This window comes from Meiothermus sp. CFH 77666, assembly GCF_017497985.1.
Taxonomy (GTDB): Bacteria; Deinococcota; Deinococci; order Deinococcales; family Thermaceae; genus Meiothermus.
The window spans coordinates 227,270-284,940 of record NZ_JAGDFV010000001.1; the positions used below are offsets into that span (position 1 = coordinate 227,270).

Sequence of the window (57,671 nt, forward strand, 5' to 3'; positions counted from 1 at the left end):
CAGCCCTTTTTCGGCCACAATGGCTTCACCAGGGTTCAGGATGGCCAGGCCTCTTGGTTTTTCCAGGCTCACCTCGAGAATCAGGCGCTTTGCAAGCGGCTTGACCGCCGGTCTGACCTCGAGGCCCGCCTCAGGAGAATCCCACTCCGTAAAGGCCAGGTCGTCAGCCTGGTTCAGATCCACGCTATAGACCCGGCTTTTCTGGCCGTCGTACTCGTGTATCAGCAGCAGCCGGGGCTTGGGCCAGGCCAGGCCCACCACCTCGTTTTTGGGGTTATCCAGCAGATAGGCATACTCGGCAAAAAGGCCGTCTGGATTAAGGCCCAGCAGCACCAGCCGGAGCACCGGCGAGCTCGAGGCGGCCTCACAGCTAGGCACGCACAGGGGCCGCCCGCCAATCAGGGCCAGGTAGTTTCGGCTTTCATCCAGCGCAACACCCCCCAGCAGGCCCTTGTGAATACCCTGAGCAAAGACCGGCGGCAGTGCTTCCCGCGCACCTGTCTGCCCGATGGGCCCGTATACCCGGCTCTTCTGGGTTTTTGGGTCGAGGAACAAAAGCCGCTGGCCGCCCTCGAGCCAGGCCCAGCCCTCACTGGCCGCAGCGACGGCCTCGGCTATGGGGTAAAAGGCTTCGATGCTGGGCTGCTCAGACAGCCGCAACAAGGCCAGCGCACTCTCCCCCTCCCGGCGCAAGGTGACCCAGACCTGCCCATTTCGCATGGCCTGGCCGAGGTGTACCAGGGTATCCTCAAGGCTCAAGCCCGCCCAGGCTTCGGGTAGCGGTACGCGGGCCATTTCACCAAGCGTAAGCCTGGCCTGCTCGAGGGCGGGCTGGGCGCTGCTGGCCTGTACCAATGGCTCCGCAGGCTGCTGCGGGGCGGGGTTACGGGAAATGTTGGTCGGAGCCGGTTGGGCCGCCCCCTGCGCAACCGGCGGTGTAACAGTAGCCCTGGTTGGGTTCGATGGAGCCGTGGAGCTGTTTGCAGCTGCCTTGGGGTTGTTGGACGCAGCCGCCAGAGCGCTCAGGTGCTCATCGAGCTTCCAGAGCGAGTGGGCCATCTGATAGCGGCTGACCGCCTCGCTCCCCCGAAACAGTCCATCCGAGCCAAGGGGCATAATCTGAAGGGCCACCATCCGCAGCACTGCGGCCTCGGCCCAGTGGGCTGCGGGCAGGTCATCGGGTCGGACGAGCTTGGCGGGCGCAGCCAGGCCCAGGCGTTGGGTGAGTTTGTCCAGCACCACTGCCAGCTGATACCGGGTCAGCAACGAGGTTCCGCGGTAGGTCTGATCCGGGAAACCCTGCACAAGCCCCTCCCCTACCATCCGGCGGATGCCGGGCAGGGCCCAGTGGTTGGGCTTCACGTCCTTGAAGCGCACCTCGGCCTCCTGGGCGGCCAGAGGGCTGTCGGCCAGTACCCGTGCAAGGGTGGTGGCCAGTTGAAAACGATCCAGCCGCACCTCACCCTTGAACAAGCCCCCCGGAAAGCCCTGCAGCCAGCCTCGAGCGGTCACCTGGCCCACCGCCTGGGCCGCCCAGTGGTCGGCGGGCACATCGTTTGGCATCGCTAACGCAGTCGTTACAAAAAACGTTACAAACATCAAAAATCTCATGATTGCAATACTAGAAGGCTCAACACACCTTATTCGTGCATTTGTCACAGGAAATCGTTACGTGTTCTCACCCAGTTTCATCAAAGCTTAAGCCAATGTTGAGTTAACACCGGGGTTCAGAAATGGACTTTCTATACTCCGGGCATATGGAAACCAATTTCGTGACGGCTCTGCTAATGGCTGGTCTGGTGTTCTTGATTTTGTTCTCGATCTGGTATCCGCAGGCACAAAACCATAAGGTAGACCAGGGGGTACGGGCCCTGGCCCGCATGTCGCGCCACGCCAGGCGGCACAACACCCTGGTGCGCTATCACAACGGCGTGCCCTTCGTCGTGACCCATCAGCGCCGGGGTCTGGTTTACATGTACGCCGGCAAATTTGTGACTCGAGACCAACTGGTCAAACTGCTGGGCAGTGAAGACACTGTGCGTCGAGCTGAACAGGAGGAGTCGCAGGTAGCGCCCAATCCCACCCGCCTAACTATCCCTGGCTAAACATGCCCAGGAGCGCATGTGGTACACAAACGTTGCCGCCCACGAAAACGAAAATGCGTTTGGGCCCAGACGCATGTTTTCGAGTTCCCAGATTGCCCAGCTAGGGAGCCAGCATAGAGTAAATGACAGGGTTCCGACTCAAAGCCACGGCTATGCGCTGGGCGGCTGCGCGCAGTTCTGGAAGGCGCTCGTCCACCAACTTTTCGGGGGTAACAAGTCCGGTGTAGCCCGATGTGTTGATGGCCGCAACCGTAGTGCCATCAGGTGCACGGATAGGAACCGCCAATGCCGTTACACCATAATCTAGCTCGTCTACGGTGCTAGCATAGCCTAGCTGACGCACCTGCTGGATAATTCGCCTTAGTTCGCTCTTGTCAGTGATCGTGCGGCTTGTCAGAGGTACTGGATTCAGCTCGGACAGCCAGGTGTCCAGGCGCTCCTCGCTCAAACCTGCCAGCAAAACCCGCCCCAAGGAGGTGGCGAAAGCCGGATAACGCGCCCCTACATGTGCAGCTGCCCGTCGTGCTCGCTGTACTGAGTAATGAGCTACGTACAAAACATCATGACCATACAGTGTGGCAACAGAGGAAGCATCGCCAAAGGCCTCTACCAGGGCTCGGAGTTCAGGCAAAAACACCTCGTCTACCCGCGCAGCAAAATAAAAGGCCGAGCCTATACCCAATACCCTCGGTCGTAAGTAGTAACGCTTACCCACCTGGCCCACATAGCCAAGGGTTTTGAGAGTGATCAGACTCCGACGAACCGCAGCCGGGGGCAGGCCAGTCCGGCGAGCGATATCGCTCAGGGTCATCTCGCTGTGATAAGCATCGAAAGCTTCCAAAACCGCAAGACCTCTGGCAAATGCCTCCACAAATTCTGCTGGACGCTCTGTTTCGGGGGTTGGGAGTTGAAGCTTCATCCTTCAGGGGCCAATACGAAGTCGAAGGTAAACTGAGCGTCCGGACGTCGCTTAAGGGGTAAGTCAAGAACCTGATCCTTCCTGACGGGCTCGAGCTTGACTACCAAAGAACGCCTCACCCCAAAGACCGCATCGCTATCAAGGTACTCGCTGTTTTCGAAAAATACCTCGGTTACCAGGGGGCGGTAGCCTTCGGCCGAGACCATGTAATGCAAGTGTGCAGTGCGCCAGGCGTGCCGCTTTCCGGCCCTCAACAAATCACCTACAGGGCCGTCATAGGGCACCGTGTAGGGCCTAGGCATGACCGTAGTATACCAGTACTCACCTTTCTCGTTGGTTCGGAGCCTTCCTCGCAGGTCGTATTTGTCTCGGCCGTATTTTTGTTCCTGAATAGGGTAAGTGCCGGATGCGTCGGCCTGCCAGGTATCCACAATGGCACCAGCGATTGGCCTGCCCAGGGTATCGCGCACGATGCCTCGGGTCAGCAAAACTACCCCGTCATACCCTTCGGCCAGGTCGCTGCCCAGCTCTCGCTCAGGAGCATCCGGCAGGTAAAAGGGACCTAGATTTGAGTGGGGGGTGCCACCCCCATAGCTGTTGATCATATCAACCAGAGCAGAAAGGCCTAGTACGTCTGAAAGGAGAATGAACTCACTTCGCTCTGGGTTGGAGATCTTCCCACACTCGTAAAGGAAGTTCATTACCATCATCCACTCTTCGTGAGTAAGGCGCACCTCCCGAACATAATCGTGCAGATGCTGCACGAAGGTGTCCAGAAGGAACCTGAAACGAGAGTCCGGCTCGATTTGAAACGAGTCCTGAACTGCCTGGGTGATAGAAAACTCATTAATGTCGCGCACGCCTAACCCCTCCTTGTTTTGCCGGCTTTTGCCTTGACATCAAGTTATCTCGAGTATAATATTTGTCAAGAGGAAAAGTTTTCGTATAGCGAAAATCTCATCAGGGAGATAACCGATGCGCATAGGCAAAACGGATCAGCCTTTTACGTCCATAGCCACATCAGATGCCGAGAGCGTGACCATTCGCGGCTTTGACCTGTGTCACGAGTTGATAGGCAAGCTTAGTTTCAGTGAGCTCTTTTGGTTGCTGATGTTGGGTCAACTACCCACCACCGGTCAGCGAGCTATGCTGGATGCCTGTCTCATAGCTATCGCTGAGCATGGGCTGGTGCCAACCGTGCAAGCCGCCCGCATGACCCTTGCTGCCGCACCGGAGGCCTGGCAAGGGGCAATGGCTGCGGGCCTTCTGGGAATGGGCACAGTGGTTGCGGGTTCTTCCGAAGCAGCAGGCCGTTACCTTGTCGAGCTAAGAGATACAGCGGAAGCAATCGGAAACGAAGAACTAGCGGTGGAAGAAAGCCTGAAGCGTCTCAAGGCAGCTCGGGCAAAGGTGGCCGGGTTGGGGCACCCCCAGCACACAGCAGGTGATCCCAGGGCTGTACGCCTACTCGAGCTCGCCGATGAGCACGGTACGTCAGCCCAGCACGTGCGGCTTTTGCGTCTGTTAGGAAAAATGGCCCCGGACATCATGGAGCGGCGTCTTCCGATTAACGTGTCGGGAGCAATTGCTGCCGTAATGCTTGATGCTGGTTGGCCTGTAGAAGGGCTCAAGGCAGTGCCACTAGTGGCTCGAGCAGCAGGGCTTGCCGCGCATCTACACGAGGAAACCCAGCGTCCGATAGGCTTCATATTGTCCTACCACGCAGCACAGGCCATACATTACGACGGCCCCATTCGCAAGGAGTAGAGCAATGGCTAAACCTTTAGCTGGTGTTCGAGTAGTAGAAATGGGTACTTACATCACGGGCCCGGCAGCGGCCATGCACCTCGCTGACCTGGGCGCAGACGTTGTCAAAGTGGAGCGGCCAGGTGAAGGAGATCCTTTTCGGGCTTTCAAGGGCGGTCTTTACAGCCCTCACTTTCAGACCTATAACCGCAACAAGCGCTCCATTGCCCTTGACAACGCTCGGGCTGAGGACCGCGCGATCTTTCAAGAGCTTATTGCAACCGCGGACGTTTTCATCCACAACTTTCGACCTGGAGTAGCAGAAAGGTTAGGGGCAGGCGAGGAGGAACTGCGCCGAATACGGCATAACCTGATCTACTGCGCCATATCGGGTTTCGGGGCCACAGGACCCAAGCGCGATTACCCCGTGTACGACACCGTGGCGCAGGCTGCATCAGGGTATTTATGGCAACTTTTACCCCCCGATAAGCCGCGGGTTATTGGCCCAGCTATCGCCGACGCAGTAGCCGGCATCTACGCTGCGCTGGGTATTTTGGCTGCACTGGTGGAGCGTCAGCGTACGGGCAGAGGGCGCAGGCTCGACATATCTATGCTCGAGGCCATGAGCTACTTCAACCTTGATAGCTTTACCCACCACTTCAGCGTAGGCGAGGTGATGGGCCCCCTCTCACGACCTTCCGTTTCTCAAAGTTATGTGTTTGAGTGTGCCGACGGCAAGTGGATCGCTATTCACCTTTCCTCTCCAACCAAGTTTTGGGAAGGCTTGCTCAGGGCTACACAGCAGGAACAACTAGCGCAAGACCCCCGTTTCTCCGAGCGCCTCAAGCGAATTGCCAATCAGCAGGCTTTGATTGAAATACTAACTCCGATATTTTTACAGGAAAGCCGAGAAGAATGGTGCCAACGCCTGGCAGCCGAGGGGGTACCCCATGCGCCTGTCTACGACTCCAGCGAAGCGCTGGAGGATCCACAAGCTCAACATCTCAAGCTCAAGGTTACGGTTCCAGGCTCGCCCATGGGGCACTTTACCACCGTCCGTTCTCCCTACACCTTTGATGGGCAGATAGATACCGATATAATCCCACCCCCAACCCTGGATGAGCACGGAGATGAAATCCGCGCTGAGCTGGCGCAGCGCAAGGCTGGTAAGCGTTCTTGACGCCCAGCAAACCCTGGGCTAGATAAGGAGGAAGCATGTGTAAGCTCGAGCCCCCACTACTCGCCCCCCTGGAGTCCGGCAGTCCACTTGTGGGTTCAAAGTCCCTCCCCGAATCCCTCCCACTGGGGATTGGTGAACCTGACCGCCTAACCCTCATTCGGGGTGGGACAGTTCTTTCAATGGATGCTCGGGTTGGAAACTTCGCTGTGGGCGACGTGCTGCTCAAGGGTAGCCGTATCCTCGAGGTGGCTCCTAAAATCGAGGCTCCGGATGCTGCGGTCATTGATGCCAACGGTCACATTGTGATGCCGGGTTTTATTGACACCCACCATCATCACTTTGAAACAGCCCTGCGTGGGTTGTTGGCCGATGCCATTTTGCTGAATGATGGCCGACCCTCCTCGGCAATGAACTACTACGAGGTAATGCTCCTCAAGCTGTCCAGGGTGTATCGTCCAGAGGACGTCTACATCAACATCCTCTATGGCAGCATTGCCCAGCTTGATGCCGGGGTCACTACTGCAATGGACGTGAGCCAAATTCATCACTCACCTGAACACAGTGACGCAGCTGTTGCTGCTCTGCAGGATGCAGGCCGACGTGCCGTGCTGGGCTACTTTGAGGGCTGGGGGGACAAGAGTCAGTATCCACAGGATGCAGCCCGCATTCGCAATCAGCATTTCTCCAGCGATGACCAGTTGTTGACTATGGTGATGGGTGGGGAAATCTACCTCCCAGGCTTCGAGTCGGCATGGCGAATAGGCAGAGAGCTGGCACTTCCCATCGCGGCACACATCGTAGGTACCTTCGGCATGGCGCCAACCTTCGATAACCTATCTCAACAAAACCAGTTTGGCTCCGACAATATCTTTATTCACATGACAGGAATGTCGGATACGGCCTGGCAGCGCGCTGCCGATTCAGGGGCCCACGTTTCACTGTCGGTACCTATTGAGATGCATATGCGTCACGGCACTCCGCCCCTTCAAAAAGCGCTCGATCTGGGTATGATAGTATCGCTATCAAGCGATGTAGAGTGCACGATGACTGCCGACATGTTTACCCAAATGCGCTCTACCATTACCCTACAGCGCATGTTTGCCAACCAACTTGCCTTGGAGGGCAAAGAATTTCCTTCTCTGATGACAGTTACCGAGGTTTTGCAGATGGCTACCCTCAATGGGGCTCGTGGGCTTCGTCTGGAGGCTAAAACAGGTTCGCTCACCCCAGGCAAGGAAGCCGATATTATCCTGCTGGACACCAACTGCCTCAATACCGCTCCCCTAAACCATGCACCTGGCGCGGTGGTAACCCTCATGGAGCGTAGCAATGTTTCAACTGTGATATGCGGAGGCAAAGTACGCAAATGGAAGGGGGAGCTGCTGGGCTTTGACCTGGAGCATTTACGCCGGAGACTCGAGCAAAGCCGCGATTACATATTTGCGGCAGCCGGAATAGAGAAAGACCTTTTTCGCTGAGCCCGGAGAACCAACTGGCCCGATAGAATAGGGTCCATGTTAAAGGCTGTTCCCGGAACCAACGACATTTTCGCTCAGGCCAAGGAATACCCTTTCCGCGAGCCGGTTTTTCGCTACATTACCCAGACCGCCGAGGAGGTCTTGCGGGGAGCTGGGGCCCAGATGATTCATACCCCGATATTCGAGTACCTGGAAGTTCTGCAAAAAGGCGTGGGGCTCACCTCGGACATCGTGGTCAAGAAGGAGATGTACACCCTCGAGGATCGCGGAGGGCGGGTGCTGGGTCTGCGCCCCGAGCCCACCGCCTCCATTGTGCGGGCCTACAACCAGCACGGCATGAAGGTCTGGCCCCAGCCGGTGCGGCTTTTCACCTGGGGGCCCATTTTCCGGGCCGAGCGCCACCAGAAGGGCCGCTACAAGCAGTTTCATCAGGTAGACTACGAGGCCCTGGGCCTCTCCGACCCCCTCCTGGACGCCGAGGCCATTGCGTTGATGGTGCGGATCTACAAAACCCTGGGCCTGAAAAACCTCGAGGTCAAGCTAGGCTCGGTAGGCGACCCCGAAGACCGCACCCGCTATAACCAGTACCTGCGGGAGCTCTTCCGGCCCTACGCCGAGCGGCTCTCGGAGGACTCGAGGGTGCGCCTGGAGGCCAACCCCATGCGGATTCTGGACTCCAAGAGCGAGCAGGATCAGCAGATTGTGGCCGATTTACAGGTAAAGCCAATGCTGGAGTTTCTGGGTGACGCGTCGCGCTCGTTCCACGAGCGGGTCTGTCACTATCTAACCCAGCTTGGTATTCCATTCACGGTAGACCCTAGCATTGTGCGTGGCCTTGACTATTACGTGCGTACGGCCTGGGAGGTTCACCATGCCCAGATCGGGGCCAAGTCGGCCTTAGGCGGCGGAGGGCGCTACGATGGCCTCTCGGAGATGCTGGGCGGCCCGCGGGTGCCGGGGGTGGGCTTTGGTATCGGTATCGAGCGGGTGGCGATAGCTCTCGAGCAGGAGGGCGTTGCCATTCCCCCCGACCTCTCCCCTACCCTCTACCTGGCCCCCCTTGACGAAGCAGCCAAGATAGAAGCTCTGACCCTGGCCGAACAACTGCGCCCGAAGGTTTACGTGGAGCTGGGCTACACCCCCAAAAGCCCGCGCAAGGCCCTCGAGGAGGCCCTCAAGAAAGGAGCCAAGTATGTGGGTTTCCTGGGCGAGGGCGAGCGGGCCAAAGGAGTTATTACCCTCAAGCACCTGGAAAGCGGGGAGCAAACCGAGCTCGAGCCCCTGCAACTGCACAGCCTTTTTGAAGGCCCTGACCCTAAATAGCCCTTACCCGGTAGGGTGCAGATGGCTGACTGCTTTGGGGTGTCCTTCCGTGACGCGGTTTACCCACTTCGTACTCCCTGTATCAAACTGCAAATGCTACTACAATGCATACTTTACGGTGCAGGGTGTATTGGCTCTCTATGTGTATATATTCACGATAAATACTGCTTGTGAAATGAGTATTTAGAGGTTTGCTCCCCGTGCGTAACACTCGACAGGTGCCAAGTCGTGCGCCTGCAATTTGAGAACTTTTCACAAAACGGTATGCTAAAGCCTATGCGTCGTACGCTATATTGTGGTCATTTGCGCGAACAACATGCAGGGGAAAAAGTGATCCTGGAGGGCTGGGTCAACCGAAGGCGCGACCTGGGGGGGCTCATTTTTATCGATCTGCGGGATCGCGAGGGCATCGTTCAGGTCATCGTAAACCCGGACTCACCCTGCTTTGCCGAAGCTGATAGGGTGCGCTCGGAATGGGTGGTGCGGGTGGAAGGAGTGGTTCGCAGCCGCCCTGCCGAACAGGTCAACCCCAAACTTAGCACCGGCGCAGTGGAGGTGGTGGCGGAGGGCCTCGAGGTGCTGGCCGAGGCCAGAACCCCACCCTTCCCCATTGATGCCGGTTGGCGGGGTGAGCCAGACCAGAGCGTCAATGAAGAGGTGCGCCTCAGGAACCGCGTGCTGGACCTGCGGCGAAAGCGGCTGCACGACAACCTGCGCCTGCGGCACAAGGTAATTGCCGCCATCTACCGCTTTCTGGACGCCGAAGGCTTCATCAGCGTGGAGACCCCCTACCTGACCCGCTCGACCCCCGAAGGGGCGCGGGACTTCCTGGTGCCCTCGAGGCTGGAGCCCGGCCACTTTTACGCCCTACCCCAGTCACCCCAGCTTTTCAAACAGATGCTGATGGTGGCGGGCTATGACCGCTACTTCCAGATCGCCCGATGCTTCCGCGACGAAGACCTGCGGGCCGACCGCCAACCCGACTTTACCCAGCTCGATCTGGAGATGTCCTTTGTCACCCAGGAGGACATCCTCGAGCTCAACGAGCGACTGGCCGCCTATATCTTGCGGGAGACGCTGGGGGTCGAGCTCACCCTGCCCTTTCCCCGCCTGACCTATGCCGAGGTGATGAACCGCTACGGCTCGGACAAGCCCGACCTGCGCTTTGGCCTCGAGCTCCAGGACGTGACCGAGGTGTTCAGGGGGGGTGCCTTCCGGGCCTTTGCCAGCGCCGAGACCGTCAAGGTGCTGGTAGTACCGGCCCTGCTGCCCCGCAAGGAGATCGAGGAACTCGAGGCCCTGGCCAGGTCCAAGGGGGCCGCCGGGCTGGCCTGGGCGCGGTTGGAGAACGGAGTGCTCACGGGCGGAATCGCCAAGTTTATTCCACCCACCCTTTTGGAACAGGTGGCCGTACCGGAGGGCCAGACTTTGCTGTTCGTGGCGGGCCCCTGGCGCAAAACCGTAGAAAGCCTGGGAGCGGTGCGGCTCGAGCTGGGCAAACGGCTAAAGCTGATCGAGCCCGGCTACAAGTTTTTGTGGGTGGTGGACTTTCCCCTGCTGGAGTGGGACGAAGAAGCCGGGCGCTTTACCTACATGCACCACCCCTTTACCAGCCCCAACTTAGACGACCTGCACCTGCTCGAGACCGACCCCGGCAAGGTACGGGCCTACGCCTACGACTTTGTTTTCAATGGCTCCGAGGCCGGGGGCGGCTCCATTCGTATCCACCGCCGCGACCTGCAGGAACGCATGTTTGCCCTGCTGGGCATCGGCCCAGAGGAGGCCCAGGAGAAGTTTGGGTTTCTGCTCGAGGCCCTTTCCTATGGCGCACCCCCCCACGGCGGGATCGCCTGGGGCCTGGATCGCTTTGTAGCCAACCTGGCGGGCGAAGAGTCCATCCGCGAGGTCATCGCATTCCCCAAGAACAAAGAGGGCAAGGAGCCCCTCACCGGCGCTCCGGCGCCCGTGGATGAGGCCCAGCTGGCTACGGTGGGGCTGGCCATACGGGGGCAGGCATGAACGATGGGCGAGGCGCGCTTACGCTGATTCAAGGGGGGTTTCATGCCTAACAGCCATCGCATCCCCTATCTTCTGGTGGATGCTTTTACGGAAATTCCGGGTGGGGGCAACCGGGTGGCGCTGGTGCTGGATGCACGGGGCATGACCACCGAGGAGATGCAGCTGGTGGCCACCCGGCTGGGGCAACCCCAGGCCGCTTTTGTGACCGACTGGGACGGTACAGGGTTTGGCGTGCGTTTTTTTGCCGCCAATGGCGAGGTGGAGTTTAGCGGACATGCCGCCGTGGCCCTGGCGCTCACGTTGGCCAGAGAAGAAAAGCTGCCCGCCGGTATCAAAAAACTCTATTTGCGAACCATCGGGGAGTCGCTCAAGGTGGAGCTCGAGGACGGGCGGGCCCTGGTCCAAAGCCCCAGCCCTCGCTTCCGCGACCCCCCCTCCTGGAAGGTGTTGCAGGAGTTTATCGAGGTAATGGGCGCCAATGAGCGCTACCTGCACCGGGGCCTGCCCTATGGCATCACCTTTACCGGCTTGTGGACGCTCTTTATGCCGGTAGTGGCGCCCGGCCTGGTGGACGCCCTCGAGCCAGACATGGAAAAACTGGCGGAGCTATCGGAGAAGCTCGAGGTTGCCACCGTGCACGTTTACGCGCCCTATGGCCCCCGCCGCTTCTACGCACGCACCTTTGCCCCGGCCCTGGGCATCCCCGAAGACCCCGTCACCGGCTCACCCAATGCGGCCCTGGGCGCTCTGCTGGCGCGGGCGGGGGTGGTGCCCCGCTGGGAGGGCGCGGTCAACCTGACCGTTACCCAGGGCCATCGCATGGGCGGCCCGGGCCAGGTAGAGGTACGGGTCGAGTATGGCCCCGCCGGCAACATCCTGGGGGTGTTCATTGGCGGTACCGCCGTGGTGGCCGAAAACGGCGTGGTAGAACTGGGGGGCAGCCCGAATTAGGCGACGATATTCGGCCCCCGGCCCTTTGTCCAAGTTTGGCGCAACAAAGACCCCTGGTAACTCTATGAACAAACCCATCCGGCTAGTGCTCATCGACGTGGACGGCACCCTGTTCGGCCCCAGCGGTGTACCCCAGTGTGCCTGGGAGGCCGCAAAACGGGCCAGGGAAGCGGGGTTACACCTGAGCATCTGCACCGGACGGCCCGGACGCGGTTTCGCCCTCGAGTATGCCGAGCGGCTTGACCCTGAAGGTTTTCATATTTTCGAGTCGGGGGCCGTGATTGTGTCGGGGCACCGGGAGGTAGTACGGGTTTCGGCACTGCCCATGCAGGTTTATCTAAGGCTCCTGGAGCTGAGCCGCTTGCACGGCGTTCCCTTCGAGGTCTACACCGCCGAAGGGGGCTTCTACCGCGAGATCCAGCACCCCGACCTGTTCTTCCACGAGACCATGCTGGGCTTCAAGGCCGAACAGCGCGATTTGAGCGAGGTGGCCGAAAGAGTGGTTCGGGTGCAGTTTGTCTGGCGTCCCTCCCCTACCTGGTCTTTGGTGCGCGAGCAAATTGTGCTCATGCCTGAGGTAGAGCTGCACGAAGCCACCAGCCCCGGTATGCCGGGGGTCGGCTTCAGTTCGGTAACGGCGCGAGGCGTTTCCAAACGGGCGGCTGCGGAATGGGTAGCGGCTCAACTTGGGCTGGACCTGAGCCAGTGCGCCATGATTGGCGATGGTGAAAACGACCTCGAGCTCATACAAACCGCCCGGCTGGGCATTGCGATGGGCAACGCGCCCGAAAGCGTCCGGCAGGCTGCCGACCTGGTAGTGAGCAGAGTGGATGAGTGTGGCCTCGAGCAAGCCCTGGATATCCTGAGGGCGCAACTGGTTCAGCGGTAATATGTGCATATTTTCACGATGAGGAATGTTCGTGAAAAGTTTCCGCATTACGCCATGTAAGAAGCTAAGGAGTTACAACATGATCAAACTGGTAGCCCTTGACCTGGACGGAACCTTCTACGCAGGAAGAACCCTGGGGGTACCCGAGTCGGCCTGGGCTGCGATCGAGCGGGGCCGCGAGGCCGGCTTGAAGTTTGCAGTCTGTACCGGTCGTCCCCAGGGAGGGCACGGCCTCGAGTATGCCCAGCGTATACAGCCAGACGGCCCGCATGTCTTCAACGACGGCGCTTCCATCTGCGATGCCTGGGGTCGGTCACTCCATGCAGAGCCGGTGCCCCGGTTAGGGGAAATCATCGGTATTGCCCGCAGATATGGCCTGCCCTTCGACCTCATGGGCGCCGACAATGGGCGCTACTACGAAACCAAGCTGATGCCCCCCGAACTGCTGACCCACATCGAGATGACCGGGGTGGTAGCCCGCTCGGCACGGTTTGAGGAAATCCGTGAGACCCTGGTCAGGCTGTGGTTTGTGGTGCCCGATCTGAGCTTGTGGGAAACGGTCAAACCCGACCTGGAAGCCCTGCCCGAAATTGATCTGGCCGAGTACCTGAGCCCCCGCGAGGTCATTACCGGCGTGATCAAAAAGGGGGTTTCCAAGGCCTCCGGGCTGCGTTGGCTGGCCGCACACTATGGGCTTTCACTCGATGAAATCGCCATGATTGGCGATAGTCACAACGACCTCGAGGCCATCCGCGAGGCAGGTCTCGGGATTGCCATGGGCAACGCAGTAGAGGAAATCATCGCCGTGGCCGACCACATCACCGGCCACGTGCGCGAGAATGGCTTTGCACAGGCTATCGAATATGTACTGGCGCAGAATGAGCAGATCTAATACCAACTCTGCGCGTGAGCGGCGCTAAACGCGCCCCTCACTTGCCGCGCCAGGGGGCGCGTCCGAGGGACTTGTATATCGCTTTTGGGTCACCTCTGGGCAGATTTGGTATAAGTAGATCAACCTTGCATCAGCAGCCTTGGCCTCCGTTGCCCACATCGGGATATTTTTCCCTACCCACCTTCCGGGGTCAGTGCCAACATTGGCACATGTTTGGTATTCGCGACCGCCGGCTGGGGCTATTGGTCGGCTTGATGTTTGCCCCCTTTGCCCTGCAACTGCTGGGCTGGGCGGGTACACCCCTGGGCGGGGGGCCCTGTGGGGCTATTGGGCTGGATCAGTTGATGCTCGAGCAGCCCCAGGTTTTCTTTTACGCTCAAATCATGCTGTGGGGCATCTCGTTGCTGATGGCCACAGGGTTTTTTGTACTGATGCTGGGGTTCATGCACAACGGTACGATTCAGAAATCCCAGGCCCGGCCTTTTTTGCTGATTGCTCTCGTGGTGGGCAGTTTGACGGCCCTGATTTATGCCCTGACCCACACCGTTGGTCTACCCGCACCCAGCCCTATCGGTTGGCTGATGAGCGGGGCCGAGCCCACCGATGTCATCGGAATTCTGATTTTCACGGTGCTGCTCGTGCAAATCAGTCTGACTTTGCGCTGGCTGGTGCAATCGGAGCCCACCCCTCAAAAAGCAGCCCCACCCCAGACCCATCAGTCCAAGGTTATTTGAGCCAGGTTTTTGCTAGAAGCGAGCTAGATTAAGGAGCAAATGGAAGATTCGTGGCTGGATCGGTGGTTGTTGGAGCGCTTTCGCAGTGCCCATACCTCGAGTTTTGGTAAACTTTCGGCCCGTCCGGGCCTCGAGGGGCTGGCTGAGGAAGCGCAAGAGGTCGTGCGTTCGTACAGCCAGGAGGACATGCAGCAACGTATTTTCCAGACCTATCGAGCATTCTTCACGTCCCCTCTCCTGGGCTTCATTCGTTTGGTGGTGCGAATCGCGCCCAACCTGGCGCACCCATTACTGATATGGAGTACGCCCCTGGCCTTTCGCTTTCTGGTGGGCAAGTCCGAGCCCATTGCACAAAACCAGCTCCGCATAGGTCGGTGCAGGTTTGCCGAGCAAGCCGGTACCGAAGCCTGTACCAGGGCCTGCAAGCTACCAACCGAAACCTTTTTCCGCGAGGCCCTCGAGGTCGAGCTTCACCTCGAGCCCAACCACAGCACCCTTTCCTGCACCGCCGAGCTGGCCCTCCTTACCCAGATAAACCGCCGTTTACAATCGTGATTTTGCCAGGTCTTTCCTGCGCTGACCCCCCAGGGTGTGCTACCATAAACAGCCGTGACAGCCATTTCCGGAGGCCGCTGGGTTGCTGAAATTTATGGCTGCAACCTGGAAGTGCTGGAAAACCCCAAACTCGTGGAGGTCGCGCTCAAGGATGCCGTCCTCAAACTAGGAGCACCCCCTGGAAGCGTTCAGGCAACGGTTTATAAGTTTTACCCCCAGGGGCTCTCGGCAGCCATTCTTTCGCCCGTTGCCGCCGTCATGATGCACACCTGGCCCGAAGATGATGCTTCGGCTGCCCTCGACCTTTACTTTTACAAAACCGAGGTAGACCCCGAGTCGGTTTTGCGGGGGTTGGCCAGGGCTTTTGGTGCTCGAGAGGAGTCGGCCTTTCGCTTCTGGCGGGGCGGAGAACACGAAATCAAGCGCAGAACCCAGAGCAACTCGAGCAGATTGGATAGCTAGTCCGCCGAAGGCCTGCGCAACAATCGCCGGGCCCTTACCGGTTTGTCGCCTCGACAACTTTGACCCAGAAACCCCTGTCTTTTCCGGAGGAACCATGGAATACGGAATGTACTACCTTGAGCAAGTCACCCCCTACGAGGCCATCTACCGTCGCATGGACAAGGTGCTGGCCGCCGGGCGAACCAAATTCCAGGATTACTTCATCTTTCAGACCCGCGCTTTCGGCAAGGTGCTGGTGCTGGATAAAGACGTGCAGTCCACCGAACGCGACGAGTACATCTACCACGAAACCCTGGTACATCCGGCCATGCTGGCCCACCCCAACCCGCGTTCCGTGTTCATTGTGGGCGGCGGTGAAGGCGCTACCCTGCGCGAAGTGCTGCGTCATCCCACCGTCCAGAAAGCCGTGATGTGCGATATTGATGATGAATTGGTGGAAATGGCCCGTACTCTGTTGCCTGAGTGGCACCAGGGTGCTTTCGACGACCCACGGGCAAGAGTTGTTACCGAGGATGCCAGGGGCTATCTGGAGAACCACCCCGAGACCTATGACGTGATTATTGTGGATCTGAACGACCCCATCGGTGAGGATAACCCGGCCCGAATGCTTTTTACGGTGGAGTTTTACGAGCTGCTAAAAAAGCGCCTCAACCCCGGCGGTCTGATGGCCATGCAGGCGGGCATGATTCTGCTCACCCACCACAAAATGCATCCGGTAGTGCACCACACTGTAAAGCAGGTCTTCCGGCACACCCGTAGTTACCACAACTACATTCCGGGTTTTATGTTGAATTTCGGCTTTATTGTGGCCTCGGAAGCCGTGGATATTACCGGACTAAGCGAGGGTACCCTGGAGGCCCGCATACTGGAGCGCAATCTAACGCTCAGGCACCTCGAGGCCCCTTTCATTGAGGCCATGTTCGTTCTGCCGAAAGACCTCAAGGAAGCCATCGCTGCCGAAAAGATGGTCTCCCGTGATGCCGAGCCCTTCTGGCTGACCGAAGAAGGTGAAGCTCGCCAAAGCAAAGTCTGAATCGTCGACGTTCCCATCTCCCTGCAAATTTTCATCACCTGGCAATAGAATCTAAATTATGCAAAGAACCCTTTTCATCGCAGTTGCGCTCCTGGCCATTGTCATCGCAGCAGTGCTGTTCCTAGTGTTCCGACCCCAACCCTCAGCCAACGCCGCCGACGCAGTCAAGGGAGCCAGGTTTGTTATCGGAAACCCCGATGCCAAAGTGACGGTGGTGGACTTCTCCAATTACCTTTGCAGCCACTGCCGCGACCACTCCAACAATGTGTTTCCCCTGATCAAAAGGGACTATATAGATACCGGCAAGGTACGCTACATTTTTCGTGATTTCCCTTTCGGAGGGCAGGAAAACGTCATTCGGGCCGGCGAGGCCGCAGCCTGCGCTGCCGACAACAATTTGTACGTCGAATACCACGAGGCGCTGTTCCGGGCGCAGCTACAATGGGCTGGCCTTAGTGGAGCGGCGCTGGATAACTACTTTGCCGATCTGGCAGGCCAGATCGGGATAGCCCCGGCCACTTTCTCACAATGCTTGCAATCCGGTAGCAAGCGGGCAGGCGTGCTCGCCGATCAGAAGCTAGCCGGTGAGCTTGGGCTCACCGGTACCCCGAGCTTTTTTGTCAATGGCGAAAAGTACACCGGGCAACGCTCCTATGAAAGCTGGCGTGAAATTTTGGATAAGGCCCTGGCAGGCCAGACCCCATCCAGCGACCAGGGGGGTGCTAGCAGCCCCGCCAAGCCGTAATCACGCCTCTAGACAGCCGCAAGACCTGAGCGCTGTTGCGTTCAGCGCTCAGCGCACCTTTTGAGCCATTAGACTTCAAGATGGCTTTGTCATGGAGTAGCTGCCTGTAAACCCGAAACCCAAGCGTAGGCCGGGCCCGGCCTACGCTTGGGTGCGTAATGTGCGCCTGGGCCCAGGCGCACTCTCGTTTTCGGGAGTAACGCAATCAGGAAGCCTGTCGAAGACGGGCTTCCTCGAGCGCCTTCAAAGGTTTGTCGAGGTGTGGCAGGTCGAACACCACTTCCGTGACCCCCGAACCCGGTAACTCAAACATCAGCTCCACCATGGCTTTTTCAATCACCGCCCGCAAGCCGCGAGCACCTGTGCCGCGCTTGAGGGCCCGGCGGGCAATCTCACGCAGCACCGCCGGCGTGAAGCGTATTTCGATGCCCTCCATGCGTAGCAGCTCCTGGTACTGGCGGATGAGGGCATTTCTGGGCTCGGTCAGAATGCGCACCAGGGCTTCTTCGTCGAGGGCCTCGAGCTGCACAATCACCGGCATCCGGCCCACAAACTCGGGGATCAGGCCGAAGCGTACCAAGTCTTCAGGGATGGGCTCGAGCTTCTCTTCGGTTTTCTTGGGGCGGGTGAAACCGATGGGGTTCTGGTCTACCCTCGAAAGCACAATGCGCTCGAGGCCCTCGAAAGCTCCGCCCAGAATGAACAGGATGTTTTTGGTATTGAGGGTAATGAATTCCTGGTGGGGATGCTTACGCCCCCCCTGAGGCGGCACATTGGAAAGGGTGCCCTCCACAATCTTCAAGAGGGCCTGCTGAACCCCCTCACCCGAGACGTCGCGGGTCAGGCTGGGGTTCTCCGACTTGCGGGCTATCTTGTCAATTTCGTCAATGTAGATGATGCCTTTCTCGGCAGCCTGAACGTCAAAATCGGCGGCCTGCAAAAGCCGTAGCAAAACGTTCTCTACATCCTCGCCCACGTAACCGGCTTCGGTCAGGGTAGTGGCGTCGGCGATAGCAAACGGCACGTCCAGCATCCGGGCCAGGGTCTCGGCCAGCAGGGTTTTGCCGGTTCCTGTAGGGCCAATTAGGAGCACGTTGGACTTCTGCACCTCGGCCTCGGGGTGCATCAGGCGCTTGTAGTGGTTGTATACCGCTACCGAGAGGGTTTTCTTGGGCAATTCTTGCCCAATCACGTACTGATCCAGGAAGCTTTTGATCTCGGCGGGCTTTGGCAGATGGCTGGGGCCGACAAAACCAGGCTTGGGTTCGGCCTCCAACAGATCGTTAGCCCGCTCAACGCATTCATTGCAGATATAGACCTCTCCCAGAGGCGACTCAATCAAATGGGCTACCTCCGGGTGCTTGCGCCCACAGAAGTTGCAAGAAGGCTTACTGCGTCTCACGGGTAACCACCTGATCTACCAATCCATAGCTAGCAGCCTCTTCAGCAGTAAGGTAGTAGTCACGCTCGGTATCGCGCTCCACCTTTTCCAGAAGCTGGTTGGTGTGACGGGCAATGATGCCGTTGAGAACCTTGCGCGTTTTGAGGATTTGCTCGGCCTGGATGGCAATATCGGTAGCTTGTCCACCCAGGCCCCTGGCCCAGGGTTGGTGAATCATGACCTTGGAGTGCGGCAGGGCATACCGCTTGCCCGGTGCCCCTGCCGCCAGCAAAACGGCACCCATTGAGGCCGCCAGGCCCACACAGATGGTCGAGACCGGCGCCGTGACGAACTGCATGGTGTCGTAGATTGCCAACCCGGCATCCACATCCCCCCCCGGCGAGTTGATGTACATGCGGATTTCTTGATTGGGGTTCTGCGCGGCCAGGAAGAGAATTTGCGCCACTATAGTGTTGGCTACCTGCGCATCTATAGGCGTACCCAAAAAAATGATGCGATCTTTGAGCAGGCGGCTATAGATGTCGTAAACGCGCTCACCACGAGCAGTTTGTTCGATAACGTAGGGGACTATCATATCGGCTCTATTCTATGCCCGAATACCAGGTTAAGAGGGCATTGGCGCACATAAAGCCCTCTTTCACTCATTTTGAGCCATCGGGCCCCAAAAAAGCCTTGCTCTCGACAGAACAGTGACCGCTGGAAACTCGAATACATGCGTCTGGGTCTAGACGCATTCTCGTTTTCGTGGACGGCCACGTTTGTGAAGGGCAGCATATCAGTCCAAAAAAGTGTTCGCTCCCTATCGGGAGCGTAAAAAGCGTTCACTGTGAGCAGTCTGTCAGCCCTCAATCCTAGCTACTGCCTCGTGTAGCGCTTTGTCGTGCAAGCGCTGGATGCGCAGGCGAGCAATCACATCCTGGCCCAGCTCGTTTTGCAGGCGGGCGGGGGTGGTGCGGTAGGAGCGAGCTACTTCGTTCAGGAACTCGGCAAACTCTTCCTGACTCAGCTCCGTTTTGAGCTCTTCAGCCAGGGCTTCCACGGCAAGCGAGCGGCGCAAGCGCTTGGTAGCGCTCTCCCTGAGGTTTTGCTTGAACTCCTCGAGCTTACCGTCTTTCTCCAGCTGAGCGAGATAGGCGCTCAGCTCAAGGTTTTGCTCTTTGAGGTCACCGGCCAGGCTCATCAGCAGGCTTTGCTCCTCGCGGGCCTGCATGGTAGGTGGAATCTCTACCTCAATCGCCTCAGCGAGCTTATCCAGCAGTAAACTGGCCTTGGCATTACGGGCCTCGCGCTGAAACTGGGCTTTCAGGCTCTCGCGTACTTTACTGACCAGAGCTTCCAGATTGTCCTCGCCCACCGTTTTGGCAAATTCGTCGTCCAGTTCAGGCAGTTGCAGGGCCTTGACTTCCAGCACCCTGGTTTTGACCTCGCGCACGATCGTTTCGCCGTCCTTGACGGGCACCATTACTTCGTCGCCGGCTTTTTTGCCCAGCAAGGCCTCGCGCACGTGAGGTTGAGCATTTTCCATCACCACTGGGAAGCGCCCTCCGTCCTCGGTCTCGATGAAGACATTGTCTTTTTCCTGGGCTTCACGATCCACCGCCACCATTTCCCCGTAGCGGTTGCGCAGTTCGTCCAGGGCGCGGCTCACCATTTCTTCGGTCAGTTGGGGGGTTTCAACCTCGAGCTTGAAGTTTTGCCAGTCCGGCAGCCTAACCTCGGGATAGTTTTCAATTTCAACGGTGTACACAAAGGGCTGACCAAAAGTCAGGCTCTCCTCGAGTACCCTGGCCCCCACCGGCAGCAGCGACAGCTCCCTGGCAGCTTTGGGTAAGGTTTCGTCGCGCAGAACCTCTTTTACCTCCTGCAGAAGCGACTCCCTGCCAATTTTGGCCTCAATCACCTTGCCGGGGGCTTTGCCCGGGCGGAACCCCGGCAGCTTAACCTGCGCCGCATACTCGTTCAGGACGGATTGGTAGGTTTGCTCGACCTGGCTGGCCGGAACCTCCACCTTGATTTTCACTCTGTAGCCTTCACGTTCCAGGATTTCTGCCACAACACACCTCAGGAAGGGCCTATGGGGCCACCAAGTGTCTAGTCTACAACCACAAAGCAGTATTTAGATACTCCCCAACTCGAAAGGCATTTCCATGCAGAAGCAGTGAACTCTACGCCCGATCCTCTACTTCAGATTGCGGGACAACTGACCCTTTATACCCCCCATAGGTATGAAGTAATTTGTGAACTAAGGAGCAAGCTATGAAAACCATCCTGATAATCGGTGGAAATTTCGGCGGAATGACCAGCGCTTTCGAGCTCAAGCGCAAGCTGGGCAAAGAAGCAAAGATTGTGGTGGTCTCGAGGCAAAAAGAGTTTGTTTACATCCCCTCACTCATCTGGGTGCCTTTTGGCCGCCGCAAAGTCTCGGACATCACCTTCGACGCCGAAAGCACCTTCCGGCGCGGGGGTATTGAGTTTATTCACGCTGAAGCCACCCAGATTAAGCCTGCGGAAAATAAAGTGGTGCTGGCCGATGGAACCGTTCTGGATTACGATTTCCTGGTCATTGCCACCGGCGCCAAGCTGGTCTGGGATGCCGTACCCGGCCTTGGGCCCAAAGGCTACTCGCACTCCATCTTCACCCCATCCGACGCCGAAAAGACCTACGAGGCCTACAAAAAATTCCTGGAAAATCCAGGCCCGGTAGTGATTGGAGCCGTTCCGGGAGCTAGCTGCATGGGGGCCGGCTACGAGTATCTTTTCAACTTCGATCATCAGGTTCGCAAAGCTGGCAAACGTAATCAGGTGAGCATTACCTGGGTCACCCCGGAACCCTTCCTGGGCCATTTCGGCATCGGTGGTATGACCGGCGGCGAGGCCATGCTCAAGATGTTCCTCAAGATGCAGGGCATCGACTACCGGGTCAATGCAGCCATTACGGAAGTACGCCCCGACGGCGTGGTGCTCTCCACCGGAGAGGTGCTGCCCTCAAAGTTCACCATGCTGGTGCCCCCCTTCGAAGGGGTGGAAGTTCTGCAAAAAACCCCTGAACTGGTGGATGAAAAGGGCTTTGTGGAAGTCTCCGAGGGCTACCAGAGCACCCATTATCCGAATGTGTTCGCGGTGGGCCTAGCTGCCAAGGTGCCCAATCCCTTCAAGGGTGACGTAGCCTTTGGAGTGCCCAAAACCGGCTTCCCCACCGACGAAATGGCCAAAACCGCTGCGGCCAACATCCGCGAAATCCTCCATGGTAACTACAATAACCTGCACTGCAAATCCTTTGGCAGCATGCCGGCAGTGTGCGTGATGGATGCGGGCAACAAAGAAGTCATTATCCTGGGCAACCACCTCTACCCGCCGCGCCAGTTCCAGGTCATGCTGCCCAACGTGCTGGGCGACTTCAACAAGGTGCTGGTGGAAAAAATGTTGTTGCTCAAGTATCGCAACGGCTGGTCGTTTCTCCCGTAAGGCGTCTCTGCTATCCATCCCTCCCCTCAAAGGGAGGGTTTTCTTTTGTTTACACCGCTCTTCACAGCTTCGCAGAGCGGAAATGTACGGTCACGAATCAAGAAACCCCGGCCATTACCGGGGTTGGGTGGTGCGCGGAGGGGGACTTGAACCCCCACACCTTGCGGCACAAGATCCTAAGTCTTGCGTGTCTACCAATTCCACCATCCGCGCAAGGGTTGGGATTAGAGGGCAGGGGTTCGGTTTTGTTTCCTTCTGTACCCTAACCCCTCGACCTCTACTCCCTGATTTGGGGTGAGCGATGGGACTTGAACCCACGACCCCCGGTTCCACAGACCGGTGCTCTAACCGACTGAGCTACGCTCACCGCGCCGCAACAGCAAAAGGTATTGTAGGCTTCGCATTCTCAAGCGTCAAGGAGGGCAAACATGCGGCAGTTGCAAGTGGGAATTTGGCTGTCGGCGTTGACGCTGCTCCATACACGTCCTATACTCTGCGCCAAGGTGTCAAACAATCGTTCGTTTGAAGAAGACAGGTTGCAAAAGGTCACTCGCCGTGATGAAATTCTGGACGCAGCAGGCCAGCTCTTTAGCCGCCAGGGTTTTCATGCAACCTCCATGCGCGACCTGGCCCGTGCAGTTAATCTGCAAGGCGGCAGCCTCTACGCCCACATCGAGTCGAAGGAAGAGGTACTGTTCGAGCTGGTGAACCGGGCAGCTGATCAGTTTATGGGCAATGCGGAGGCGATTCCAGATCATCTCACGCCTAAAGAACAGCTCGAGCGCCTTATAAAGGGACACCTGGAAGTGATTGTGCGCGAGTTGGACAACGCTACGGTCTTTTTTCATGAGTGGAAGTTCCTCAACCCCGACCTACAAAGCAAAATCACAGCCCGCCGCGACGCCTATGAAGGTCACTTTCGCAGGATTATCGAGGCCGGGGTCAAATCGGGTCAGTTTCAGGTAGAAGATGTGCGGTTAGCAAGCTTGTTTGTATTGTCTGCCCTGAACTGGACGTATCACTGGTACCGGCCCGGCGGCAAGCTGACCCTCGAGTCGCTATCGCAGCATTATTGTGATCTGGTTTTCAGAACCCTGGGCGCCAGGTAGAGCACGTCGTCGGGTAGCTCCACCTGGCACCGGCCCGGTTAAGTTGCGTTTGTATAAGGTTTAGAGTCGAATCCAGGCTGCGCTAGAAAATCATGCTCCGGCGCAATAACCAAAATAATTTTCGACCATCCCGGTAGCCAAAACATAAGGAGGTCCTTAGCCAGTTGCGCTTGAGCCAGACCAGAAACATAGAGAACCAACTGGTCAGTGCTCTTTCCCCCGATCCGAAATATCCTCCAGGGCAAACTCCAGGGCCATTTCCCAGGCCGACTGCTCTAGTTGCAAAACCTGCCCCACGACCCGATCCACTTCCTCGGGCGAAAGCTCGGAGGAAGCCTCGAGGGCCAGGCTGCCAAAGTCGTGAATCAGGGCCTGGGCTTCGGGGGCCATCCAGTGTTGGGTAATCTCATCGGCCAGACCGCTCAAACCCTCCATCTCCTCATCATCTGGCAGGAGCGAACTCCAGGCATCGAAAAAAACCCTGTGTCTGGCCCAGTTCGCCACAATACCTATGGCATAAGGAGCTTGCTCAAGACCTTGCAAAAAATCCAGGTAACGCTGTCGAACCGGGTGAGCAGGCAGTCGGGACAGCTCGAGGCTGGCCAGCCAGTCCAGCTCCTCAACCGTGAACAACAAGGCGTTAATCATGATTAGGCGGTGCCGCTGTGGCGCTCTGCGCAATAAGGAAGTTTGCAGCCCAAGCATGGCTTGGTACAGATACATCTCTTGCACCAACCAGCGCTCGAGGGCACGGCATGAAACCTTTCCCTGGCGCCACAAGCACAGGAAGGGTTGCTCGGTCGGAGCGGCCCAGCCCCTGAAGCCTCGCAGGTCAATCACACCTTCAGGGTGAGGCTAAAAAGGCCGAGTGGTTGTGTGTAGGGCTAAGATTGGGGATCCGAGCCCTGTTTGACCGGGCAAATTTGGAGCTGCATTACAGTCTAACGCCGCAATCCAGCGTTACGCCCAAGGAGCACTACCCATCGTTGTGGAGCGCGTTCTCAAGAGCCTCAGCGAAAGCGTGGGGCTGGTCAATCCAGGGGTAATGGCCTGCCCCTTCGATAAGCTCCAGTCGTCCTCCTACGAGATCGGTGATGGTCTGGGCCTCCGGATAACTGGTAGCGTCCAGCGAGCCCAGGAGAACTGTGGTAGGCGTGTGAACCTCGAGCAGGAAAGGGGTGTAGTCCAAACGCCACAGTCCGTTCAGCACGAACATACGCCCAGGCGTATCATCTCCCACTATGGTTAGACCCTCTGCCACCCATTCATATTCCATGCGGCTGTGCGAACTGGGAAACATAAGCCGGTCAAATGCCGCCTTGGGCTCTACCTGGGCAAACGCTTCCTGGAGCAGCCGGGTGCCATCCTCAGGCAGTTCAACCTCGACATCCTGGTCTGCCATACCCCGTAACCCCAGGGAAGCCCGGTAAAGTTGAGCAGCAAGCCAGGGGAAGTTGATCCAGGGGTTAATCAGCAACAACCGCTCGGTAGACCCTGGAAAGCGGCGGGCATAGTCCAGGGCCAGCAACCCCCCAAAACCATGGCCTAGTAAAGTCCAGGTATCCAGGCCCAGATGCTCGCGCAGGTGCGCAAGGTCGCTCACCAGGGCATCTATGGTAAAAAGGCGCGGTTCTTGCAGCAGGGCAGGACTGCGACCTCCTCCCCGCTGATCGAGGTAGAGCACCCGAAAGCCTTCCAGATACTCTTCAAGCCCTTCTCGAAGGGCATAACTGCTGCCCCCGGGCCCCCCGTGCAGCACCACAAGGGCCGGGGCATCCAGGGGGCCGGTGTCCTCGAGGTAAACCTCGACGCCATCATCCACTGCAATCAAGTCAATTTCTTCGCGCATAAGGTTCCAGGTTGGTCAGAGGCCGAAAGCAAAAGGCTCAAAGCGGGGCGCTAGCCGTGTTCGCGGCTCCCCTCCTCGAGCAGCTCAAAACTCCAGGAGCGAAAACCCTCCAACCCGGATGCTGCTTGCTCCATTTCAGGCGCATAAGCCCAGACCTCGAGCAGATAGAGTTCCTGTTCTGCTCGGTACAGCAGCCTGTATGGATGTGGGAACCTCCGGGCCAGACCCCGCAGGGCATCGAGGTTTTTGCCTTCTATAAAGAGTACCTTCATCTATATCTACTGTACCCTTTCATTGGTTTCAAGGCTCGCATACCAATATAGACACCCAGCGCCGAAAGCCGAAGGCTAAAGCCATAGGCTCTGGGAGGAGTATGCAGGTCGCTGATATGACCGGCCTGTATGGTGCATATTCGAATGAAGTTGTGGTTGTTAAAAAACACCTCCGACGCCTTCCCCTCTACAAACCGTTGAGGAAGCTCAGCCGACATTCACTCTCCACAGGCGTTCCAGAAAAAGCACCTCGCAGGCTTCCTCGAGGCTGGTCATGAGCGAGTAGGCTTGCAGGAGGGCTTTTTCCGGTATCTCCTCGGTGCTCTTGATAAAGGCCCCGTGGCCGCGCACTACGCAGGCCCGGTGGCTCTGCAAGGCCTGCGCCACCGCCTGAGCAGCCTCTTCCGTTCCCGAGGTAGTCTGGGGAGCCACCACGGGAATCTGGTCGAAGTAGTAGTGCCCCTCCAGATCAATGGGCACGATAAAATCCAGATGAAACGAAAGCGCTATTGCATGGCGTGGGTGCGCGTGTACTACCGCCGTGGCGTCGGTTTGCTGGTAGATGGCCCGATGAATCACTCGCTCTACCGAGGCGCCCTGGTCGCGCTCGAGGTCGGGCAGCAGGGGCAGCCAGAGGAGGTCGTCCGGGGTCAGGTGGGCTTTCTGAACGCCCGAGCGGGTAATCCAGAGCCCGTCCCGATCCCGCACCGAGAAGTTGCCCGAAGTAGCTGAGGCCAGCCCGGCGGCAAACAAATCGGCCCCGATCTGCTGGAAGGTGAGAAAGAGTTTTGCCTTCATGAGCTAACCTGTCGCCGTGCACGATTCCCAAATACCATTGGGCTGTAAGCCTCAGCCTACAGCCCACGGCAGTCATTTTGTTCTAGGCTTCGCGTCCAGGCTGCTCCGGACGTACACCCGGGCGGTGGGGCGCTCCCACAGGGGCCTGCTCGGCTTCGCGGCGGGCTTCCTCGAGGCGCTTGAGGGTTCTCTGGTCTATCACCTGGGTATTACGCACAAAGTCCGACCCCGTACCGGCGGGAATCAGCTTGCCCAGAATCACGTTTTCCTTGAGCCCGATTAGCTCGTCGAGTTTGCCCGCAATGGCGGCCTCGGTCAGCACGTGGGTGGTGTGCTGGAAGCTGGCAGCCGAGAGCCAGCTCTTGGTGGAGAGGGCGCTCTTGGTCACACCCATCAGCATGGGCTTCCAGCTTGCGGGGGTTTTGCCCTCGGCCATCAGGGCCTCGTTGGCCGATTCCACGTCCCACTTCTCAATCACCTGGCCCTCGAGGTAGCGGCTATCCCCGGAGTCGGTAATCTCCACGTACTTGAGCATCTGCCGCACAATTACCTCGATGTGCTTGTCGTGCAGCTTCACCCCCTGGGCCCGGTATACGCGCTGGATTTCGTCGGTCAGGTAGCGCTCTACCGCCTCAGGGCCTTTGGCTTCTAGCAGTTGGTGGGGGTCTATGGCGCCACGGGTCAGGGGTTGACCGGCCTCTACCGTCTCGCCTTCCTTCACGGTGATGCGGGCTTCCTTGGGCACTTTGTACTCCTTGGAGAAGCCCTCGCTGCTCACAAAGATGCTGGTCTTGTCTTCGTGCTCCTCGATGTGAACCGTGCCGTCAATCTCGGCAATCACTGCCTTGACCTTGGGGCGCCGGGCCTCGAAGAGCTCGATCACACGGGGCAGACCCTGGGTGATGTCGGTGCCGGTGGCCACCCCGCCGGTGTGGAAGGTGCGCATGGTGAGCTGGGTTCCGGGCTCCCCGATAGACTCGGCGGCCACCACGCCCACACTTTCGCCGATGGAGACCAGCTTGGCCGCCGAGAGGTCCCAGCCGTAGCAGTGCTGGCAGACCCCATAGCGGGTACGGCAGGTGAGGGGCGAGCGCACCGGCACTTCCTCAATCAGGCGTTCTTCAGCGGCCTTGACAATCAGGTTTACGTCTTCCAGGGTGAGCTGGTGCCCCTCCGCAAAGGTCTTGCCCTTGATTTCGAACTCGCGGGCCACCGTGCGACCATACAACCCGGATTCGATGTCGCTCTTTTTGCGCAGCCGCTTGTTGCGGAAGGCCTCGTCAAACTGCAACAGGGGCACCGAGATATAGTCGGGCGTGCCGCAGTCCTGCTCACGCACAATCACTTCGTGAGCCACATCGTGCAGCTTGCGGGTCAGGTAGCCCGAGTCGGCAGTGCGCAGCGCGGTGTCGGCGCCGCCCTTACGGGCCCCGTGGGTGGAGATGAAGTACTCCAGTACCGTGAGACCCTCACGGAACGAAGCTTTCACCGGCACCGGGTAGGTCTCGCCCGAAGGCTTGGCCATCAGGCCGCGCATCCCGGAGATCTGACGGATCTGCTGGGGGTTACCCCGCGCACCGGACTGGCTCATCACGTAGAGCGGGTTGAAGGGGTAGTTCTCCTCGAAGTTCTTGAACACCGCCCCAGTCACCTTTTCGGTAGTCTGGCTCCAGAGCTGCAAAATCTGCTGGAAGCGCTCCTCCTCGGTCATCAGGCCGAGTTCAAACGCCTGCTCGATCTGGGCCAGCTTAGCGTCGGCCTCCTGCAAGAATTGCTTTTTCTCGGCAGGAATCACCGCATCATCAATACCGATGGTGATGCCGGAGGTGGTGGAAAGTACGAAGCCGTAGTACTTGAGCGCATCCAGGAGCTTGGCGGTCTTCTCTACCCCGAGCATCAGGAAGCTCCTGTAAACCAGGTCTTTTAGGGAGTTCTTTTCCTGGGCGACCTCGAGGTTCACCAGCTCCTGGGCTTTTTCCGGATCCTCGATGGCCTCGCTCACAATGCGCAAGAAGAGCATCCGCCCCGGTGAGGTTTCCAGGAGTTTGTCGCCCAGCCGCACCGTCACCACGTCCTGGTGATCGACCACCCCACTCTGCACTGCCAGCAGCGCCTCGTCAATGCTGCTGAAGACGTACTTGAGGCGGCCCACACTGGTTTCTTTGCCGGCCACCTTGATTTTGGCGTTCAGGGCCACCTTACCCTGGTCATAGGCGTTGAGAGCTTCTTCAATGGTTTTGAACTCTGAGCCCTGACCCTTCTTCTCGCGGCGGAGCTGGGTGATGTAGTACAGGCCCAGGATGATGTCGCGGGCGGGCTTGGCTACGGGCTCACCGGAGGCCGGCGAGAGGATGTTGTGGGCCGAGAGCATCTGGATGCGGGCCTCGGCCTGGGCATAGCTCGAGAGCGGCACGTGCACGGCCATCTGGTCGCCGTCGAAGTCGGCGTTGAAGGCCTCACACACCAGCGGGTGAAGCTGAATGGACTGACCTTCGACCAGCACCGGCTGGAAGGCCTGGATACCCAGGCGGTGCAGGGTGGGGGCCCGGTTCAGGAGCACCACCTTGCCGTGGATCACCTCTTCCAGGGCGTCCCAGACCTCATCTTTGATGTCGCGGGAGCGTTCCAGCATCTTGCGGGCGCTCTTGACGTTGTTGGCAATGCCCTTCTCTTCCATCTTCTTGAGCAGGAAGGGCTTGAAGAGCTCCAGGGCCATGCGCTTGGGCAGACCGCACTGGTGCAGCTTAAGCTGCGGCCCCACCACAATCACGCTTCGGCCCGAGTAGTCCACGCGCTTGCCCAGCAGGTTCTGGCGGAAGCGGCCCTGCTTGCCTGAGAGGATGTCGGTCAGGGAGCGCAGGGCGCGGTCGGAACCGGGGTTGGTGACCGGGGTGCCACGCCGTCCGTTGTCCAGGAGGGCATCTACTGCTTCTTGCAGCATCCGCTTCTCGTTGCGGATGATCATCTCGGGGGCTCCTTGTGATAGGAGCTTGCGCAGGCGGTTGTTGCGGTTGATCAGGCGGCGGTAGAGGTCGTTCAGGTCGCTGGTTGCAAAGCGGCCACCGTCTACCTGTACCATCGGGCGCAGGTCGGGGGGCAGCACCGGCACCGCCTCCAGCACCATCCACTCGGGGCGGTTGCCGGAGTCGCGGAACGAACGTACCACTTCGAGGCGCTTGCGAGCTTTGGCCCTGCGGGCGCGGCTGGGGTGTTTCATCTCCTCGATCAGCTCGGCCTCGAGCACGCTCAGGTCAATATCCTTCAGGAGTTCCTGGATAGCCTGCGCGCCCATTTTGGCATCGATGTCGTAGGACTCAATCACCCGCACGGCCATGCGGATGAAGTCCACCTCCACCCGGCCATAAATCTCCGAGGTTACCTTGCCGCCATCGGCCAGGGCGTCTCCGGGGGAGACCCGGTCGCCGTTGGTCACGTCCACATCGTCCTCGAAGGGGTAAAGCTTGGCCTTCATCACCACGATGGAGGCCGGCTCGTGCAGGTGTACCACCCCATCGGCCTCGGCGTAGACTTCCTCCTCGGGCTCGATGGCGCCTACCAGCTTGTCGCCTTTGCGCACACGCATCCCCTCGGCGGCCAACACGTGCATGTGGGGCTGGAGGGGGTAGTCGGCCACCCGGGGGCGCTCCAGGGTGAAGCTGAGGTGAACCTCTTTCTTAGCCGTTTCGGCCTCGAGCTTTTCCACCTTGAGGCCCTTGGGCATCTTGAGCTGCCCCTTGCCCTGGGCCAGCACGTCGCCGTTGCCCACCAGCTCACCTTGGCCCACCTTGAGGTGCATCCCGGCGGGAATCAGGTAAATAGCGCTGGCCACGCTGGTGTCGGGGTCGAGAATCTTGACCAGGGCCCCATCGCCCACCTCTTCCACGTCCACCACACCGGAGTCTTCGCTGGTGATCTGGTAGGAGGCCTCGAGTTCGGCAATGGGCTCACCCGGCTTGTACGAGTCCTGTTCAATCCAGGCCGCTTTGGGTAGGGTCAGACTGGCCCGCTCCTTGTCGGCGTATTCAACCCGGATGCGGCGGGGGAAGCGGAAGAGCACCAGCCCGTCCATCTTGCTCACCACCCCCGGCGCCAGCTCCTGGCCTTTCTTGACCTCGTCCCCGTCTTTGACGAAGGTCTCCACCCCAGCAGGAATCGCATAGGTTTCCTGCTTGCCAAAGCGCAGCTCCCGGTACTCATCGTCGGTGAGGAGCTGGCGCTTCTGCACCGGCACTCCACCTAGCATGGCCCCTTTGGGGTCAATGGTGATGTACTTGGCAAAATAAAGAACCTGCTCGAGTTCCTGGGCGCTCAGGTCAAGCAAGGTGCCGATCTTGCTGGGTACGTCTTTTACGTACCAGATGTGGGCTACCGGGGTTGCGAGTTCCACGTGGCCCATCCGGTAGCGCCGCACAATGCTCTTAGTTACCTCCACGCCGCAACGCTCGCACACCTTGCCTTCAAAGCGCTGGCGCTTGTACTTGCCGCAGGCGCACTCATAGTCCTTCTGAGGCCCAAAGATGCGCTCATCAAACAGGCCGTCGCGCTCGGGTTTAAGCGTGCGGTAGTTGATGGTTTCGGGTTTCTCTACTTCACCATAGCTCCAGCTCCGGATTTTCTCCGGGGAGGCCAGGCCGATTCGTACCTTGCGAACTTCTCGTCTAATCATTTCTTCCCTCGCTGATGGCCGATAGCGGACGGCTTTTCGCTAAACCCTCTGGGCTAACGGCTATTCGCTTTCAGCTCTTAGCGCCTTGAAGCCAATCCTTCAAAAATGTCCAGGTGCTTGGCGTTTTCGTCGTAGGTCTCCACGTCCAGACCCAGCGATTGCAGCTCTTTTACCAGCACCCGGAAGCTTTCGGGTACGCTGGCCTCGGGTACATCTTCGCCCTTGACCACGGCTTCGTAGGCAGCATTGCGGCCCTCGATGTCGTCGGACTTGATGGTGAGAATCTCTTGCAGGGTGTGGGCCGCACCATAGGCTTCCAGCGCCCACACCTCCATCTCGCCAAAGCGCTGGCCCCCAAACTGCGCCTTACCGCCCAGGGGCTGCTGCGTGATGAGCGAGTAGGGGCCGGTCGAACGCGCGTGCATCTTATCCTCGACCATGTGGTAGAGCTTCATGATGTACATCACCCCCACCACAATGGGGCCTTCGATGGGCTCGCCGGTGCGTCCGTCGTAGAGCACGCTTTTGCCCTGTTGGGCCACTTCCCGCAGTTGCTCGGCAGGGTCTTTATCGCCATCCACCAGACCCAGCTTGGCAGCCCGGGCGAGTACCTCCCGCTCGCGGTTGTCTATCCCAAAACCGGCCTTGATGCGAGCCTGCCATTTCTTGTCGAAAGCTTTGCCCAGCATTTCCTTGATCTCGTCCTCGGAAATGCCGTCAAAGACCGGGGTGATGAACTTGAGGTCGAGCTCATAACCGGCCAGGCCCAGGTGGGTCTCCAGAATCTGACCGAGGTTCATACGGCTCGGTACGCCCAGAGGGTTGAGCACGATGTCTACCGGGGTGCCGTCGGGCATGTGCGGCATATCTTCGGGGGGCAGAATCTTGGAGACCACCCCCTTGTTGCCGTGGCGGTTGGCGAGCTTGTCGCCCACTTGCAGCTTGCGCTTCTGGGCCACATAGACCCGTACCACCTCACGCACACCGGGCTTGAGCTCCACCCCGGGGTCGCCCCGGCGCAAGCGCAGGGTACGCACCACTATGCCCCCTTCGCCGGGCGGCACCCGCAAGGAGGTATCCTTCACGTCGCGGGCCTTTTCGCCGAATATGCTGCGCAGCAATCGCTCTTCAGGGGTGGGCTCGGTCTCACCCTTGAAGCTGGTGCGGCCTACCAGGATGTCACCCGCCTTAACCTCAGCGCCAATCCGCACCACGCCGTCTTCGTCGAGGTCGCGCAGGGCAGCTTCCGAGAGGTTGGGGATGTCGCGGGTAACACGCTCGGGGCCGAGCTTGGTATCGCGGGCCTCGATCTCGTAGCGCTCGATATGAACCGAGGTGTAAAAATCGCGGCGCAAAAGGTCTTCTGAGATGACGATAGCGTCTTCGTAGTTGTAGCCATCGAAAGGCATAATGGCCAGCAGCACGTTTTGCCCCAGGGCCAGCCGTCCTTCGTCGGAGGCAGGGCCGTCGGCGAGCAGGTCGCCTTTCCTAACCCGCTGACCCTTGGAGACCCGGGGACGCTGGTCAAGTGCGGTTCCCTGGTTGGAGCGGGTAAAACGGCGCAGGTTGAACTCGTATAGCCCCTTGTCATCGCCGCGCACGGCAATCTTGGTGCCATCCACATACTCCACCACGCCATCCACACTGGAGTAGAGCGAGGTGAGGGAGTCGCGCACCACCCGCTCCTCCACGCCGGTCATGACCACCGGGCTCTGGGCCCGCAGCAGGGGCACCGCCTGGGCTTGCATGTTGGAGCCCATCAGGGCGCGGTTGGCGTCGTCGTGCTCGAGGAAGGGAATCAGGTTGGTGTTGACCGAGAAAATCTGCTTGGGCGAGACGTCCATGTACTCCACTTCTTCAGGACGCATCACGATGGGCTCGCCCTTCTTACGCACCACCACCTGCTGGGTGTCGAAATGCCCATCTGGCTTAAGTGGGGTGTTGGCCTGGGCAATGGCATAGCGGTCTTCCTCGGTGGCGGTCATGAAATCCACCTTGTCGGTCACCCGGCCGTTTTCCACCTTGCGGTAGGGGGTCAGAATAAAGCCTAGGTCGTTGATGCGGCCAAACGAAGCCAGCGAGGAGATCAGACCGATGTTGGCGCCTTCGGGCGTTTCGATGGGGCAGATGCGACCGTAGTGGGTGCGGTGCACGTCGCGCACGTCGAAACCCGCCCGTTCGCGGGTCAGACCGCCCGGCCCCAGCGCGGAAATGCGCCGCTTGTGGCGAAGCTCCGAGAGGGGGTTGGTCTGATCTTTGAACTGGCTGAGCTGGCTGCGTCCAAAGAACTCGCGGATGGCGGCTACCAGAGGACGGTTGTTGACCAGCTTTGCCGGGGTGGCGCTTTCGGGGGTGCCGAGCAACATGCGCTCGCGCACCCCACGCGCCAGCCGCGAAAGCCCCACTCGGAACTGGTCGGCCAGTAGCTCGCCTACAGTGCGGATCCGGCGGTTGCCCAGGTGGTCAATGTCGTCGTACTCGTAGCCAGGCTCGCCGCTTTGCAGGGCGAAGAGGTATTTGAGCACCGGCAGCAGGCCTTCATCTTTGAACTCGCCGTTCTCAAACTTGATGAGCATGCGGCCCGAAAGCTGAATGCCCAGTTTTTGCTGGGCCTTGTACTTGCCTGCTTCGCCCAGGTCGTAGCGGCGCGGGTCAGAGAGTAGCGAGTGCAGGTAGGTAATGGCTTTGTCCCGCTTGGGTGGGTCGCCGGGGCGCAGCTCAGTGAAGAGTTTGAGCAAGGCTTCGTCCACGCCCATCTCGAGGGCTTTGTTGCCACGGTACTGGGCATCCAGCAGGCCCGGAAGCAGGTCGGGATAGGCCGAGAGTTCCTTGCTGAGGCTTTCTGGGGTAAAGCCCAGCACACGCAGAAGTAGCGCCAGGGGGAACTTCTTTTTGTTGACCTTCATTACCACCACGCCGGACTGCTCGAACTCGAGGTCGATCCAGGGGCCGCGCTTGGGCAGGGGAATCACCGAAGCCACATATTTGCCGGGCCGGGTCTGGTCGGCGGTAAAGTACACCCCCGGCGAGCGGTGGATCTGGGAAACGATCACCCGATCCGCCCCGTTGACGATAAACGAGCCGTCTTCGGTCATGAGCGGGAGGTCGCCCAGGAATACCTCATCTTCTTTGAGCAAGCCGGTGTCCTTGTGCACCAGCAGTAGCTTGGCGTACAGGGGGGCCTGGTAGGTCAGGTCTTTCTCGCGGCACTCGTCCTGATCAAAGGGCGGCTCGCCCAGGCGGTACTCGAGGAAATCGAGCACCAGCCCCCGCCCCTTCTCACCTTCTTCGATGGGAAAGGTCTCTTTGAAAGCAGCTTGTAGACCAATGGCCTCGCGCTTAGCGGGAGGAACATTGGCCTGCAAGGCTTTGTTAAACGAGTCAACCTGGATTTCGGTGAGGGGAGGAAGGGGAATAACTTCTGTAATCTTGCCAAACCGCTCTATCTTCATCAAAACACCTCATAACCCGTGGGCTCTTCTCCGCACTTCGCGGGTACGGATACAGCTTGCTCTGGGCCTTGTGTGGGGTTTTCGTAAGCTAACAGGGTTCTTCCGCAGGCGAAAAGATTCCCTGCGGCGGCTGATTCTTACGCTTTTTGTGGAACACACCGGGGGTGCAGGCCACAAAACACGTCCGTTAGCATATCACATTTTTACACACAAATGCAATATGCACCCTGAAGCTTCAAGCTGCTGAGAGGGATTGTAGCACAGGATGAGATGTTTGAGGAGTGTTAGCGTATTAACAAAAACCTCCTCAGATGTCAAGGGAAAAACACCCGGGAGTTTTTCCCTTCTCAACCCCTAGTTCACTCTGCTACCCTGCCTTTTAGAAAGGAGGTGAAACCAGTGTTGCGGGAGCCTAGCATGGAGCAAGCAAAACAGAACGTTGGCGGCGCGATGCAGCCTCTCAGCCTGCCCTGGCTGGCTATGCAGCTCGAGGAACCCTCACCCTGGCTCAGGCCGCCCGTGGAGCAAGAGTAAGGATAGCTATCACAAGAAACCCATAACCAGGCCAAAAGGAGGCAGGAATGAAACTTCGGGAGTTGTCAGAGGGTGAGATGCAGGAAACCGTTGGCGGCTGCTGGATTACAGATGGGTCGAACCATCACTCCATCCTGGAGGTTTGTGCTGGCGGGGGCGGAGGCGGTTCGTACCCCAGAACTCGAGTTTATGATGTCCGGATTAACGATTATGGGTATCCAAAAGATGTAATCGATTCGTTACACCAAGGACAGCCTGTAGAACCCCGCTATAATGCACGTCGGGATGACCCGGAAATATTCATGATGATAGTAGAGGATCCACACGGATTCAGACCCGGCTCCTGGACTGCGCCTTCGGGAGGATGGGAGGGAATGCGGTAGTTGTTGCAGCCCGTGCAATTGCACGGGCTAGTTGCTTCATTTGTATGGACACAACTATTGCAGGGAGGATAGCTCAATTTGCGGAAGTGACATTTTGGTTATACTTGGCCATCGGATTATTCGTTTTCTGGGGGTATAGCTTCTTTCTCAAGGATAGCAAGCTACTGTTTCCCATATTCCGTCGTCCCACGCTGAGTGGTGCCTTACTGCTGATTTTTGTGTGGTTTCTGGACGGGTTGTCGTCCTTTATGGCTAAGAGACTTGTAGAGAACACCGTATCAGAAGGCGCACTTGCTACAGTAATCGCTAAACCCCTTGCTTGGCACGTATTACTCCACTCATCTGTTGAAGAACTTGCCAGAGGCGGTTTTTACCAGCTATTTGCATCGCTAACCCTTGTGGGTGTTTGGCTCAATTCCTTTCTTTTCGGTGTTGCACACCTGTCTGGAAGAACCGTTGAAATTGCCAATCATCCACTTATTCTGTTGTTTTTACCCCTGAGCAGCTTTGCTACTGGTTTATCTCTCTTGGCAGTTATTATGCGAATGGGGTTGGTGTGGGCAATACTGCTGCATTTTGCCGTCAACACAGTTCGGTTTGTGGTGATCACTGAAAATATCGTAGTGAACTATTTACTGTTCTTTGCAAGCGTACTTTGTTTGCTGTGGATTGGTAGCCTAAACCTTAGAAAAGCAATCTTTGATCAGAGGGTACAAGAAAAAGATTTAGACCCTTGATTACAAAGTCGTATAAATACCCGTACAAAGTGTCCATTGCAGCACGAACTATGCAGTACGCTCTTGCAAAAGCCGTAGCAGAAACCTTTTCGTTCCTCCCCTACCGTGTGGGAGAGGTTAGGTGGGGTTGCTGAGCAGCGACTTTGCGTAACCTGGTGGTTGGGGGCCTCACCCAATACCCTCCCCCACCCTCCCTACGTGGTAGGGAGGGGGCTCTATGTCAATCCCTCCCGGAAACCCGGAGGTGTACGGACATCTCTACGACGCTGTACTTACTCGCGCACCTCACCAGTATTCATGGCTTGCAAGGCTATACTCACATTGCACAACCCATCGTACGATCACAGGAAATCGCCCAGAATGCGCTCAACCTGGTCGGTCTCGATTAAGAATGCGTCGTGGCCGTGGGGGCTATGAATTTCGCGGTAGATGCCGCCACTCAGGGCGGCCATCTCCCGAACCTCCTGGGCGGTGTATAGGACGTCGGAATTAATGCCCACAAACAAGCTGGGAATCTTCCTGAGCTGGGCCAGAGCTGCCGCAATGCCCCCCCGCCCCCGGCCCACGTCGTGGGTGTCCATCACCTCGGAGAGCACCAGGTAAGCATTTGCATCAAACCGCTTGGCGAACTTCTCCCCCTGGTACAGCACGTAGCTTTCGCCGCGCTCAGGGTGATGCTGCCAGCGCAGCCGGAAGGATTCGGGCGAGCGGAAGGAAAGCATGGCAATGGCCCGGCCAAGCTGCAAGCCCAGGGGCTGCTCGGCGTAGTACCCCCCCTGGTAGCCGGGGTCGGATAGCACCGCCTCCCTCGAGAGCCGGTTGAAGGCGCGGGCCCAGGGGCTGTGTACCGCTGGAGCTGCCAGCACCACCAGCTTATGCACACGCTGCGGATAGAGCAGGGCAAACTCGAGGGCCACCATGCCCCCTAAGCTGCCCCCCAAAAGGGTCACTTTCTCGATGCCCAAAAAATCCAGCAGCCGGGCCTGCGCGCGGGCCAGGTCGCGCACGGTCAGTTTGGGGAAGTCGGGGCCATAGGGCTGCCCGGTCTCCGGGTTGAGGGAAAGGGGGCCGGTAGAGCCGTAACAACTGCCGATGTGGTTGGCGCAGATGACGAAATACTTTTCGGTATCGAGCATCCGGCCCGGCCCGGCCAGCTCGTCCCACCAGCCATCGGGCCCAAAAGCCTGGTCAAGCCTGGGCAGGCTGCTGAGGGTTTCCTGGGTGTAGGTGCCGGCCAGGTGTGCTGAGCCGGTCCAGGCGTGGAACACCAGCACGGCATTGCTGCGGTCGAAGTTGAGCTGGCCGTAGGTTTCATATCGCAAGCGCAGCTCGGGCAGGATACCCCCATACTCGAGGCGGAACCCACCCGCAACCAGGGCCTGGGCCGGCACCGGAGGGGGCACCCGCCCCCGGCTTTTGGGGGGCTTGATCAACAGGGCCTCGTGGTCGCCCCAGGCTTCTTGAATCAGGAGGTCGGTCATGTATGGCTCCAGCGAGCTTGACTTTGGTTCAGACACCCACCCTGGCAGTCAGGGCTTGCTTGAGGTCGGCCTTGAGGTCGTCCAGGGCTTCCAAGCCCACACTGAGCCGCACCAGCTCGGGGTTCACGCCTGCACGGGCCTGCTCTTCGGGGGAGAGTTGGGAGTGCGTGGTGGAGGCCGGGTGGATGGCCAGGGTGCGGGTATCGCCTACGTTGGCCAGGTGCGATACCAGCTCGAGTCGGTTGATGAAGTTTTTAGCGGCCTCGTAACCCGCCTTAAGCCCAAAGGTAAGCACCGAGCCCGGCCTGCCCTTGAAGTACTTCTGGGCTTTGGCGTAGCTGGGGTGATCGTCGAGGCCAGGGTAGTTGACCCAGGCCACCTCGTCCTGCTCGCGCAGCCAGTGGGCCAGGGCCAGGGTGTTTTCCACGTGGCGCTCTGAGCGTAGCGAGAGGGTCTCGAGGCCCAGCAGCAACAGGAAGGCTTCAAATGGCCCCAGGCACTGCCCCTGGTCGCGCAGGCCGTCTATGCGGGCCTTGATAATGAAGGCCAGGTTGCCCAGAGCCTTGTGCAGCTCGAGGCCGTGGTAACCCGGTTGCGGCTCGGTAACCAGCGGGTAGCGCCCGTTACCCCAGTCAAAATTGCCTCCGTCCACAATCAGGCCCGCAATGGCCGCGCCATGTCCCCCGATCCATTTGGTGCCGGAATGGGTCACCACGTTGGCCCCCCACTCAATCGGGCGGAAGAGGTAGCCACCGTGCCCAAAGGTGTTATCCACAAAGAGGGCAATGCCTCGTTCCTGGGCGGCCTGGGCAATCAGCTCAAAGTCGGGGATGTTGAGGGCCGGGTTGCCCAGCGACTCCAGGTACCAGAAGCGGGTTCTGTCGTCCGAAAGACGGATAAAGTCCTCCACGCTCTCGGCGCTATCGGTAAAACGGCTCTCGATCCCCAGGCGGGGCAGCGTGACCTTGAACTGATTGATGCTGCCGCCATACAGGTTAGGGGTGGACACAAAGTTGTCGCCGGCCTGGGCAATGTTGGTAATGGCTAAAAACTGCGCCGCATGGCCCGAGCTGGTAGCCAGGGCGGCCACGCCCCCCTCCAGGGCAGCAATGCGCTTTTCCAGCACATCGGTGGTGGGGTTCATGATGCGGGTGTAGATGTTGCCGAACTCCTGCAGGGCAAAAAGCCGAGCCGCATGGTCGGCATCCTTGAACTGGTACGAGGTAGTGGCATAGATGGGCACCTGGCGGGCGCCGGTGGTGGGGTCGGGGCTGTAGCCTGCGTGCAGTTGAAGGGTTTCGAAGCGGTGTTTTTGCGACATACTGCTCTCCTACCGCGTGAATTTGGGGCGCTTTCGGTAGGAGTTTTGCCTGAAAGCAAAACCCCCTACCAGGCGTTCTTTTATGGCTGGAAGGGGGTCACGATCCGTGCATTCCCTTCTCTTATCTTTCTCGACTGCCAAACTATGCCAAGTTTCGAACGTTGTGTGCCTACAACATTCAGCAGTCGAGCCGGAATTAGCACCGTACAAAAAGGCCCTTGGTGATGAGCAAAGGCTTTTTTGTGGGTTGCTGCGACTTCGCAGGGCCGAATCCCTCCGCCGCTCTGGATAAAAGAACTTTTTGGTTGTGGCCGCGCCCCGGCGCGGATATCAGTGAGTGTAGAGAGATGGGGGAATTCTGTCAACCCGTAGTGCTAAGCAGGGTGTGTCCATGATTCAACCAAAGTCAAAACCAACCCGCAACGTAGCCTCACTTGATGTGATTTGCTTAGCGAATGCCGAATCTCGCAGCGCACAACGAGCAGCGTAAGTGGGGTATTGTGTACGACCTCGAGGCTTGGGTTGAAATGATTTGACGAAGCTCCTACGGCACAAACGGTTTTTCTGCTAGAGCATGACTACTTATTGATGACAGCCCCCAAGGGGGTTGAGGGATTTGCGGTTTGGGTCGATTTTGGGATACGCCCTGTTCAACAGACGGCCACTGTTGTGGTCAGGCGAAGGTTTTCTTGGAGCCGGATGGCTCAAAATATGTGAAGAGCACTCTAATCGGCCTGACCGCTTGCTGCCAGGGCCGCCAGGCTGGCTCTGCGGATCAATCCAAGGTAAGCAGCCGGGGCACGGGCCGGGCCCACGATAACCCCCTGTACGCCCCGGTAACTTCGGGGTAGCTGGAGCCAGCGGGTTTCACTCTTCGCGGCCAGCAACAGCAGCCCAGGCGCCAGCCAGGGCACTGTTTCTGAAGCCAGAGCCGCATCCACCCGTGATTGTATTGCCGAGGCCGGGACATCCTCATGGGGGATGGGCACAAATGATTCGTTAGCCCAGCTCAGTTTATGGGCCAGGTCGTGGAAGGTCTGCCAGTCGTCAATATCAATAAACCAGGGCCCAGCACCCCATTCAACCCGTTCAATCTTTTCTTGATGGGCCTTCAAGACCGCCCGGGCACCTAGATCGCCGCGAAGCTTTAGAACATCTGGAAAAAGCATCCTGGACAAAAAAACGGGCGGGCGTATCTGGCCCTGTTCACTGGCCGCCACCGCGAGCGCTCGAGGGTCGCGGTGCTGGATAGCCTGCTTGAGCTGTGCGAGTTTTTCCGGTGTTAGGGCGGGCATGTCGGCCAGAAACACCAGAACCCCCTGGGCCTCGGCGAGTACCCGCATACCCGCTTTCAGAGAGGTGCTCTGGCCGAATCGGTAATGGCGGTTCAGGACGGTGAGAACCCTGCAGCCCAGTTCGGGCGGCTGCCCTTCCAACCAGCGCTCCACTGCATACCGTGCAACCCTGGCCTCGCGACCCAAAACCACTGCAACTCGGCCATCGGCTACACGCGCAGCATGCTCCAGTACCCGAGTCAACAGGATATGGCCCTCCCCGGCGGGCAGCAGGAACTTGGGAACCCCAAACCTCGAGGCCCTGCCGGCAGAGAGCACGATCGCGTCAATCGGTGGCATATGCGGGGTATTCGCCGAGAAAGCAGGTCGGGGTAGGTTAGGTAGTCTGGCTAAAAAAGCTGAGCCTTCCGAAAAACTTTCAGGCGATCCACAAATCAAAATAACACTGCCAGGACTCTGCACCCTTCGGAGGTTAACCTTTCAGAATCCGCAAGACCCCTCCCACAAGACTACCCTTTGCTTAGACGAAGCCGGAGGTCTGGTGCAAACTGTAATCTCCAGCATGCTCAAGCGGGCTACAAGGTTTTAGATTAGCGGTGCTTGTCAAAAGCAAAAAGGGAGGTTGGACTGCATGATACCTGCGGCCTTTGAGTACAAACGCCCTATGTCCCTCGAGGAGGCCATTAGCCACCTGGCTGAACATGGCTACGATGCCAGGGTGCTGGCCGGGGGGCAAAGCCTGATCCCGGCCATGCGCTACCGCCTGGCCCAACCCTCCGTGCTGGTGGATATCAACAAACTCCCCAACCTGGGATATCTCAGTGAAGAAAACGGGATGCTTCGCATGGGTGCACTCGTACGTGACACCGATGTAGAGTTCAACAAACACATCCAGAGCAGGTATCATCTGATTAGCGATGTTTCGAGGGTGGTGGCCGACCCCATCGTGCGCTTCCGGGGTACGGTAGTAGGTTCGCTCTGCCACAACGACCCCTCCGGCGACTGGGCCGCTGCCGCGATTGCAGCACGAGCCCAGATGGTTATCCAGGGCAAAAATGGGTCTCGAGTTGAAGCCATTGATCAATTTTTAGTGGACAGCTTCGCTACCTCCATTGGCGAAGGGGAAATGGCGATTGAAGCACGCTTTCCAACTCCTAACGCCCTCACTTCGGGCGCCTACGAAAAAATTGAACGCAAGGTCGGTGATTACGCCACCGCTGCTGCCGCCGTGCAGATCGAGCTCAACCCCGATGGAACCATCAAAGAGGCCGGCATCGGCATCACGGCGGTAGCGCATATGGCGCTGAGGGTGGTGGAGGGCGAAAAGCTGTTGCGGGGTCAGAAGCCCACGCTCGAGCTGATCCGGGCCGCCGCCGAGGAGGCCCGCAAAATCGCCAACCCCAACCCCGACGCACGGGGGTCTGCGGAGTACAAGAAAGACATGGCCCGGGTACTGGTGGGCCGGGGTCTGATCAAGGCCCTGCGGCGCTTGAATGTGGTAGTGGCCTGACGACGCTAGGGAGAAAGCATGGAAATCACCCTGAAAATCAATGGTGTTGAAAAGAAGCTAAACGTAGAACCCCGCACCCTGCTGGCCCACGCCATTCGCGATGCAGGGCTCACCGGCACCCACATCGGCTGCGATAGCTCGTCGTGTGGGGTGTGTACGGTGGTGCTCGACGGCAAAACCGCCGTGAAGAGCTGCACCATGTTTGCAGTGATGGCCGAGGGGCACGAAATCACCACCATCGAAGGCATGGCCCAGGGCGGAAAGCTACACCCCCTGCAGCAAGCCTTTTACGATCAACACGGCTTGCAGTGCGGCTACTGCACCCCCGGCATGATTATGGCGGCACATGTACTACTGCAGCACAACCCCAACCCCACGGAAGAGGAGATTCGCTTTGGGCTCTCGGGCAACCTCTGCCGTTGTACGGGCTATCAGAACATCGTCAAGGCGGTGCAACAGGCTGCCCAGATGTTGCAGCAACCCGCAGGCGCCGCCGCAGACGATTAATCGTCACAGGGCAAATAGCTATCGGCCATCTGCTATCAGCACGACTGAAAGGAGCACCAATGGCAGTGGAAACTCCAAACCTCGAGCCCAAGGGTATCCAGGGGATTGGCAAGGCCATCAAACGCAAGGAAGACCCACGCTTCATCGTGGGCAAGGGCAACTACCTCGACGACATTAACCTACCCGGCATGTTGTACATGGCCCTGGTGCATAGCCCCTACGCCCACGCCAGGATTCTGAACATAGACGCCTCCGAAGCCCTCAAAATCCCCGGGGTCAAGGCGGTTATCACCGCAAAAGACCTCGCAGCCGCCGGTCTTTCCTGGATTCCCACCCTGGCCGGCGACAAACAGATGGTGCTGGCCGATGGCAAGGTGCTCTACCAGTACCAGGAGGTCGCGGCAGTTTATGCCGAGACCCGCCAGGCCGCCGCCGACGGCGCCGCTGCCGTGCAGGTAGAATACGAGCCTTTGCCGGTGGTGGTAGACCCCTATAAGGCCACCGCCCCCGATGCCCCGGTCTTGCGCGAGGACATCAAGGGCAACATGACGGGTGCGCATGGCCCCCGCCGTCACGATAACCACATCTGGACCTGGAATGTGGGCTCCAAAGACGAGACCGAAAAAGCCCTGGCGGCCTCTGAGGTCCGCATCAAGCAGCACATGGTCTACCCCCGTAGCCACCCGGCTCCCTTGGAGCCTTGCGGCTGCATCGGCGATATGAACAAGGCCACCGGACGGCTCACGGTCTACATGACCACCCAGGCCCCCCACGCCATCCGCACGGTGCTCTCGCTGGTGACCAAAATCCCCGAGAACAACATCCGGGTCATCTCGCCCGATATTGGGGGTGGGTTCGGCAACAAGGTGCCGGTTTATCCGGGCTACGTGTGCGCCATCGTGGGTAGCATCGTGCTGGGAGCGCCGGTGAAGTGGGTCGAGACCCGCACCGAGAACCTCACCACCACCGGCTTCGCCCGCGACTTCCACATGGACATCGAGATCGGGGCCACCAAAGACGGAAAGGTGACGGCCATGAAGGTCTATACCCTGGCCGACCACGGAGCCTTCGATGCCGCCGCCGACCCCAGCAAGTACCCGGCAGGGCTGTTCTCCATCTGCACCGGCTCCTACGACTTCCAGAAAGCCTACGCCGAGGTGGAGGCGGTTTACACCAACAAAGCCCCCGGTGGGGTGGCCTACCGCTGCTCGTTCCGCGTGACCGAGGCCAGCTACCTGATCGAGCGCAGCATGGATGTGCTGGCGCACGAACTCAAAATGGACCCCGCCGAGCTGCGGCTCAAGAACTTCATCCAGCCTTCCCAGTTTCCCTACCCCTCGACGCTAGGCTGGACCTACGACTCGGGCGATTACGAGAAAACCCTTAAGGTAGCCCTCGAGCGCATTGGCTACGCCGAGCTGCGCAAGGAACAGGCCGAGAAACGGGCCAAAGGTGAGCTGATGGGCATTGGCATCTCCACCTTCACCGAAATTGTGGGAGCCGGGCCTAGCAAGGACTTCGACATCCTGGGCATCAAGATGTTCGACGGGGCCGAAATCCGCGTACACCCCTCGGGTTCGGCCATCGTGCGGGCGGGCACCCGCCACCAGGGCCAGGGCCACGAGACCACCTGGGCGCAGATTGTCTCCGAGGAACTGGGCCTGGATGTGGACAAAATTATCGTGGAGGAGGGCGACACCGACACCGCCCCCTACGGCCTGGGCACCTATGCCAGCCGCTCCACCCCCACTGCGGGGGGTGCCATGGCGCTGGCCGCCCGGCGCATCCGCGAGAAGGCCAAAAAGATTGCGGCACACCTGCTGGAAGTGGGCGAAAGCGATGTGGAGTGGGTGGACAAAAAGTTCGTGGTCAAGGGCGTGCCCGGCAAGAGCGTGACCATGAACGAGGTGGCCTTTGCGGCCTACACCAACCTGCCCCCAGGTCTGGAGCCAGGATTGGAGACCACCTACTACTACGACCCCCCCAACCTGACCTTCCCCCACGGGGCCTACATCTGCGTGGTGGACATTGACAAGGGCACTGGCGAGGTCAAGGTGCGGCGCTTTGTGGCCATTGATGACTGCGGCACCATCATCAACCCCATGATTGTGGAGGGGCAGGTACACGGCGGTCTGACCGAAGGCTTTGCCATTGCCTTCATGCAGGAAATCGCTTTCGACGAGCAGGGCAACCACCTCTCGTCGAACTTCACCGACTACCTGCTGCCCACCGCACTCGAGACCCCCAGATGGGAAACCGGCCACACCGTGACCCCCAGCCCACACCACCCCATCGGGGCCAAGGGGGTGGGCGAGTCGCCCACGGTAGGTAGCCCGGCGGCCTTTGTAAATGCTGTGGTGGACGCACTGGCCCACCTGGGGGTGCGTCACATTGACATGCCCATCACCCGCGAAAAGGTCTGGAAGGTACTGCGGCAGGCCGGGGTGGATTCGTTCTAGCAAGAAACGCCGATAGCCTATAGCTCATGGCATATAGCAAACAAGATGGGTTTTGCTATCAGCTATCAGCTATAGACAATCTCTGAGGTTAGCGCATGAAACTCGAGTACAGCGGACAGGAAAAAGTACAAGCAAGCGCAGAAAAGGTCTGGAGCTTTATCCAGGATCCGCAAAAAGTGGCCTCCTGCCTGCCCGACCTGAAATCGGTCGAGTTCAAGGACGATAAAAATATGGTCGCCACCGTGGGTGTTGCTGTGGGGCCAGTGCGGGGTTCGTTTAAGTTCAATATCGAACTCGACCCCCGTCCCGAAGAAAACAAAATGATGGTTCGTATCCGAGGTGGTGGGCTGGGTAGCGCGGTAGACCTGACCGCCAGCGCCGATATCAGCGGCCAGGAAGACCAGACCACCCTGCTCGACTGGAATGGCGTGGCCAGCGTAAGCGGCCCGGCGGCCACCGTGGGTGGGCGGGTGCTGGACGCCCAGGCTAAGCGGCTCATCGAGACCGTGTTTGCCAACATGGGCAAAAAGATGAGCGAAGTATAGCTTTCCGGGTCTGTGGTCTCAGGCAGAAACAGGGCGACTGGCCTTAGCCTGAGACCGCTGCATTTGTGACCAGCAAATGATTTTCCAAGCCCATCTGGCTTTACCCTGGAATTTACATGGATCTTTACAGCAAAATCGAGGAGCTGCGGCGCAGGGGGGAGTCCTTTGCGCTGGCTACGGTGGTTTCCCGGCAGGCGCCGGTTTCTTCCCACCTGGGCGATAAAGCCCTGGTGTTCGAGGACGGGCGTTTTGAGGGATATGTAGGGGGGGCCTGCTCCCGCGAGATTGTTCGCAAGCAGGCCCTCGAGGTCTTACGGCTCGGCAAGCCGCGTCTGGTCAAAATCACCCCCGAGGCCGCCGCTAAGGTGGTGCTGGAACACGCCGATCAGGTGGTGATTCCCATGACCTGCGCCAGCGAAGGTGCGGTGGATGTTTACATCGAACCCCTGGTCGGAAAGGCCTGCCTGCTGGTGGTGGGCGGCTCCCAGATTGCCCTCACGACAGCGCAGATTGCGGCCCGGATGAACTACCGGGTCACGCTGGCCTGCGATATGCCAGAGCTGGCAGGGGTGAGCCTCGAGTCCGACATTCAGGTGCTGGACTGGCGCGATCTGGAGGGCTGGCTACCCCACCAGAACCCCGCCAAAACCAGCATCGTGGTGGCCTCGCAGGGCCATTACGACGAAGACGTACTGGCCCTCATTGCCAGGTGGATGCCCCAGCCCGCCTACCTGGGCCTGGTCGCCAGCCGCAAACGCGGCGCTGCGGTGCTGGACAACCTCGAGATTCTGGGCGTCCCCAAAACCGCCTTGCCAGGGCTCAAATACCCCGCCGGCCTCGACCTCGGCGGACGCGGGCGCGACGAGGTAGCCATCTCGATCCTGGCCGAAATAATCCTGTACAAAAGCGGGAAGGCGTGGCCTGATAGCGCCGGGGTCGCAAAGGAGAAAATCCCTGTCAACGACCAGACCTCGAGCCAACCTTTGCCTTCCTCACCCCAAAACGACCCAACCGTCCTGAGAGAAATACAGCAGGTAGCATCCATCGCGGCGGAAATTTCAGCAGTTACCAGCACCCCTGCTGCCTACCCAACGCCCCTGCCTCCCGGAATGGCCATAGACCCAACCAGTGGCGAAGTGCTGGAAATCGCCAGAGCGGTGAGCGCGGAGTATCAGGGCCAGACCTACTACTTCAGTTGCCCCAATTGCCGCGCCAAGTTCCTCAAGAACCCCGATAAATACCTGAAAGGCAAGGCATGAGCCAGGCCGAAATTAACCCCCTGCTCACCACCGTCGAGGGCATCCAGGCCGTTCTGCGCGAACGAAACTACATCGCCGACCTGCCCATGGCCACCGCCCTGCGGCTGGTGATGGCGCTACGCAAACCCCTGCTGGTAGAAGGCCCCGCCGGGGTTGGCAAGACCCAGGTAGCCAAAACCCTGGCCGAGGTGCTGGATACCAAGCTTATTCGCTTGCAGTGCTACGAGGGGCTGGACACCGCCCAGGCCCTCTACGAGTGGAACTACCCCAAACAGATGCTGCACATCCGCCTGACCGAGCATACAGGAGCAAGCGTAGCGGAGCGAGAAGCCCAGATTTTCAGCGAGGCCTATCTGCTGCGACGCCCGTTGCTCGAGGCCATCTCGCAGGACAAGCCCCCGGTGTTGTTGATTGACGAAATTGACCGCACCGACGAAGAGTTCGAGGCTTTTTTGCTGGAGCTACTGGCCGAGTTCCAGGTCACCATCCCCGAGCTGGGCACCCTCAAGGCCACCCACCGGCCCTACGTGATTCTGACCTCCAACCGCAGCCGGGAGCTATCCGACGCCCTGCGGCGGCGCTGCTTGTACCTGTGGCAAAACTACCCCAGCTTCGAGAAGGAGGTGGAGATCATCCGTACCAAGCTGCCGGGTATCAACGAGCGGCTGGCCCAGAAGATCGCCACTGTGGTCGCCCATCTGCGCGAACTTCCCCTGAACAAAGCCCCCGGCGTAGCCGAGAGCCTGGACTGGGCCGAAGCCCTGGTCTCCTTGCACAAGGAGTCGCTGGATATGCACATCCTGGAGCAGACCTGGGGCGTGATTCTCAAGGATAAAGACGACCTGACCCTGGTAGAGGCCCACAAGCAGCGCATTGCCGAGCTGGTGGCCTAGGGCCGGCGTTCTGCAGCGCTGGCTTTCAGCCGCCCGCAGGTTGACTAACCAAATGTCCACCTCCGCTGAACCCCTACAGTTCCCGTATGGCAGTCTGCCCGAGAATCTGATTGCCTTTACCGAACACCTGCGGCACACCACCCAGCGCTTCAATCTCGGCCCAGGGGAGGTGCAGGATGCCTTGGAGGCGCTGGGAGCCATCAACCTGGGCAGCCTGCAGGAGGTGCGTCAGGCTCTCAAGCTGGTGCTTTGCAGCAACCTCGAGCAAGAACGGGTCTTTGACGACCTGTTTTTCCAGTTTTTTCTTCCCAGCCGCAAACGAGTCGGGGCCCAGCCCAACTCCCACAAGGCGAGCCCCGGCAGCCAGGGCGAGACCGGCCAAAAAAGCCAGCCCGCCCGCAACACCCCCTCCGAAAACCTTCTCGACCCAAAGAGCCCATTGGCGCAGGGCAAAGCCAAGTTAGCTGAAGACTCCGATAAGAGCGACTGGGCCGCCCCTCTGCTCAAGGCCATGTTCAGCCGCACAGCGGGCAGCGAAACCCCGGAGGTGGAGATCCCTCAGCAAGACCTGGATGAAATGCTCCAGGCTGCAACGCAACTGATTAATCAGGTCAGGCTGGGCCGGAGCCGCCGCTGGGTTAGCACCCCCAAGGGCACTCGTTTCCACTTTCGACGCACCCTGCGCAAAGCTCTCCACACCGGGGGCGACCCCCTTTATCCAGCCTGGCAACGCCATCCCAAACGCCAGCCTCGTTTTGTGTTTGTGCTGGACGGAAGCCGCTCAATGCAGTCCTACTCCGACCGGCTCTTGCAATTTGCATTTGCCCTGCGTATGCGCTGTAACCGGGTCGAGGTTTTTGTCTTTTCTACCAGCCTAAAGCGCATTACCCGGCAGCTCGAGAAAGCGGGAAACCTATCCGAACGCCCCAGGCTCAGTCGGCTGGGCCAGGCCTGGGGAGGTGGAACCCAGATCGGGGAGAACCTGCTCTACCTGGAGCAAAAGTACGGCGGCCTGATCCGGGGCGATAGCATCGTGATTGTTGCCAGCGATGGCCTGGACACCGGAGCACCGGAAGTACTGGACTACGCGCTGCGGCAAATTTATCACCGTAGCGCAGCCTTGATCTGGCTGAACCCACTGCTAAAGTACGACGGCTACAACCCCCACGCCAACTGCATGAAGGCCGCCCTCCCCTACCTGGACAGGTTCTGCGCCGCCCACACCCCTAAGGAATACGCCCAGCTCACCCACCGCTTGCGGCTGCGAAAATAGAGCGCTCTTCATAAGAGCTATCGGGGATTCAGAATCCCTTTGCTGTCTGCATCCCGCTAGCCTTCCAGCAACTTGGCCCAGTCAGTTGGGGGCTGGGGCTGGGTATAGGCAGTGTCCATCTGGGCGAGCTGGAGTTTGCCCGAATACTCCTCGTTGACGGCCTGCCAGTAGGTGTACTCCTCGATCACCCAGATACCGCTTTCGCGGGCTCCGTTCCCGCTGCCGCGCACCCCGCCAAAGGGCAGGTGGGCTTCGGCGCCCACAGTGGAGTTGTTGATGCTGGTCATCCCGGCTTTGATTTCATTCTTGAAGCGGTAGGCCCAGTCGCGGCGGTTGGTGTAGAGCGCGCTGGAAAGGCCGTAGGGGTGAGCGTTGGCGGCCTGGATGGCTTCGTCCAGCCCTTCTACCCGCACCAGGTTGATGGTAGGGCCAAAGATCTCCTGCTCAAACTGCTTCATGCCGGGCCGGGCCTCCCACACCGTTGGCCAGCCGAAATAGCCCGCCTCGGGATCGCCCTTGAAGTAAGGATAGGGGTTTGAAGCGGTAATCCGGGCCTTACCAAATAGAAGCGTAGCACCGTCTTGCTGCCCCCAGGAGTAGTGCTCGATCCAGCGCTCGTAGAGCCGGGTGTTAATGAAGGGGCCATAGGTCACCTCGGGATGCTCGAGGGGGTTCCCCACTACGGTGGCCTCGGCCTTTTCCAGGAAGCGCTTTTTGAACTCGTCGTAGATGGGGGCGTCCACAATAATATTGCCCGCGCTGGTGCAGCGCTGCCCACCGGTGGCAAAGGCACTCCACCAGGCCCCCTCCACGGCCAGCTCGAGGTCAGTGTCGCGCAGTACCACCAGGGGGTTTTTACCGCCGAGCTCGAGGGTCGGGCGCAGCAGGTTGCGGCCCGCCACCTCGCCAATCCAGCGCCCTACCGCCGTACTGCCGGTGAAGGCAAATTTGTTCAGCAACCCTTCGTCCATCAGCTCTACCAGCCACTGCCCCGTAGATTCCTTGCCCTCACCAAACACCACATTGATGACCCCCGGCGGCAGTCCGGCTTCCTCGAAGAGCTTGACAAACACGTAGGAAAGCGCAGGCGAGTCGTCGGAGGGCTTCCAGACCACCGTGTTGCCGGTGAGGATGGCCGGAATCAGCTTCCAGGACGGTACTGCAATGGGAAAATTGCCCGCCGTAATCATGCCCACCACGCCAATGGGACGCCGGAAGGTAAAGAGTTCCTTCTGCTTCATCTCGCTAGGCACGGTCTGGCCATAGAGCCTGCGCCCTTCCGAGGCGAAGAAGATGGCCGTATCAATGGCTTCTTGAACGTCACCACCGGCCTCTTTGAAGGTTTTGCCCACCTCGCGTACCATCAGCCGCACCAGGGTGTCTTTTTCGCGGGTCAGCACCCCGGCCAGGTTCATCAGTACGCCCCCGCGCACGGGGGCTGGGGTACGCGACCAGTCCAGGAAGGCTTTTTGCGCTGCCCTGGCGGCTTTTCGCAAAGTATCCTTGGTTCCTTCCGGGAAGCGAGCGGTCAGGTCGGCCCGGTCGGCAGGGTTGTGGCGCTCGAGGAGCCTGCCTTCAAATACCTCCTCACCGCCGATTAGGTGGCCTATCTCCAACGTGTTGCCATATTTGCTTTTATACGTTTGCATGTCACCTCTCCACAGAGTTGAGCTTGGCCCGCAGGGCCTCAACGGTGGCTGGCGGTACCAATTTGGAGACATCTCCCCCGTAGCGGGCAATTTCTTTGACCATGGTGGAGGAAACAAACGACCACCGGGTAGCTGCCATGATAAAAAACGTTTCGGGGTGGTTGCCGTACTGCCGGTTGAGGTGGGCCATCTGGAGCTCGTTTTCGTAGTCGGATACAGCCCTCAGCCCCTTGACGATGACCTTGGAATTAATCCGCTTCATGTACTCCACCAAAAGCCCGCTAAAGCTATCCACCTCTACATTGGTCATTCGAGCCGTAGCCACCGCCTGTCGGATAATTTCAACCCGCTCCTGTGGGGAAAATAGCCACAGTCCCCGCTTGGAGGGGTTCTCGAGCACCGCCACCGTTACCCTGGTGAAATGCCTCGAGGCCCGCTGAATCACGTCGAAGTGCCCGTTGTGCAAGGGGTCGAAACTGCCGGGATAGACTACGTGCATGTTGCCTCGCTTTCGCGCAGTATCTTCACACAGTCAGGCCCCCAGCGTCAAACACATCGGGCTATGAACGGCAAGCCTGCTATCTTTCTCATCCGACCGTTTCGGCCTCGACGATGGTAAGGGTATTGAAACCGTACTCCCGGCGCTCACCCATGGGCAGGGTCAGGTCGGAGGGATGCTGCAAAATGTAGAGGCCATCCGGTTCAACAATCCGCGCCTCGAGCAGCCGCTCAAAGTCCTGCAGAAGGTCGTGGGGATAGGGCGGTGCCATAAAGGCCACCGTGAAGTGCTGGCCGCGCCGCTTTGCATCCTGCAAATAACGCTCCACCGCCACCCCTTCAATCCGAACTTTGAGGCGGGCTTTGCTGGCATTCTCACGCAGGTACTGAATGGCCTGGCGGTCTTTTTCCACCAGGGTGGTTTCAAAACCCTCCGAGGCGGCCTCGAGGCCTATCGCACCGCTGCCTGCGTACAAATCCAGAAAGCTGCCCCTGCGGGGATAACGAAAACGCAAATAGTCAAACAGGGCCTTGCGCAGCCGCACCGGGCTGGGTCTCGCCGATTCCGGCACCTTTAGCGCAACCCCTTTCGCTGCTCCACCCAGAATACGCAACACCGCGATACCCTTAGTTCACTGCCCCGGAACCCGGGTCGGAATCTGTACAATGTCTGGGCTCCGGAACCAGATCTGGCATTGCACATTGCGGCTTTGGGTAGGCTTGACCTGCACTTCAAAACGGCTACTGGCCCCGTTGGGCAGACTACGCACTGCGATTGGGGCCGAATTGGTGCCATAAACCCGACGATTGGGCACCCCGTTCACGGTGGTGACCTGCTTGTCGGTTACCCGCAGGTTGATTCGCACATTGTTCAGGGTTTGGCCAGACTGGTTGACCACCGTGCCCTTTGCCACCATTGCGCCGCCGGCATTCAGGGCGCAGCTCCACTCGCTAACCCGCAGTTTATAGACCGTACTCTGGGCCTGAACCAGTCCTGCCACCAGTAGCAACCCGGCATAAAGGATGACTCTCTTCATAAGGCAATGCTATCAGAGAACGGATTCAACCCTACACCATGTCCCAACCCTCTAGCATTGACTGGCAGCACTCAACGGGGGTTTGGAACGAGCGTAGCAATTTGCACCACTCGAGGATTGCGAAACCACAACTCACAACGATTGACCGAGTCAAAGCCGGTGCGAACTCGCACCTCAAATAGCGCCACTTCGCCCGGCATCAAATTGCGATCTTGTAAAGCTGCTGAATTGGTCGCCATGCGAAGCCCCGGCCCGATCACCCGCACACTGGCCCTCAGGTCTTGCAATGGCCGGGGGCTAATATTTCTGACCGTGCCCTGAACCAGAACCCCTCGAGAAAACGCTTTGCAACTCCAGGAAACAACCCGCAGACGATAAGCGCTGGACTGTCCCAGCACCATTCCACCAACGGCTAGGGTCAGGAACAAAACCAGCAAGCGCTTCATGAGTGTGGTGGCCCAACTTTGTTTCAAATCAAGTCCAGCATCCTATCAGGCGGTACTTCGCCAGCAGTTTACTGCAGAACTGAGTTTCGCAAAACGTTATTTGAAGGCTGTGAGAGTATTTCCGTAGCGATGAGGCAGATTACAAAAACTCTCTTCCGTTTGAAGAGGAGCATAGATAAGGGCAGCGCAACCGCAAAGTGCACGAAAGCCTCCCGTGCACTGTAGGGGAGGCTGGAGGGGTCAGTGAAATGTGCGCCGTCCTCAGTAAAAAACTACTCCCTAAAAAAAACAAAACCTCACTTTCCGTGAGGCTTTTCTGGTCGAGGAGACTGGATTCGAACCAGCGACCCCCTGCTCCCGAAGCAGGTGCGCTACCAGGCTGCGCTACTCCTCGCAACAACCAACTAGTGAGTATAGAGCCCCATCGCCTCTTTGTCTATATTGGCCGTTTCCGCCAGGCTTTTATCGTTCCCTTTGACTCTCTCGTGATGTGAGGAAGACGGCAACACCGCAGGCTAAGTTGCGCCCGTATAGGGTCTAGAGATGAATCCAGGCTGCGCTAGAAAATCATGCTCCAGGCGCAATACCCGAACGATTTTCGATCATGCCATTATCCAAAACATAGGCGGGAGGCACTTAGCTCGGTATTGGTTTCGCCAAATAGGACATTTCTGATGGCAACCCGGTGTACCGGCTGAGGGCGCTGTGACCAAGGCTTTGCTGCAAATGATGAGAGCCCAGGTTTACACGAACCTAACTCAGAACGATGGCGTGCATGGCACAAAAACCCAGTCAATAGCGTCATTCTGAACACAGCGAGGAATCTGCTGCGCTACCATCCCCAACATTCGCCAGCCTTGCGCCGTGCCAGATTTCTCGTAGGCTAGCGCCTCGGAAATGACAGGTGTGTTTGTTGTTGGCTTCGATGATCCGTGCGCCATTGACGCAGCCACTCTCAGGAAGTTTATATACGCAAATAAGCATGTGAGCAACATCAAGAAGTTCTTAATCACTTCCTTGACTTTGAGGTTTTATCTGTTCCGTATCGTTAGCATGGGTGTCGTAATCTTAGCTCAGAAGGCGGTGGGTGTTTCAAAATCTGAGGTGGGTTGGGTATGCTGAAACCTTTTCTGTGGCTATTTCTTCTTACCGCCCTGGCCGCGTGCAACGGCAACAGTGAAAGCATTACGCCCCCGGGTGGGCCTACCCCCACCCGCTCGGGGCTCTGGTCAGACCCCAACATCTGGCCGAGCAAGAAGGTGCCTGCTGAAAGAGAAGTGGTCAGCATCCCACCCGATCTAGCCGTAACCCTGGACGTAAGCCCGCCGCCCTTGAAGGGGCTAACGGTTTACGGGGTTCTTAGATTTGACGACAAGGATCTGGAGCTCAAAGCCGACTGGATTATGGTGCACGGAAGGTTGGAAATTGGAACCCCCAACCAGCCTTTTCGACGTCGTGCGGTAATTACCCTCACCGGCAACAATCCGGCCGAAGATCAGATGGGCATGGGCACCAAGGTTCTCGGGGTGATGAGGGGCATCCTCGAGCTTCACGGTGAACCGCGCAAGGGCTGGACCAGACTGGCCCAAACAGCCGCCAAAGGCGCGACCCAGATCACGGTACTGGACGCCAGGGACTGGCGGGTAGGGGATCAGATTGTGATCGCCTCAACCGACTTTGACCCCCGACAGGCGGAGGTCAAGACCATTACGGCCATCGCTGGCAATACCCTCACCCTCGACTCTGCCCTCAAGTACCCACACTTTGGCAGCGTCACCTTCGATGTTGATCAGCGGGCAGAAGTGGGCCTGCTCTCCAGAAACGTGCGGATACAAGGGGATGAGTCCTCCGCCAACACCGGATTCGGTGGGCACATCATGGGTATGATGGGCAGTTTTATGCGGGTTTCGGGGGTCGAGCTGTTCCGCATGGGCCAGCTTGACCAGCTCGCACGCTACCCCTTTCACTGGCACCTGATGGGCGAATCGCCGGGCCAGTACATCAAAAACAGCTCCATTCATCAAAGCTTCAACCGCTGCGTTACCGTACACGGAACCAGCCAGGTAGAGGTTGTGGGCAACGTTGCGTACAACAATATCGGTCACTGCTATTTCCTGGAAGATGGCGCCGAAAGCAAAAACCTCATTGAGGGCAATCTGGGTATATGGACCCGCAAGCCCGACACTTCCAAAGGGCAAAAAGGGGTCATTCCCACCGATCGCACTCCGGCTACTTTCTGGATAACGCACCCCAACAACATCGTTCGCAACAATGTGGCGGCTGGCTCGGAACACACCGGCTTTTGGTATGCCCTGCCCGAAAACCCCACCGGCCCCTCGGCCACCACCACCATCTGGCCCCGTCGCACCCCGCTGGGCGAGTTCTCGGGCAACGTGGCCCACTCCAACTGGGACGGCCTGATGGTAGACCGCGGCCCCAATAAAAACACCCTGGAATCCGAAACCACCATCTACAACCCCCGCACCAACCCCGCGGATGCACAGAACCAGTGGGACAACACCAAAAACCCCCCAGTGGTGGCGGAATTCAAGAACTTCACCGGCTACAAAAACCGCGGCAATGCCATCTGGCTGCGCGGCACCAACCACAAAGTCACCGGGGCCCGGCTTTCCGACAACGCTATCGGGGTCACCTTCGCCTCCTGGGAGACCACCCTCGAGGACTCGCTGATAGTAGGTGACAGCGACAATAAAGGCTTCCCCGAGAGCTGGGAGTTCCGCGGCGCGGATGGTCGCAGCCTGCCCCGGCCCTGGGCCATAAGCAACGGAGGCCCTATCCAGGACAACTTTCCCATCCGTGGCTTCGAGTTTTACGATGGCAAGATCGGCTTCCGCAATGTTCAGTTTGTGAACTTCCAACCCCTGCCAATCCAGAATGCCCAGGGCGGCCAGAGCGCAATTCGCGAGGCCGGGGCCATGAGCTACCTGCGCTTTACCGATTTTTCCATTGACAGCCGCAACTTTGCCGAAGGGGCCCACTTTACCAATGCGAAGCCGGTCTACCTGCCGCCGCGCCCTGAGCCCACCCCGGAGGAGATCGCCAACGACGATACCTCCGACGGCTACCGGGGTAGTGTGTTTGTAGATGCCGACGGCTCGGTGAGTGGGAAACGTGGCCATGCCGTTGTGCTGAATACGCCCTTCCTGCTGGACACTAACTGTGAAATTCGCTCTGAGTGGAACGCTGGCATCTGCAACTACAGCTACGGGCGGCTTTACATCTACAACGAAAGCGGGGGCGGCATCGCCCCGGTCTCGCTCACCCGCAACGACGGTAGCAATCGCGTTTTCCGGATGTGGGGCACACCCAAAGGCGGCGACAACACCCAATTCGGGGCTACCGTATTCAAGGGCCGCAGTTATAACCTGGGCGTTTCCGGCAGCATGCCCGCCAGGCTCAAGCTGCGGTTTGACAATAGCCTGCCGGGAGAGTTCGTTATCGTGGCTATGCCTTACAGTGGGGAACCCTTCATCTACCGCGACTACTGGATAGACAACCGCAACAAACTGCCCCGCGCAGCCTCCAGGGCCGAGTTTGATAGCAGCAATGGAGACCGCTACTGGAGCGAAGGCGGAAGTGTGTTTGTGAAGTTGGTAGTACGTGATCAACCAGGCCGCGACTGGGCTGTGCTGGATATTTGCCGTAACGACCTGTGCAGGTGAGGGAAATCGTGGCTGGATGAAACGGCTCAGGTGCTAATCCATCAGGGTTTTTTCCTGGAGCAACGCGGCCAGACCACTCTCATCCAGTATGGGAATCCCCAACTCTTGGGCTTTGGCACGTTTTGAGCCCGCACCCGGCCCCGCTACCACATAGCTGGTTTTCTTGCTGACCGAGCCGGACACTTTGGCGCCAAGGGCCTCCAGTTCGCGCGCCACCTCATCCCGGGGGCGAGACAGTTCTCCGGTAAGCACAAAGGTCAGCCCCTCAAGGGCGTTGCTTTTTTGCCTCTCTCTGGCCTCAAAACTAACCCCGGCGGCCCGCAGGCGCTCAATAAAACGACGCATCTCGGGTTTGGCAAGGGCATTGTGGATAGCCTGGGCGGTGACCTCGGCAATGTCCGGCACGGCGTCGAGCTCCTCTACGGTGGCGGAGAGGATTTTGTCCAGATGGCCAAAGCGCCTGGCCAGGGCCCTGGCGGTAGCCTCGCCCACCTGCGGGATGCCCAGGGCAAATAACAGCCGCTCGAGGCCCCGGCTTTTGCTGCTCTCAATCTGATTCAGCAGGTTCTGGGCGCTTTTCTCCGCCATGCGCTCGAGGGCAGTTAAGTCCTCCTTGCGAAGCCGATACAGGTCGGCAGCATCCCTGACCAGGCCAGCCCCCAGCAGCTGCTCGATAAGCTTTTCCCCCAGGCCCTGGATGTCCATGGCCCGGCGGCTCGCAAAGTGGCGGATAGACTCAAAGGCCTTGGCCGGGCATAAGGGGTTGGGGCACAGGTGAATCTTGCCGGACAGCACTAGCTCGCTCTGGCACTCCGGACAGTGGCGGGGCCATTCCACAGGTGTATGGCCCCTGGGCGCTTCGGTGATGACCCGGAGCACCTCGGGAATCACCCCGCCGGACTTGTGCACAAGCACCGTGTCGCCAATCCGCAGGCCCAGCTCCTGCACAAAGCTTTCGTTGTGAAGCGTAACCCGGCTAACGGTGGAGCCATCCAGCGAGATGGGCTCGAGTTCCGCTACCGGCGTGACCCGCCCCGTGCGCCCTACCTGAAAAACCACATTCACCACCCGTGTGGGCTTCTCCTCGGCAGGGAACTTGTAGGCAATGGCAAAGCGGGGGGTTTTGGCGGTATAGCCGAGTTCCGACCAGAGCGCCAGGTTATTGAGTTTGACCGTCACCCCGTCGGCTTCAAAAGGCAGCTTGCGGCGCTGGGCCAGCATGGCCCGATACCCCTCCTGAACCCCCTCCACCCCCCGCACCACCCGGTAGTGAGGCTCCACCGAAAAGCCGAGTTGGCCAAGTTTTTCCAGCAAATCCCGCTGGGTGGCCACCCCAAAGGTCTCGGGCCTTCCCACCCCATAAAACAAACCCCGCAAGCCCCGGCTAGCGCTGACCCGGGGGTCTTTTTGACGCAGGCTGCCCGCCGCAGCGTTGCGGGGGTTCTTGAAAGGGGCTGCACCCTCCTCTTCCAGTCTGGCGTTCAAATCCAGGAAGGCTTGAATGGGTAAGTAGATTTCACCCCGAACCTCGAGGCTCAAGGGTTCAGGCAGCTCTCGAGGGATGTCGGCAATGGTGAGTAGGTTTGGGGTAATGTCCTCTCCTACTGCGCCATCGCCACGGGTCAGACCCCGCCGCAGCAGGCCATTGCGGTAGATTAGATTAACCGAAAGACCGTCAATCTTGTACTCCAAAACATATTCTCGGGGTTCTGCGCTGCCCAGGGCGCGGTTGATGCTGGCCTCAAAGTCCTGGATGTCCTCAGGGCCAAAAGCGTTCCCCAAGGAGTACATTCGGGTGGGGTGGGGCACGGCTTCAAAGGTGGTCTCGTAGAGCAAGCTCCCCACGGTCTGGGTAGGCGAGTCTGGGGTTACCAGCTCTGGATGCGCTTCCTCGAGTTCTTTCAGTTCACGTAACAGGCGGTCATATTCGGCATCGGAAATCTCCGGGTCGTCGAGTACAAAGTATCGGTAGTTGTGGTAACGGATTTGCTCTCGTAGCTCGGCAATTCGCTGCTTAGGCGTAGACATAACACGATGGTATCATTTTGTTCAAGAAGATTGTGTAGCTTCGCAGTAGGCTTGCCCACGCTCACAAATCGCCCTAAGGCACGCTAGGT

46 protein-coding genes, 3 tRNA genes and 1 riboswitch (1 of these 50 cut by a window edge) are annotated in these 57,671 nt (G+C 58.9%); of the genes, 25 read left to right on the forward strand and 24 right to left on the reverse strand.

Going from position 1 to position 57,671, the window contains the following annotated elements; translation table 11 throughout:
- Positions 1 to 1,563, reverse strand: partial view of an S-layer homology domain-containing protein gene (locus J3L12_RS01045; RefSeq protein WP_243454781.1) — the 5' portion only. 33 nt of this gene lie to the left of the window's left edge; 1,563 of the gene's 1,596 nt are visible here — the first part of the coding sequence; its start codon is at positions 1,561 to 1,563; its stop codon lies off the left edge, out of view.
- A gap of 194 nt (positions 1,564 to 1,757) precedes the next feature.
- Between J3L12_RS01045 and J3L12_RS01050 the strand changes: the two genes are divergently transcribed.
- A complete protein-coding gene (locus tag J3L12_RS01050; protein WP_208013175.1) occupies positions 1,758 to 2,105 on the forward strand; it encodes a hypothetical protein in 348 nt (115 codons plus the stop codon).
- Positions 2,106 to 2,205: 100 nt separating this feature from the next.
- Here J3L12_RS01050 and J3L12_RS01055 read toward each other — a convergent pair whose 3' ends face one another.
- Positions 2,206 to 3,024 (reverse strand): IclR family transcriptional regulator C-terminal domain-containing protein, encoded by an 819-nt coding sequence (locus J3L12_RS01055; RefSeq protein WP_208013176.1) that lies wholly within the window; start codon positions 3,022 to 3,024, stop codon positions 2,206 to 2,208.
- Positions 3,021 to 3,884, reverse strand: coding sequence for a dioxygenase (locus tag J3L12_RS01060; protein WP_208013177.1), 864 nt, complete (start codon positions 3,882 to 3,884; stop codon positions 3,021 to 3,023). Before J3L12_RS01060 ends, J3L12_RS01055 begins: the two co-directional genes overlap by 4 nt.
- A 115-nt stretch (positions 3,885 to 3,999) precedes the next feature.
- Here J3L12_RS01060 and J3L12_RS01065 point away from each other — a divergent pair, with 115 nt between their 5' ends.
- The 13 genes from J3L12_RS01065 (at position 4,000) to J3L12_RS01125 (ending at position 17,031) form a co-directional block, all read left to right on the forward strand.
- On the forward strand, positions 4,000 to 4,791 hold the full coding sequence (locus J3L12_RS01065; protein WP_208013178.1) for a citryl-CoA lyase: 792 nt from the start codon (positions 4,000 to 4,002) through the stop codon (positions 4,789 to 4,791).
- Positions 4,792 to 4,795: 4 nt separating this feature from the next.
- The gene (locus tag J3L12_RS01070; protein WP_208013179.1) at positions 4,796 to 5,950 is read left to right on the forward strand and encodes a CoA transferase; all 1,155 of its coding nucleotides are present in this window, start codon (positions 4,796 to 4,798) and stop codon (positions 5,948 to 5,950) included.
- 35 nt (positions 5,951 to 5,985) lie between these two features.
- Positions 5,986 to 7,428, forward strand: coding sequence for an amidohydrolase family protein (locus J3L12_RS01075; RefSeq protein ID WP_279381077.1), 1,443 nt, complete (start codon positions 5,986 to 5,988; stop codon positions 7,426 to 7,428).
- 36 nt (positions 7,429 to 7,464) lie between these two features.
- Complete coding sequence (hisS, locus tag J3L12_RS01080; RefSeq protein WP_208013181.1) at positions 7,465 to 8,751, forward strand: histidine--tRNA ligase; 1,287 nt, start codon at positions 7,465 to 7,467, stop codon at positions 8,749 to 8,751.
- 276 nt (positions 8,752 to 9,027) lie between these two features.
- Entirely contained in the window at positions 9,028 to 10,770 is a 1,743-nt protein-coding gene (gene aspS / locus J3L12_RS01085; RefSeq protein WP_208013182.1) for an aspartate--tRNA ligase, read from the forward strand.
- Positions 10,771 to 10,812: 42 nt separating this feature from the next.
- Positions 10,813 to 11,721: a PhzF family phenazine biosynthesis protein gene (locus tag J3L12_RS01090; RefSeq protein ID WP_208013183.1), complete on the forward strand. Its 909-nt coding sequence runs from the start codon at positions 10,813 to 10,815 to the stop codon at positions 11,719 to 11,721.
- Between the two features lie 64 nt (positions 11,722 to 11,785).
- The gene (locus tag J3L12_RS01095; protein WP_208013184.1) at positions 11,786 to 12,610 is read left to right on the forward strand and encodes an HAD family hydrolase; all 825 of its coding nucleotides are present in this window, start codon (positions 11,786 to 11,788) and stop codon (positions 12,608 to 12,610) included.
- 79 nt (positions 12,611 to 12,689) lie between these two features.
- On the forward strand, positions 12,690 to 13,502 hold the full coding sequence (locus J3L12_RS01100) for an HAD hydrolase family protein (protein ID WP_208013185.1): 813 nt from the start codon (positions 12,690 to 12,692) through the stop codon (positions 13,500 to 13,502).
- A 209-nt stretch (positions 13,503 to 13,711) separates the two neighbouring features.
- Positions 13,712 to 14,236, forward strand: a complete 525-nt coding sequence (locus J3L12_RS01105; protein ID WP_208013186.1) for a hypothetical protein — start codon at positions 13,712 to 13,714, stop codon at positions 14,234 to 14,236.
- A 39-nt stretch (positions 14,237 to 14,275) separates the two neighbouring features.
- On the forward strand, positions 14,276 to 14,791 hold the full coding sequence (locus J3L12_RS01110; protein WP_208013187.1) for a beta-carotene isomerase domain-containing protein: 516 nt from the start codon (positions 14,276 to 14,278) through the stop codon (positions 14,789 to 14,791).
- A gap of 54 nt (positions 14,792 to 14,845) precedes the next feature.
- Positions 14,846 to 15,253: an S-adenosylmethionine decarboxylase gene (locus tag J3L12_RS01115; RefSeq protein WP_208013188.1), complete on the forward strand. Its 408-nt coding sequence runs from the start codon at positions 14,846 to 14,848 to the stop codon at positions 15,251 to 15,253.
- A gap of 94 nt (positions 15,254 to 15,347) precedes the next feature.
- Positions 15,348 to 16,286 carry a polyamine aminopropyltransferase gene (speE, locus tag J3L12_RS01120; RefSeq protein WP_208013189.1) on the forward strand — a complete coding sequence of 313 codons (939 nt, stop codon included), beginning with the start codon at positions 15,348 to 15,350 and terminating at the stop codon, positions 16,284 to 16,286.
- 58 nt (positions 16,287 to 16,344) lie between these two features.
- A complete protein-coding gene (locus tag J3L12_RS01125; RefSeq protein ID WP_208013190.1) occupies positions 16,345 to 17,031 on the forward strand; it encodes a DsbA family protein in 687 nt (228 codons plus the stop codon).
- Positions 17,032 to 17,236: 205 nt separating this feature from the next.
- Here the strand turns inward: J3L12_RS01125 and clpX are convergent, their stop codons facing one another.
- From clpX to tig, 3 genes are all read right to left on the reverse strand, one after another.
- Positions 17,237 to 18,433, reverse strand: coding sequence for an ATP-dependent Clp protease ATP-binding subunit ClpX (gene clpX, locus J3L12_RS01130; protein ID WP_208013191.1), 1,197 nt, complete (start codon positions 18,431 to 18,433; stop codon positions 17,237 to 17,239).
- Complete coding sequence (locus tag J3L12_RS01135; protein ID WP_208013192.1) at positions 18,420 to 19,007, reverse strand: ATP-dependent Clp protease proteolytic subunit; 588 nt, start codon at positions 19,005 to 19,007, stop codon at positions 18,420 to 18,422. Before J3L12_RS01135 ends, clpX begins: the two co-directional genes overlap by 14 nt.
- Positions 19,008 to 19,271: 264 nt before the next feature.
- Positions 19,272 to 20,486, reverse strand: coding sequence for a trigger factor (gene tig, locus J3L12_RS01140; protein ID WP_208013193.1), 1,215 nt, complete (start codon positions 20,484 to 20,486; stop codon positions 19,272 to 19,274).
- Positions 20,487 to 20,689: 203 nt separating this feature from the next.
- On the opposite strand from tig, the gene J3L12_RS01145 reads away from it, so the two are divergent.
- Positions 20,690 to 21,898: an FAD-dependent oxidoreductase gene (locus J3L12_RS01145; RefSeq protein WP_208013194.1), complete on the forward strand. Its 1,209-nt coding sequence runs from the start codon at positions 20,690 to 20,692 to the stop codon at positions 21,896 to 21,898.
- Between the two features lie 128 nt (positions 21,899 to 22,026).
- Here the strand turns inward: J3L12_RS01145 and J3L12_RS01150 are convergent.
- Positions 22,027 to 22,111: transfer RNA gene (locus J3L12_RS01150), tRNA-Leu, on the reverse strand.
- 77 nt (positions 22,112 to 22,188) lie between these two features.
- Positions 22,189 to 22,265: transfer RNA gene (locus J3L12_RS01155), tRNA-His, on the reverse strand.
- Between the two features lie 136 nt (positions 22,266 to 22,401).
- Here J3L12_RS01155 and J3L12_RS01160 point away from each other — a divergent pair.
- On the forward strand, positions 22,402 to 23,007 hold the full coding sequence (locus J3L12_RS01160; protein WP_347708814.1) for a TetR/AcrR family transcriptional regulator: 606 nt from the start codon (positions 22,402 to 22,404) through the stop codon (positions 23,005 to 23,007).
- A gap of 204 nt (positions 23,008 to 23,211) precedes the next feature.
- Here the strand turns inward: J3L12_RS01160 and J3L12_RS01165 are convergent, their stop codons facing one another.
- The 6 genes from J3L12_RS01165 to J3L12_RS01190 form a co-directional block, all read right to left on the reverse strand.
- Entirely contained in the window at positions 23,212 to 23,847 is a 636-nt protein-coding gene (locus J3L12_RS01165; RefSeq protein WP_208013196.1) for a hypothetical protein, read from the reverse strand.
- A gap of 136 nt (positions 23,848 to 23,983) precedes the next feature.
- Positions 23,984 to 24,856, reverse strand: a complete 873-nt coding sequence (locus J3L12_RS01170; protein WP_208013197.1) for an alpha/beta hydrolase — start codon at positions 24,854 to 24,856, stop codon at positions 23,984 to 23,986.
- Positions 24,857 to 24,906: 50 nt separating this feature from the next.
- The gene (locus J3L12_RS01175; RefSeq protein WP_208013198.1) at positions 24,907 to 25,128 is read right to left on the reverse strand and encodes a hypothetical protein; all 222 of its coding nucleotides are present in this window, start codon (positions 25,126 to 25,128) and stop codon (positions 24,907 to 24,909) included.
- A 207-nt stretch (positions 25,129 to 25,335) separates the two neighbouring features.
- A complete protein-coding gene (locus tag J3L12_RS01180) occupies positions 25,336 to 25,926 on the reverse strand; it encodes a class II aldolase/adducin family protein (protein ID WP_208013199.1) in 591 nt (196 codons plus the stop codon).
- Between the two features lie 82 nt (positions 25,927 to 26,008).
- Positions 26,009 to 30,589 carry a DNA-directed RNA polymerase subunit beta' gene (locus J3L12_RS01185; protein ID WP_208013284.1) on the reverse strand — a complete coding sequence of 1,527 codons (4,581 nt, stop codon included), beginning with the start codon at positions 30,587 to 30,589 and terminating at the stop codon, positions 26,009 to 26,011.
- A gap of 80 nt (positions 30,590 to 30,669) precedes the next feature.
- Complete coding sequence (locus J3L12_RS01190; protein WP_208013200.1) at positions 30,670 to 34,044, reverse strand: DNA-directed RNA polymerase subunit beta; 3,375 nt, start codon at positions 34,042 to 34,044, stop codon at positions 30,670 to 30,672.
- Positions 34,045 to 35,005: 961 nt separating this feature from the next.
- On the opposite strand from J3L12_RS01190, the gene J3L12_RS01195 reads away from it, so the two are divergent.
- Positions 35,006 to 35,698 (forward strand): hypothetical protein, encoded by a 693-nt coding sequence (locus tag J3L12_RS01195; protein ID WP_208013201.1) that lies wholly within the window; start codon positions 35,006 to 35,008, stop codon positions 35,696 to 35,698.
- 341 nt (positions 35,699 to 36,039) lie between these two features.
- Here J3L12_RS01195 and metX read toward each other — a convergent pair whose 3' ends face one another.
- The 3 genes from metX to J3L12_RS01210 all read right to left on the reverse strand — a co-directional run bounded on the left by metX (position 36,040) and on the right by J3L12_RS01210 (position 40,134).
- Positions 36,040 to 37,179: a homoserine O-acetyltransferase gene (gene metX / locus J3L12_RS01200; protein WP_208013202.1), complete on the reverse strand. Its 1,140-nt coding sequence runs from the start codon at positions 37,177 to 37,179 to the stop codon at positions 36,040 to 36,042.
- 28 nt (positions 37,180 to 37,207) lie between these two features.
- On the reverse strand, positions 37,208 to 38,500 hold the full coding sequence (locus tag J3L12_RS01205; RefSeq protein WP_208013203.1) for a PLP-dependent transferase: 1,293 nt from the start codon (positions 38,498 to 38,500) through the stop codon (positions 37,208 to 37,210).
- Positions 38,501 to 38,618: 118 nt separating this feature from the next.
- Positions 38,619 to 38,795, reverse strand: a riboswitch (SAM riboswitch).
- A gap of 430 nt (positions 38,796 to 39,225) precedes the next feature.
- On the reverse strand, positions 39,226 to 40,134 hold the full coding sequence (locus J3L12_RS01210) for a nucleotidyltransferase family protein (RefSeq protein WP_208013204.1): 909 nt from the start codon (positions 40,132 to 40,134) through the stop codon (positions 39,226 to 39,228).
- A 292-nt stretch (positions 40,135 to 40,426) separates the two neighbouring features.
- Here J3L12_RS01210 and J3L12_RS01215 point away from each other — a divergent pair, with 292 nt between their 5' ends.
- From J3L12_RS01215 to J3L12_RS01245, 7 genes are all read left to right on the forward strand, one after another.
- Entirely contained in the window at positions 40,427 to 41,305 is an 879-nt protein-coding gene (locus J3L12_RS01215; protein WP_208013205.1) for a xanthine dehydrogenase family protein subunit M, read from the forward strand.
- 18 nt (positions 41,306 to 41,323) lie between these two features.
- Positions 41,324 to 41,812, forward strand: coding sequence for a (2Fe-2S)-binding protein (locus J3L12_RS01220; RefSeq protein WP_208013206.1), 489 nt, complete (start codon positions 41,324 to 41,326; stop codon positions 41,810 to 41,812).
- A gap of 59 nt (positions 41,813 to 41,871) precedes the next feature.
- Entirely contained in the window at positions 41,872 to 44,271 is a 2,400-nt protein-coding gene (locus tag J3L12_RS01225; RefSeq protein WP_208013207.1) for an aerobic carbon-monoxide dehydrogenase large subunit, read from the forward strand.
- Between the two features lie 95 nt (positions 44,272 to 44,366).
- On the forward strand, positions 44,367 to 44,816 hold the full coding sequence (locus J3L12_RS01230) for a carbon monoxide dehydrogenase subunit G (RefSeq protein ID WP_208013208.1): 450 nt from the start codon (positions 44,367 to 44,369) through the stop codon (positions 44,814 to 44,816).
- A gap of 116 nt (positions 44,817 to 44,932) precedes the next feature.
- Complete coding sequence (locus J3L12_RS01235) at positions 44,933 to 46,075, forward strand: XdhC family protein (protein ID WP_208013209.1); 1,143 nt, start codon at positions 44,933 to 44,935, stop codon at positions 46,073 to 46,075.
- On the forward strand, positions 46,072 to 46,968 hold the full coding sequence (locus tag J3L12_RS01240) for a MoxR family ATPase (RefSeq protein ID WP_208013210.1): 897 nt from the start codon (positions 46,072 to 46,074) through the stop codon (positions 46,966 to 46,968). The genes J3L12_RS01235 and J3L12_RS01240 overlap by 4 nt, the downstream gene beginning before the upstream one ends.
- Positions 46,969 to 47,020: 52 nt before the next feature.
- Positions 47,021 to 48,241, forward strand: coding sequence for a VWA domain-containing protein (locus tag J3L12_RS01245; protein WP_208013211.1), 1,221 nt, complete (start codon positions 47,021 to 47,023; stop codon positions 48,239 to 48,241).
- 56 nt (positions 48,242 to 48,297) lie between these two features.
- Here J3L12_RS01245 and J3L12_RS01250 read toward each other — a convergent pair whose 3' ends face one another.
- The 6 genes from J3L12_RS01250 to J3L12_RS01275 all read right to left on the reverse strand — a co-directional run bounded on the left by J3L12_RS01250 (position 48,298) and on the right by J3L12_RS01275 (position 52,265).
- Entirely contained in the window at positions 48,298 to 49,890 is a 1,593-nt protein-coding gene (locus J3L12_RS01250; RefSeq protein WP_208013212.1) for an aldehyde dehydrogenase family protein, read from the reverse strand.
- Between the two features lies 1 nt (position 49,891).
- Positions 49,892 to 50,389 (reverse strand): pantetheine-phosphate adenylyltransferase, encoded by a 498-nt coding sequence (coaD, locus tag J3L12_RS01255; protein ID WP_208013213.1) that lies wholly within the window; start codon positions 50,387 to 50,389, stop codon positions 49,892 to 49,894.
- A gap of 88 nt (positions 50,390 to 50,477) precedes the next feature.
- Positions 50,478 to 51,005, reverse strand: coding sequence for an RsmD family RNA methyltransferase (locus J3L12_RS01260; RefSeq protein ID WP_208013214.1), 528 nt, complete (start codon positions 51,003 to 51,005; stop codon positions 50,478 to 50,480).
- A 15-nt stretch (positions 51,006 to 51,020) separates the two neighbouring features.
- Positions 51,021 to 51,425, reverse strand: a complete 405-nt coding sequence (locus J3L12_RS01265) for a hypothetical protein (protein WP_208013215.1) — start codon at positions 51,423 to 51,425, stop codon at positions 51,021 to 51,023.
- Between the two features lie 71 nt (positions 51,426 to 51,496).
- On the reverse strand, positions 51,497 to 51,871 hold the full coding sequence (locus J3L12_RS01270) for a hypothetical protein (protein ID WP_208013216.1): 375 nt from the start codon (positions 51,869 to 51,871) through the stop codon (positions 51,497 to 51,499).
- Positions 51,872 to 52,188: 317 nt separating this feature from the next.
- Positions 52,189 to 52,265 (reverse strand) — tRNA-Pro (locus J3L12_RS01275).
- A 721-nt stretch (positions 52,266 to 52,986) separates the two neighbouring features.
- On the opposite strand from J3L12_RS01275, the gene J3L12_RS01280 reads away from it, so the two are divergent.
- On the forward strand, positions 52,987 to 55,554 hold the full coding sequence (locus tag J3L12_RS01280; protein WP_208013217.1) for a G8 domain-containing protein: 2,568 nt from the start codon (positions 52,987 to 52,989) through the stop codon (positions 55,552 to 55,554).
- A 33-nt stretch (positions 55,555 to 55,587) separates the two neighbouring features.
- Here J3L12_RS01280 and ligA read toward each other — a convergent pair whose 3' ends face one another.
- Complete coding sequence (gene ligA, locus J3L12_RS01285) at positions 55,588 to 57,582, reverse strand: NAD-dependent DNA ligase LigA (RefSeq protein WP_208013218.1); 1,995 nt, start codon at positions 57,580 to 57,582, stop codon at positions 55,588 to 55,590.
- Between the last annotated feature and the right edge of the window lie 89 nt (positions 57,583 to 57,671).

Bases quoted from the DNA above. Each gene is read 5' to 3' on its own strand.
- J3L12_RS01070 (WP_208013179.1), top strand. From the start codon at position 4,796: ATGGCTAAACCTTTAGCTGGTGTTCGAGTAGTAGAAATGGGTACTTAC.
- J3L12_RS01110 (WP_208013187.1), top strand. From the start codon at position 14,276: ATGGAAGATTCGTGGCTGGATCGGTGGTTGTTGGAGCGCTTTCGCAGT.
- metX (WP_208013202.1), bottom strand. From the start codon at position 37,179: ATGACCGACCTCCTGATTCAAGAAGCCTGGGGCGACCACGAGGCCCTG.
- J3L12_RS01240 (WP_208013210.1), top strand. From the start codon at position 46,072: ATGAGCCAGGCCGAAATTAACCCCCTGCTCACCACCGTCGAGGGCATC.
- J3L12_RS01245 (WP_208013211.1), top strand. From the start codon at position 47,021: ATGTCCACCTCCGCTGAACCCCTACAGTTCCCGTATGGCAGTCTGCCC.
- J3L12_RS01225 (WP_208013207.1), top strand. From the start codon at position 41,872: ATGGCAGTGGAAACTCCAAACCTCGAGCCCAAGGGTATCCAGGGGATT.
- J3L12_RS01100 (WP_208013185.1), top strand. From the start codon at position 12,690: ATGATCAAACTGGTAGCCCTTGACCTGGACGGAACCTTCTACGCAGGA.
- J3L12_RS01050 (WP_208013175.1), top strand. From the start codon at position 1,758: ATGGAAACCAATTTCGTGACGGCTCTGCTAATGGCTGGTCTGGTGTTC.
- J3L12_RS01205 (WP_208013203.1), bottom strand. From the start codon at position 38,500: ATGTCGCAAAAACACCGCTTCGAAACCCTTCAACTGCACGCAGGCTAC.
- ligA (WP_208013218.1), bottom strand. From the start codon at position 57,582: ATGTCTACGCCTAAGCAGCGAATTGCCGAGCTACGAGAGCAAATCCGT.
- J3L12_RS01230 (WP_208013208.1), top strand. From the start codon at position 44,367: ATGAAACTCGAGTACAGCGGACAGGAAAAAGTACAAGCAAGCGCAGAA.
- hisS (WP_208013181.1), top strand. From the start codon at position 7,465: ATGTTAAAGGCTGTTCCCGGAACCAACGACATTTTCGCTCAGGCCAAG.
- J3L12_RS01095 (WP_208013184.1), top strand. From the start codon at position 11,786: ATGAACAAACCCATCCGGCTAGTGCTCATCGACGTGGACGGCACCCTG.
- coaD (WP_208013213.1), bottom strand. From the start codon at position 50,389: ATGCACGTAGTCTATCCCGGCAGTTTCGACCCCTTGCACAACGGGCAC.
- J3L12_RS01190 (WP_208013200.1), bottom strand. From the start codon at position 34,044: ATGAAGATAGAGCGGTTTGGCAAGATTACAGAAGTTATTCCCCTTCCT.
- J3L12_RS01135 (WP_208013192.1), bottom strand. From the start codon at position 19,007: ATGATAGTCCCCTACGTTATCGAACAAACTGCTCGTGGTGAGCGCGTT.
- J3L12_RS01280 (WP_208013217.1), top strand. From the start codon at position 52,987: ATGCTGAAACCTTTTCTGTGGCTATTTCTTCTTACCGCCCTGGCCGCG.
- J3L12_RS01065 (WP_208013178.1), top strand. From the start codon at position 4,000: ATGCGCATAGGCAAAACGGATCAGCCTTTTACGTCCATAGCCACATCA.
- J3L12_RS01055 (WP_208013176.1), bottom strand. From the start codon at position 3,024: ATGAAGCTTCAACTCCCAACCCCCGAAACAGAGCGTCCAGCAGAATTT.
- J3L12_RS01265 (WP_208013215.1), bottom strand. From the start codon at position 51,425: ATGAAGAGAGTCATCCTTTATGCCGGGTTGCTACTGGTGGCAGGACTG.
- J3L12_RS01235 (WP_208013209.1), top strand. From the start codon at position 44,933: ATGGATCTTTACAGCAAAATCGAGGAGCTGCGGCGCAGGGGGGAGTCC.
- J3L12_RS01250 (WP_208013212.1), bottom strand. From the start codon at position 49,890: ATGCAAACGTATAAAAGCAAATATGGCAACACGTTGGAGATAGGCCAC.
- J3L12_RS01145 (WP_208013194.1), top strand. From the start codon at position 20,690: ATGAAAACCATCCTGATAATCGGTGGAAATTTCGGCGGAATGACCAGC.
- J3L12_RS01210 (WP_208013204.1), bottom strand. From the start codon at position 40,134: ATGCCACCGATTGACGCGATCGTGCTCTCTGCCGGCAGGGCCTCGAGG.
- J3L12_RS01105 (WP_208013186.1), top strand. From the start codon at position 13,712: ATGTTTGGTATTCGCGACCGCCGGCTGGGGCTATTGGTCGGCTTGATG.
- aspS (WP_208013182.1), top strand. From the start codon at position 9,028: ATGCGTCGTACGCTATATTGTGGTCATTTGCGCGAACAACATGCAGGG.
- J3L12_RS01220 (WP_208013206.1), top strand. From the start codon at position 41,324: ATGGAAATCACCCTGAAAATCAATGGTGTTGAAAAGAAGCTAAACGTA.
- J3L12_RS01090 (WP_208013183.1), top strand. From the start codon at position 10,813: ATGCCTAACAGCCATCGCATCCCCTATCTTCTGGTGGATGCTTTTACG.
- J3L12_RS01180 (WP_208013199.1), bottom strand. From the start codon at position 25,926: ATGAAGGCAAAACTCTTTCTCACCTTCCAGCAGATCGGGGCCGATTTG.
- J3L12_RS01195 (WP_208013201.1), top strand. From the start codon at position 35,006: ATGGACACAACTATTGCAGGGAGGATAGCTCAATTTGCGGAAGTGACA.
- J3L12_RS01170 (WP_208013197.1), bottom strand. From the start codon at position 24,856: ATGCGCGAAGAAATTGACTTGATTGCAGTGGATGATGGCGTCGAGGTT.
- J3L12_RS01215 (WP_208013205.1), top strand. From the start codon at position 40,427: ATGATACCTGCGGCCTTTGAGTACAAACGCCCTATGTCCCTCGAGGAG.
- J3L12_RS01175 (WP_208013198.1), bottom strand. From the start codon at position 25,128: ATGAAGGTACTCTTTATAGAAGGCAAAAACCTCGATGCCCTGCGGGGT.
- speE (WP_208013189.1), top strand. From the start codon at position 15,348: ATGGAATACGGAATGTACTACCTTGAGCAAGTCACCCCCTACGAGGCC.
- J3L12_RS01270 (WP_208013216.1), bottom strand. From the start codon at position 51,871: ATGAAGCGCTTGCTGGTTTTGTTCCTGACCCTAGCCGTTGGTGGAATG.
- J3L12_RS01075 (WP_279381077.1), top strand. From the start codon at position 5,986: ATGTGTAAGCTCGAGCCCCCACTACTCGCCCCCCTGGAGTCCGGCAGT.
- J3L12_RS01125 (WP_208013190.1), top strand. From the start codon at position 16,345: ATGCAAAGAACCCTTTTCATCGCAGTTGCGCTCCTGGCCATTGTCATC.